The following is a 57671-nucleotide window of genomic DNA, read 5'->3' as shown; positions in this document are numbered from 1 at the left end:
GCCTTCTCTAAATAACGATTACTTATTTCCCTCGACCTTTCAATTGCACCTGATTGGATAATCAACCTTATTACTTTGTTCATTTCTTCTCTTGAACTATTTTCATGAACTTTGGATATCTCTTTTTTTATTTTTTCATCCTCCATAGCGAATAAAACAGGAAGAGTAATATTTCCTTGAAGTAAATCTCCACCAGATGGCTTTCCCAATTCCTTTTCCGTTCCAGTAAAGTCAAGAATATCATCAATAATTTGATAGGACATTCCGACATAATAACCAAACTGAGCAAGCTTTATATGTACATTTTTTTCTACATCAGCAGCAATAGCCCCAAGCTGACAGCTCGTCGAAATAAGAAGTGCTGTCTTTCTTTTAATTCGCCGTAAATAGTCTTTAATATTTTGATCAAATCGGTATTTATCTTTCATTTGTTCGATTTCACCAATGACCAATTCCACCATAGTATGAGCTAAAATTTTATGAGCCTCTGGTTTATTAATTTCTGTCATAAGTTCAAGAGAACGAGCAAAAATATAATCACCTGTGTACATAGCTATTCGATTATCCCATTTCGCCTTAACAGTCTGTTTTCCTCGTCGTATCTCAGCGTCATCAATGACATCATCATGGATTAAAGAAGCAGCATGGATTAATTCAAGAGAAACCGCTACTTTTTTCATCATATTTATGTCATATGTTCCAAATCTTGCCGCAAGTAGTACAAAGAGGGGACGAATTCTTTTGCCCCCTGCTTGTAATAAATGAAGCGAAGCTTCACGGAGTAAAGACGAATCAGCATAAACAGCTTCCTCTAATGCTTCTTCAACAATATCTATATCAGAATTTAAAAATGAATACATCATTTTAAATTTCATATCCGTATCCACCTTGCTATAACCCCTGCCTGCTACATGACAAGCAGAAACCTCTTTTATTTTGTATGAAGGAGAAGGTGAGGACCTACATATCATTTATTTAGTCTATCTATTAAAAGCATAAATGAATTAGATTAACTAAAATGATTAAAAAGCTAGGCTCACTCTCACACAGCCTAATCTAGTTGACTTAATGCTTTGAAATGAATAATTCCTTCATAATTAATTTTGTACCGTCAATCATTTTGTTTAAAACCAATATGAACGGCAGCCACTCCACCTGTGTATGGCTTGTATGTAACATTCTGTAAGCCAGCTTGCTCGAACATATGGGCAAGCTCCTTCATTCCTGGAAAGTTTCGTGCCGATTCTTGAAGCCATGAATATTCCTGATAGCTCTTTGCAAACAACTTTCCAAACAAAGGCATAATAAAACGAAAATAAAAATAATATAACTGCTTGTATCCAATTAAAGTAGGTTGAGATGTTTCCAGACAAACAACCTGTCCTCCTGGTTTCACAACACGATGCATCTCTTTTAAAACTTTCATAATATCAGGAACATTTCTCAAACCAAATCCGACCGTTACATAGTCAAAGGAATTGTCAGGAAACGGCAACTCCATTGCATTTCCATGAGTGAGCTTTACTTGCTTTAAGTGTTTTACTTTTTCTTCACCTATTTTAAGCATATTTTTACTAAAATCGAGTCCAACGACTTCTCCCTCAGGGCCGACTGCTTCAGCAAGAGCGATTGTCCAATCAGCTGTCCCACAACAAACATCCAGGGCTTTTGATCCTTGTTGCACATCCATCCGTTTCATGGTATCCGAACGCCAGCGAATATGTTGTTGGAAGCTAATAACCGAGTTCATCTTATCATAATTATTATAGATCTTCTCAAAGACATGATGGACCTTTTCCTCTTTTGTTTGTTGCATATGATTACCCTTCTTCCACAAATGATTTTTCTCTAGGATAATGATGCTGGATCATTTCAATCATTCGTTCCTCAAGTAAAGAATTAAACTGCTGAACCTTATTTATTTTTTTTTCCATTAAATTCTTCAGATATTCAAGATATCCTTCACAAGTTAAGATTAATTCTTTTTGGTGTAGAGCTATTTTTTCTTTTCGATAATTCGAGCAGGTTAAACGATCTATTGCATCATATACAACAGATGTTCCTGTTTGTTCATACTGTTTTTTTTCGGCAATAAGTCGTTTCGCTAGGAGAAAACTGGATAACTCTTCATTCCATTTCGTTATCCCATAATAACTCGTTAACTTTTCAATCAATGAAAATTCAACCGTTTTCAAACTATTCATGATTGCATTAAGATGACCTTGATCTTTATGATAGATAAGCACCTTATGTTCATTTATATTTTTAACACCTTCAGAGAGCATTTTAATGATCTCAATATCACCAATTTCCGCTAGTAGCTTATAGTATAGTCCACTATAATAGTCCCCAGCTAGAACGGTTAATTGTCTAATCTTCATACTAGTTTCATCCACTAGGATGTCTGTTACATGATCATGTGTATCTAATGCAACATACATGAGCATGATCGCTTTTACAATGGTATCTTTTTGGTAAGGGGAAAGTTCAAGTTGGTCTACGATTGAAATAAGAATTAGAAGCTTGTCCTCATCAATGTTCGGTGGGATTATATACTGACGTAGATAAGGATGAAAAACATAACTTTCAATTCCTGCCTTCATACCAGCTAAATTTTTTTCAAATTCATGCATTAAATCACCCTTGTTTCCCCATAATATCTTTCTTAAATCGCAAGGTAAATTCCGAATTAATTATCATGTTTTGGTTATTATCTATTCTATCTATCCATTCAAGATCATTATATAGAATAAGCAGACATCATTATACCATAAAATTCGCCCTATTAGCATCCCACAGGATAAAACTTTTATTTATCTGTATGTCCACTCTTGCTTTCGCTTTCAATATCACCGTACTCTGTTTTGATTAATGCATCTCCACGAATTTTAATGGCAGAAGTATGTTCAGTAAATTGTGCGATCAAGACTTCCCCTTTGTCCATCTTTTCAGAATGATGAAATTTAGTGTCTGTCCCTCTCGTCAATCCAATTACATGAACACCGTCTTCTTTTGCCTTAATCACTACATATTCACCAGTTGTTGCTTTAGTGTCCTTTTCCAAAGGTTTCACACCTTTCCAATAGAAACTATCATCTTAATATTTTATTAGGGAAAGTACTTCTGCACGGGAAGTAGCATCATTCAATAAAGTACCTCGAACTGCAGAAGTAATCGTTTTAGATCCAGGCTTTTTCACTCCACGCATAGTCATACACATATGTTCTGCCTCAATCACAACCATAACACCATAAGGTTCTAGTGTTTCATAAATACTATCTGCAACAGTTGAAGTAATCCTTTCCTGTAGCTGTGGTCTTTTTGCTACCGCTTCCACAGCTCGAGCAAGCTTGCTTAATCCCGTAACTCTCCCATTTCTCGGTATGTATGCCACATGGGCTTTACCAAAAAAAGGAACAAGATGATGTTCACACATAGAATAAAAAGGAATATCCTTCACTAACACTAATTCCTCATGATCTTCACCAAAAATTGTCTCAAAGTATCCCTTAGGATCTTGATTCATTCCACTAAAAACTTCTTCATACATCTTCGCGACTCTTTTGGGTGTATCGATAAGACCTTCTCGATTAGGATCTTCTCCTACTGCCTCTAATATTAAACGTACCGCTTCTTCAATTTGGGTACGATTCACCTTTGACATTGCAATTTCCTCCTAAAATCTATAGATAGCAAACATTTTATCATATCAAATAAGATCATCCTTACAACTAAACGAATGAAAATAACCCTATCCTATTTGAAATTCCTTATCCATACAACACTAAGTATTTATACTTAGTTATTCACTTTATTATATTAGCATATTTTTTGGTTCTATATTAGCTGGAAATTAATGTGGTTAGTTTGGGGGATTTATAAGCTTATCTAGGATACAAGAACAAAAGTTCTTTTTTCTAACAAAGCCATTTTGAATAAAGAACCGCGAATTCTCGCGGTTCTTTAAAAGCACTTTATGTAATTATTTTACTGCATCTTTAAGCGCTTTACCTGGTTTAAATGCAGGAACTTTGCTTGCAGCAATTTCAATTTCTTCACCAGTTTGAGGATTACGTCCTTTACGAGCAGCTCGCTCACGCACCTCAAAGTTTCCAAAACCGATAAGTTGTACTTTATCTCCATCTTTTAATGCATTTAAGATAGAATCAAATACGGCATCAACTGCTTTAGTAGCATCTTTTTTTGAAAGCTCGCTTGCTTCAGCAACTGCGTTAATAAGTTCTGTTTTGTTCATGCCTGTCACCTCCTCCCAAGAGATCCCTTTACTTTCTAGACAGATTTCTTGCTTCTTACCTTCATTTGTAAACAAAATATGTTCATTCTATACATCGTTGCCTGTTTTTCTATAACAAGCACTATATTAAATCAAAGAATAAAATATTTCAACTGTTTTTTGCAAAAAATCCTTTATTCATAAGGGTTAGAGCATTAATAATACTAATTCTGATAAAAGGTTAACATAATCAAATACTGTATGCAAGGAAATTCCTTTCATAAATCCTTATATATAAAAAAAGAACTCTCAATAAAGAGAGTCCTTATAAAATAATAGCAATTAACCCGCCTGAGCCTTCATTAATAATACGTTCAAGTGTTTCCTTTAATTTATAACGAGCATTTTCAGGCATTAACGATAGCTTCGCTTGAATGCCTTCTCGTACAATGGAACTTAAACTTCTACCAAAAATATCAGAACTCCAAATGGATAATGGATCATCCTCAAAATCTTGCATTAAATAACGAACGAGCTCTTCACTTTGTTTTTCAGTACCGATAATAGGAGCAAACTCACTTTCAACATCCACCTTGATCATATGAATGGAAGGAGCCACCGCCTTCAAACGAACCCCAAAACGAGACCCTTGACGAATAATTTCTGGTTCATCAAGACTCATATCTGCAAGAGATGGAGCCGCAATTCCGTAGCCGGTTTGTTTAACCATCTTAAGTGCATCAGAGACTTGATCATATTCTGTTTTTGCGTGGGCAAAATCCTGCATTAGCTCAAGCAAATGATCTTTCCCACGAATCTCCACCCCAACGATTTCCTTTAAAATTTCATCATATAAATCATCTGGTGCGAAAAGATCGATTTCAGCTACTCCTTGCCCCATATCAATTCCTGCCAAACCCGCTTTGTCGATAAATTCAAACTCACCAAAATGGTGAACAACTCGATCTACATCACGAAGGCGTTTAATATCCTTTACTGTTTCCTTAACCGCTTCCTGATAACTCTCACGAAGCCAATGACTTTCACGAAGAACCATCACCCAACTTGGCAGATTGACGTTCACTTCAAGTACTGGGAATTCATATAAAGCTTCTCGCATGACGCTTAGCACGTCAGATTCTTTCATTCCTTCCACACTCATGGCTAGTACGGGGATATCATACTTTTCAGAAAGCTCATTACGTAATGATTCAGTATTAGGATGATGTGGTTGCACACTATTTACAATCATAATAAATGGCTTACCCACTTCTTTTAATTCATTGATCACTCGTTCTTCTGCTTCTAAATAGTTACCTCGTGGAATCTCGCCAATGGAGCCATCTGTTGTAATGACAACACCAATGGTGGAATGTTCTTGAATGACTTTTCTGGTTCCAATTTCTGCCGCTTCATGGAATGGGATTGGCTCCTCATACCATGGAGTTGTGATCATACGTGGACCGTTCTCATCCTCATATCCCATAGCACCCGGCACTGTATATCCAACACAATCAACTAAGCGAATGTTGACGTCTAACCCTTCCGCAACATGAATAGTTGCAGCTTGGTTTGGAACAAATTTCGGTTCAGTCGTCATGATGGTTTTTCCAGCTGCACTTTGAGGTAACTCATCTTGGGTACGAGCCCGTTCGGCTTCATTATTCATATTTGGTAAAACAACTAATTCCATAAACTTTTTAATAAAAGTGGATTTACCAGTTCGAACTGCTCCAACCACTCCGAAATATATATCACCGCCGGTTCTCTCGGCAATATCTTTAAAAATATCTACCTTTTCCAAGTGATCCCCTCCCGAATACCTGAGTTAGTGGCTAGCTATTATCCTACCAATTATGTCTTAACACTATATATTTATGATGTTGTCCTACATCATTATGACAGTTTTATATATTTTTACCCTCCTTGCAGGAAGAGCTACTAGTCTTCCTTTCCACTTATTGATACATTTCTTCTTAAGAAAACAAGTTCTGCTATTACATAGCACAGCAATAATGATCGTATTCATCTGTGAAATATATCAGGATACTAGCATTGGTTTATAAGAATCGAGGGAACAAAAAAATCCCTTCTCCTACAATATATTTTGTAAAAGAAGGGTTATGACTATTTCATTAAAAAGATGGGTTCATTTGTACTTTCATCAATTGTATAAGGCAACGAGTATGCAGGGACAAATGGCGAATCCTTCAGTAATATAGCTCTAATATCTTCTCCAGTTTGATAATGATGCTCCCCTTTTCTCATTGCTTCATATAAATCATTTCGATAATCAACAAAAACTTCTGCATTTCCATTTATAACAAACGAAAGATTTTGTTGTGTATAAGGACTAACCACATAAGGGGGCTCCTTATACCCTAGCTTTTCAAAATTAAGCGTATACACATTTTCAGCTACTTTCTCTTTAAACGGAGGATAGCCCTGCATTTTAATTCGCAAGTTAATTTCGCCGAGCATATCTGCTATTCGAAGGTCAAAAATTTTGACGGTTGGGTCTTTTTCAGCATTCACAATAACATACTGAAACACCCCACCACTTTCAAACGAATTTCCCGGTGGTTCAGCCAAATATTCAGGAACAATTCGTTTAAAGTCAATCAAATATTTTTGATAAATAGGGGTTGTCTCCTCCGAAGTTTTAATCGGGAGGATACCACCTTTATCCTCTTGAAACTGTGTGACCGCTGCTTGTACTGATTGTATTTGATCTTGATATGGGATTTCATTTTGTACCAATTTATCCTCTGGATACATACAACCGGTTAAAAAAAACACTAGCAATGGAAATAATAACAGTACTGACAATCCTTTTTTCATCCTATCAACCCTTTGAGTCTATGAAATTACTATTCATTTGATGGTCCACTAAACACAACTAAAACCATAATCAAACCCGATACGAGCAATAATAGGTAAGCCGTGAAAGCAGACATAGCTTTTAATATCCCTTGTTTTAATTTAAAGCGACTTAGAAAAATTAATACGATCGAAATAAACATAAATCCCATTGAAGCAAGAGAAATCCACATTTTCATTAATGCAGGTGACATCTTATCCACTCCTTTATTCGAGAAATATTATATCACAAGAAGAAATCATTTTTGTACATTTTAGTCTTTTCTGTTAATTTTAAAAACAGATATCTCTATTTTCAACTCCATAAAAAAAGGACCAGAATAAAGAACAGAAACAAGTTCTTTATTCTGGTCTATGAGCGACTAAATAACCCATATTCCCTGTTCAATACACTAGTTTGCTCGCTTGCAGTTTATGCAAATATATATAAAACGTATCGTCAAATGCCTATTTTGAAAAAAATATTTAATCCTCTATTAATTGATCAACAAGCACATTTGATAAATCTTCCATTTCATGCGTTTTGCCCCTTGCCATTAATGCATCAACCGTATCTTTTGGATTAACATGATTAAATAACAGATCATAAAGAGCGTTTGTGATGGGCATTTTCACATTATACTTTTGGGCTAATTGCCATGCCGCTTTCGTCGTTCGTACACCTTCCACAACCATCCCCATATTTTCTAATACTTCCTGCAGATTTTTCCCTTTACCAAGCAGATTTCCTGCACGCCAGTTACGGGAATGTACACTTGTACAAGTGACAATTAAATCTCCTATTCCTGTAAGACCAGAAAAAGTTAGCGGACTTGCCCCCATTTTCATTCCGAGCCGAGATATTTCCGCAAGACCTCTCGTCATTAAAGCTGCCTTCGCATTGTCCCCATAACCAAGACCGTCAGAAATACCTGCAGCAAGAGCAATAATATTTTTTAATGCACCACCTATTTCAACCCCAACAATATCTGGATTCGTATAAACACGAAAATTTTGGTTAATAAATAAGTCTTGAATTTTCATTGCCGCTTCCATTCTCTTAGATGAAACCGTAACAGTGGTTGGTTGTCGTAAACTTACTTCCTCCGCATGACTTGGACCAGACAGGACCACAATGCTTTCAATCAATTCTGATGACATTTCTTCTTCAATCATTTCGGAAATCCGTAATAAAGTATTGGGTTCAATTCCCTTACTTACATGAACGATCATCAACGGTTCTTTCTGAAACGCGTTTATTTTCCCTACTACTTCACGGATCGCTTTTGTTGGAACAGCAAGAATCATTATTTGAATACCCGTAAGTGCCTCTTCCAAAGAAGAGTATCCAATAATGGAATCCTGTAAAGTAATATTGGGAAGATATTTTGTATTGGTATGATGTGTATTGATTTCATTCATTTGTTCGGAATTATGTCCCCATAACCGTACCTCATGCCCGTTATCAGCAAGGACGGTGGCCAAAGCAGTTCCCCAACTACCAGCCCCGACTATAGCAACCTTTTCATGTTTTTGTTGCATATATACTCACAACCTTTTGTTCATTTTACTTTCTTTCTCGAGGATAGATTTTGATTGGTGTACCTTCAAATCCAAATGCATCCCTGATTCTATTTTCTAAGAACCTTTCATATGAAAAGTGAAGTAATTCAGGTTCATTCACAAATACAACAAATGTTGGTGGCTTGACTGCAACCTGGGTCGTATAATAAATCTTTAACCGTCTTCCTTTATCTGTCGGCGTCGGATTCATCGCAACGGCATCCATAATTACGTCATTAAGAACACTTGTCTCTACCCTCCGAGCATGATTTTCACTTGCCATATCAATCATTGGCATTAACGTATGAATTCTCTTTTTTGTGATAGCTGATAAAAAGACAATCGGTGCATAATCAAGGAATAGAAAGTGATCGCGAATTTTTTGTTCAAAGGTCTTCATCGTCTTATCATCTTTTTCAACAGCGTCCCATTTATTCACAACAATAACAACAGCTCGTCCAGCCTCATGAGCATAGCCTGCAATCTTTTTATCCTGCTCGATAATGCCTTCTTCAGCATTAATCACAACTAACACAACATTGGAGCGTTCAATCGCACGCAAGGCTCTTAATACGCTGTATTTTTCAGTTGTTTCATATACTTTTCCTTTTTTTCTCATTCCTGCAGTATCGATGATGACATATTTTTGTTCATTATACGTTAACTGGGAGTCAATGGCATCACGAGTTGTCCCAGAAATGTCGCTAACAATAACTCGATCCTCACCAAGGATTGCATTAACAAGCGAAGACTTTCCAACGTTTGGACGGCCAATTAATGAAAAACAAATAACATCATCATCATAGCCTTTTGCTCCTCCTTTAGGAAAGTGTTTCGCCGCTTCATCCAGCAAATCTCCTAACCCTAATCCATGTGAACCTGAAATCGGAAACGGGTCACCAAATCCAAGCGAGTAAAAGTCATAAATTTGTTCCCTCATTTCTGGGTTATCAATTTTATTAACGGCCAATACAACTGGTTTTTTCGCTTTAAACAAGATTTTTGCAACTTCTTCATCTGCTGAAGTTACTCCTTCTCTTCCATTCACCAAAAAAATAATAACATCGGCTTCATCAATTGCAATTTCTGCTTGTTGACGAATTTGCTCCAAAAATGGTTCATCACCAATATCAATTCCACCTGTATCTATTATATTAAAATCATGAGTTAACCACTCACCAGAACTATAAATTCTGTCCCTTGTCACACCAGGAATATCTTCTACGATTGATATCCGCTCACCAACAATTCGATTGAAAATAGTTGATTTCCCAACATTCGGACGTCCTACAATGGCAATAACCGGTTTTACCATAAACATCATCCTCCTCTATATGTTCAAACCATCATTTTATGTATAATTTTCTATAGTAGTAAGAAACCTTGATTACTTTCTAACTAAAAAACTTATACTTTCTTCCTATTATAAGAAAACCCTTCATTTACTTAGAAGGGCCTAACTTAACTATTTTATCAGAGGGTAAACTTAATATCAATGCTTCACAATAATATACACCTCATCTGTAATTGCATGAGCAATTCCATCAAGAATGGCTTCTAAATTAGTAGCATAAACATCCATTTGATTTTTATCTTCGCATACAAAGACAGTCGCACCACTTGGAACTCTCGCTGGATTGGTTGTAATCACCGCAAGGATATATTTTTCGACTATCATTCATTATGACTTCCTTCCGTTTCTTTTTTTCTCTCGCTTGGCATGCGAATGGCATTTTCCAATGTAGGAACCGCACCAATTACCTCGATAGCTCTTTGTGGATCCTTTTCCTGCGGCAATACGAATATCGCTACCCTTCCGTCCTCTAAATCACGCTTTGCAAGCGGAACCAGAGCTGGTGTTCCCGAATCCCTATACACCCCCATTGCTGTGGATACATCATGTAGGATGGCCTGTCTTTGCCCTAGATTCGCAATCGTTGAGCGTATATTGAAATTTTTAGGTTTTAAAATGAAGCCCATTCCATAACGAAGGACCTCCTCTTGCCGTTCTGGGATCCCTATATTCATGATATAGATAGTACCAACATATAGCCCTGCCCCATCAAAATGTGGCTTAACATACTCAATATCGACAATTTCTTTTACCTGGCCACCAGCCATTAACTTCTTGGAGATCAGAAGACAGAGAATAGCAACGATTAAACCAACCCAAACATTAAATAATAAATAGAAAAGGGTTGTACATAAAGAAGTGAAGATCACTAAATAATTACGACTTTCAAAAGCAATTGCAATTCCTTCAATATACGTCTTACCTCGGGATACCATTTCATAAGAGTCTAGCTCGGTCAGTGTATTGCGTTCCATATTACGAACCTCTCTAAACTGTGACGCAGCCAACGTTAAAAAAGTAATAGCAGTAAAATCCTCCTCCATAATAGATGGTACAGCTACCGCACCAAGTCCAGCTGCAATAAACCCAAGTGCAATATGAATAATTTTCCCGTGTAAATATGTCGGATACTGTCGGTAATCTGTTCGGAGCATATAGATTCTAGATAATGTTCCCACGATGACCCCCAATAGAATGGGATAAGTATATTCATTCATGTTAATTTTTGTTTCTCCTTTTCTATAGAGTACAAATACTTTTCAAAATACCTAGCCATCCATTCAAACCCGTTCCAAGCAACCAAAAAGGCCGATGCCCCTGCCACAGCATCAAGTGAATAGAGAGTAGCTACAGGATTTGAAAATGAATACTTCATTAAAATAAGGCTATAAAACAGTTCTCCTTGAATCATGCCCAGCAACATAATTAGTATCCTTTGTTTTTTGTCAGATTGCAGAAGTACCACAATAATAGTAACCAAAATAGCTAGCAGCCATTCCCTTTCAATCCAAACCCAAATAGGATCAAATAATTCAAAAAGGAGAAAGCAAACAGTTGTCAACATGAGAATGAAAGAACTGAGAAAAAAATATAATAACTTTTTTATTTGTAATGTAGCTGCATATAGGTACATGGTTAAAATGATAAATAAACCTGCCGCACTCATTTCAAACACCACTACATTTAATGTAGTGGTTGATAATAGGATAACCACTAGAATCCATGCAGAAACAATTAATCGCTCAGGATGAGTTTTTGGATAAAAAAAAGTTGTCACAATCCATCCTAGCCAAAAAAACCAATAAAATAATAATCCATCCACCCTTTTGGCACCTCCTATCCTTCCCATTATGGCTAAAGTTCATGTAATTTAATCGTTACTAGATTCAATTTCCTAAAATCTCATGTACAACATGCATAATCTTGGATACATGTATCATGTTAAAGAATGGAGGTGATAGAAATGGGAAAAGATCGCCAAGAAGAAAAACTGACTAAGAGTAAAAGAGTCGAGTCTGACAGAGACCAGGCCCTTCATTATCCAGGAGCCACTAAATTACAAAGCCCTGAAGAAGCAAGAGGATTAAACGACGGAAAATAGTACACAAAAAAGCTCCCAAATTGGGAGCTTTATTCACACATTTTTCTTTGACTATATTGTTTCGTATCAATATTTCGTTCGTGTAGCCAGTGATGCGTCTTACCATTTAAAACAAGTGGTACCTGCTGTAGTTCACTAATCGTTCGTGCCCCAAGCGCAGTCATAATAATCGATAGTTCCTCATGTATAAGAGCAACTTCTGCCATTAATTCCTCGATCCCATTCTTGACAAGAACTTTCAAAAAATATCCAGCAATACCAACCGCATTCGCTCCGAGCGCAATTGATTTTGCAATTTCGAGGCTCGTTTGGATCCCTCCTGAACTAATTACATCCATCCTGCAACCACTATTTTTTGCTTCTATGATGGAGGCTGCTGTAGGAATTCCCCAGTCATTGAAAAACTGAAGCAAACGATTACGACGTTCATTTTCAATTTTAGCGAAATTTGTTCCACCATATCCGCCTATATCAACTACATTTACACCAATCGAATAGAGCTGACTGACGACGTCTTTACTCATACCAAAGCCAACTTCTTTAACAATAACAGGCTGATCTATTCCATTGACGATTGCTTGTATTCGCTTAAGAGCATCAGAAAAATCCCGATCTCCTTCAGGCATTGTAAGCTCTTGTATAACATTTAAATGGATTTGCAGTGCATTTGCCTCTAGCATGTCTACCGCTTTTTTTGCCTCTTCAACGGTCGCCTCACTTCCCAGATTACCAATGACAATGCCAGTCGGATTTTCCTTTCTAACAATATGATATGTATTTTCTTCTTCCATATTTTTCAATGCAGACATTTGTGAACCCACCGCTATTGCCATTCCAAATTCCTTTGCCACTCTTGCCAAATCTCGGTTAATATGGAGTGTTTTTTCCCCACCTCCGCCTGTCATTGCATTAATAAAAATTGGCGAACTTAAAAAAAGTTCGCCAATTTTTGTATCTAATGTAACATGACTTAAACCAATATTAGGTAAACTTTGATGTACAAATACAATGTCATCCAAACCAGTCAATCTTTCCTGTCCTTTTGCTAAGGCAAACTGTATATGATCCCATTTCCTTTTTGATCTAGTCACGATATATCACCATTATTTTTTCAGATTCTTCAATTGTTCACCAATCATTTCACCCAACTGAAAACCTTTCGATTCTTCTGGGAGTTCGTAATTGGTCACTTCTGCTACATTTTCTTCTAATTCCTTCATGCTTAAGGAAAGACGCTGATCCTTCTCATTTACTTCAAGAACTTTCACCTTAATTTGTTCCCCTTCACTTAACACTTCATGTGGAGTGCCAATATGCTTATGAGAAATTTGTGAAATATGAACAAGCCCTTCAACCCCAGGGAATACTTCCACGAAGGCACCGTATGAGACGATTCGCTTCACTTCACCTTCTAGGGTTGCTCCTTTTGGTGCTTTTTCAGTAATATTTGTCCATGGTCCAGGCAATGTTTCTTTAATAGACAAAGAAATACGCTCATTATCTTGGTCCACACTTAATACTTTTACTTGTACCTTCTGACCTTCTTCAACGACATCAGATGGTTTTTCAATATGTTGATACGATAATTGTGAAATATGAACAAGTCCATCAATTCCACCGATATCGACAAAAGCACCAAAATCAGTGATTCTTTGTACCGTTCCTTCTAAAATTTGCCCCGCTTGTAATGAAGCTAGAAGTTCATGCCTTTGTTTTCCCTTTTCTTCTTCTAAAACAGCACGATGAGAAAGGATGATACGATTCTTTTCTTTATCAAGCTCAACAATCTTAAATGTTAATGTTTTGCCTTTATAATCAGAAAAATCTTCAACAAAATGTGATTCAACTAAAGAAGCAGGTACGAAACCACGAACACCTAGATCAACCACAAGTCCACCTTTTACAACGTCTTTAATTTCGGCTTCAAATGTTTCGTGTTTTTCAAACTTTTCCACAAGTTGATCCCAAGCTTTCTCAGCGTCTACTTTACGTTTTGATAAAACCAACGCCTCTTCTTCTACCTTCAAAACTTGAAGATCAAGAGTATCACCTTCAGCAACTACGTCACTTGCTTTTTCAATATGAAGACTTGATAATTCACTGATCGGAATAATTCCGTCAAGCTTACTTTCAGCAATCTCTACAACCACTTGTTTTTCTTCCACTTTTGTAACGACACCTTTAACAGTATCTCCAACCTCAAAATTTTTCACTTCAACTTGATTCATTTCTTCTGACATATGTATTCCTCCTTATCCACAAACTCGCTTTAGAATATAGTCATTCACTGGTATTTTTTATCTTGAATGACGCACAAAAAAACTACTGAAAGAATTTTCAAAATAAATCCCCTTTTTAATAAGTTCTTATAAATAGCTCCTTTTGTCAAGCGAGACGATTTATTTATGAGCTGTGATGAGACGTTGAATTTCACTCATAATTAATTCAGTCGTTTCTTCTGGAGTGGCTTTATTTTTACGATATTCCTCCATATTGATGGGTTTTCCGTACACCACTTTCAATCTTTTAAAAGGCTTATACGGCCCTATAATGGCACAAGGAACAACATGGGCTTTCGATCGAAGCGCAAAAAAACCTGCTCCAGCGAGACCCTCACCTATCTCTCCTGTTTTACTCCTTGTCCCTTCCGGAAATAATCCTAATACCTTTTCTTCTTTCAAAACGGCTAACCCTTTTCTTAATGCTCCGCGATCACTCATTCCTCTTTTAACAGGAAAAGCATTTATATGAGGTAGAATTTTTCCTAGTATAGGAACTGAGAAAAGTTCTTCTTTTGCCATAAAATGAATCGGCCTTGGTGCCGTAATCCCAACAACTTCTGGATCAAAGTTATGAATATGATTGGCGCAAAGCAAAACGCCTCCTTCACTAGGGACATTCTCTCTGCCAATGACCTTAAATTGATAAATGGGGGATAGGGCAACGTTAACGAGCGCGCGCCCCAAGGGATACAAGTTCAATGTGACTCCACCCTTTCTGTTACCAACTCCATAATGACTTCAACGACTTGCATAATCTCTAAAGAAGTCGTATCAAGTTCAATAGCATCATCCGCTTTCTTCAGAGGAGCTACTTCTCTTTCAGAATCAAGCTTGTCCCGCAGAGCAATTTCTTCTTTAAGTTTCTTTAAATCTGATTGAAAACCCTTTTTAAGATTCTCTATATGACGTCTATTAGCTCGTTCTTCTACAGATGCTAGTAAAAACACCTTTACCTCTGCATTTGGTAACACGTACGTACCAATATCACGTCCATCCATAACAACACCCCCACCAACGGAAAGAGTCTGCTGTCTTTTTACCATCTCCTGTCTAACAAGTGGATGGCGAGCAACGATGGAGACAGAATTGGTTACTTCAGTCGTTCGAATTTCATTCGTAACATTTTTTCCATCTAAAAGAATGATTTGTCCTCCCTGTTCTGGGAAAAGTTCTATCTTTGTACGTCCCAAAAGATCATTTAGTTCAAATTCATTCTCGAGATCAACTTGGTGGAGAATCGCTTTATATGTAAAAGCTCGATACATAGCTCCAGTATCAATGTAAATGTACGAAAGGTTTTCTGCCACTATTTTTGCAACTGTACTTTTTCCTGCAGCTGCAGGGCCATCAATGGCTATCGATATTTTTTCTTTCATATTTCCTCCTGATTGTTCACTGTTGTTCCTTTAAAAAAGTCGAAGTTTCTTCTTTCTTTTTAAAGGTTCCATTAACTTCCCTATTACCTATTCTATTTTAACATAAGGATAAAATACGTGTTACTGACCTAGCTTTCAAATTTAATTTATTTAAAGTCTTCTATTAAATCTCGATATAAATAGCGGAATATTTCTATCCTAAAATGGCACTAAAAAACACTCATTTTGACGTATATATCACAATTTGACCTAGATAAATAAAAAAGCACGGTGAGTCACCCTGCTTTTTTATTTATCGGAAAAAGTCTCCAACACTTCGGTTAAATTATTTTCTGATACACCTTCGTACTGTGTAATTTGTTGTAATTCAGGAAATGAATTCCATTTATGGAAAAACAATTGTGTGAATAGCAAAATGATAAACTGAATCATTATTACTTTTAATAGTACTCTTTCAACTATTTTCATTTTATTTAACCCCTATACAATATATATATTGCTATTATGGGGTCTATATAAAGCTATTATTCATTAAACGCAAAACCTTTTTTCTTCATTGCTATTTGTCTGTCGAATGAAAAATGAAGAAGTAATTGTCGTTGTTGTGGCGTTACATCAATGAAACGTAGAGAAAACTGAGTTTGACCAGTTTCCTTCTTTTCCATTAATCTAATGACCTCACTCGTTAATTTCAAATAATGATATTCTCCATTTTGAAGCGGTAGAACAAATACCGTTCTGATTTTCGATCCTTGTTTGAGATCGCATTGTTTGTTCATATTTACTAAAGAACCACCTGCACTAATATCTTCAGTTATCGTGGTAAAGGGTTCAAATTCATGATTCATTGGATGTATCGCCACATCAACAGCTGTCTCTACTCGAACAAATTGACGGCGTTGAATTTTCATCAGATACTCATCACCTGGATAAATGAGTTTCATCATAGGAATCTCCTGCATTAATCTACCTAATATTTCTGTTTCAAAAAGATAAACCGATGTACCTTCAACAAAGGATACTTTCAATTGGGTTCCATCTACAAGAAACATTGTCCGGTTTGTTTTTATATGAATCGGATAATCAATAAACAGGGTATTACCTTTTCTCTCAACTAACCGACATTTGTATTGATCTGTTCGATGAGTATGTTTTAGTTCTAATATCAGATTTTGCCCAATCGTTAACATAACATCACACTTTCCTTCGCTTCAAACACTTCTACAATATGTAAATTATGCCATGTACCCCTATAGATATGCAAGAAAAGTTTTGGCTAACTATTTATTAGACATAGAAGACAAAACTCCAAAAAAATCTGCGTGATCATGGTAGTACATGAAGTTACTAAATGTATCATCATGTATAACCATCACGCAGGTCAAAAGAATCCCTTATACAACCTTTTCATAAAGAGGTTCGACATTGTTCATTTTTTCCACTTTTTCTTCCATACCTGAATCAGCATTGATAAAAATACGATACGTATCCTTATCAAGCGTTCCCATAAACTCATAGCAAAGAACTGCTTTTCCCAAATCATTCATAATGATCGCTAATCTGTCTTCCATCACTTTAACTTGCGGATTTATTTTTGCACGTGCTTCTTCGAGCGTAATAGTTGGCTTCGCTATCTCTGTATCAGATTTTACTGCTTTCAGATAATCATCATTCGAAAAACCAAGAATCTGACCATTGTCTAGGGCTACTTTCACTTTCACTGCCTTAGGATAGATTCTAACACCATCTAATGATTTTATGATCGTAAATACACCAAGATTATCATATTGAGTGCTTTCAATTAACTCAATATCTTTAAATTCATTGTCTAATAAAAATTGTGTCGCTTTTTTACCAGCTTCATTTAAACTAATTTTTTGTTCTTTTACGTCCCTTGAAAGTACATACCAAAGTGGATAACCGCCTTTTTTCGTTATATCCATATTGGATATTTGCTTTGTTTTCTTATTGTCCATGGAAATGCTATAAAACTCATAATCCGATCCTTTTCCACTTTTTGTTATTTTAACCTCTGTGTCTTTTCCTAATCCTATATACTTTTCAGCTATTTTTATTGCTTCTTTTTCTGAAATGTTTTCTCCTTCTAAATGATTTAAATTATTATCACTTGCCTTCAAATTAACAAATGCTGGACCTAAGTCGGTTTCGTCATACCCTCCAACTGTTTTTTCAACGGTTTTAAATCCATCAATAATCGTATTATCCGCTGGTTGCGTTCCTGATGCTAAAGCCAATTCTACATCCATCCAACGAAGATTATTTTTCATTGCCATATACTGAACATTTCTTAATTCATCCTGAATCCCAGCAGCTTGACCATATAATGATTTTAATGTTGCGTATTCTTCATCATTTAACGGATCTTTATCTAAATCACGAACCGCAACCTTATAACTAAAATCACCAATTTTCGCTAAAAACTCTTCCGTTTTATTGAAAGGAAGCAATGTTAACGGGAGTTGACCTACATCACTATGCGCTTGAGATGTAATTCTCCATACATCTGCAAGAGTCGGTGATAAAGACTGACGAGAATTCATGGCAAGTGTAGCACCGATTTTGTCGTGCAATAGATCAACTTGATAAGTTAAATCATGAAATGCTCTTTGATAGTTATTTTCAGCATTTATTAAAATTGCATTTTTTTCCCGATGTTCCTGATAACCCCATAATGCAGTTCCGGCAATCCCTAATGATAAAACTGTGATTAATATTCCTCTAAACAATGTACTCACCTCTCTATTTACAGAATATATGCTTACCTATCTGTTTAATTTGTGGTCTTGTCCAAATCCACCCACTTGTTGCTGTATCAGGATTAAAATAATACAAGGCATCACCCGTTGGATCCGTACCATTCAGGGCGTCTATTACAGCTTTTTTTGATTGCTCATTTGGTGTAAGCCAAATTTGTCCGTCCGCAACCGCTGTAAAAGCACGTGGTTCAAAAATAACACCCGAAATCGAATTGGGAAATGTGGAACTGTTCAATCGGTTCAAAATGACAGCAGCAACAGCAACTTGTCCGATGTATGGTTCTCCCCTTGCTTCACCATAAACAGCATTAGCCATCAATTGAATGTCATTTTGAGTAAAACCACTAGGAACATTTGCCGCAGTTGGACCACCTTGTGGTTCTGGTGCTGGTGCTGGTTGTTCCTGTGCTGGCGGTGTTGGTGCTACTGGTTTCTTTTGTTTATTTAAATCAGTTCCTCCATAATGAGTAAATTTATTCCCTTTATTCATCTGTTCCTTCACAAACTGGTGATTATACTTAGATGCTTTCACCAGCTTATCTTTTGTCTTTTGTCCAGCGAGGCCATCAATGGGTAGGCCAAACTCATATTGAAAGTTTCGCAATGCCCAATACGTACCCCAACCAAACGCACCGTCAATTTTCCCATTATAAAAACCTAAATATTGTAGGCGCGATTGAAGTTCAATGACATCATCTCCTACAGCTCCTTGCTGGATAACTTGATTTGAAAAAGCATCCACTTCTTCTTGTTGTGATGGGACAAGAAGAAGGCATATAGAGAAAATGAAAATAATGATAAGTTTCGAGTGCAATATTTTTCTTTTCATGGTTAAACTACCCCCAATTGTAAATCATTTTCACATTACTCGTATTTTTTGTATTCGTTGGGTTTTTATGCAAAGAATTTACTTTTGATGGAATTAGTTCTTAATCCTTATCAAGAATCCATACAAAACCTATAAAAAAGAGCAGAAGCTAGCCCATAAAATTCAAAAGCTTTACACTTTCTTATTTTGTAAAATGCAAAAAAACCTTTATTCCAAAGAATGAAGGTTTTTTTGCATTTCCGCATATTGTACACTTAATGAGTGGGCCTCTTTCACTTTCTTTAATCCAAGCCACCAAAGAAAAATCATAAACGGTAACATAATATAAATCCAATTTGTTTGGGAAATGAGAATGTAATCATAAATTCCATGAAGTAAAAAAGGAACAAGCAAAGATAAAAGAAGCCATTTCTTTTTAGAATTTGGAGAAAACTTTGCTTTCCCTAAATAATAGCCCATAATAACGCCAAATAGAGCATGGCTTGAAACAGGCAAGAGCGCGCGTCCAATTGCAAACTCAAGCCCATTTGCAATTAAATAAAATATATTTTCCATTGTTGCAAAACCGAGAGAAACAGAAGCACCATAAACAATACCATCGTACGGCTCGTCAAAATGGAAATGAAGAAAAGCTGTATAATAGACAATAAACCATTTAAAGAATTCTTCAAGCAGACTAGTAGAAAAAAACGCATCTCCTAAGCTAGAATGAATAATATTTTCCGTTTCTAGTATATACTGAATAAACATAAGCGGAAATACAAGTAATGAACCGAAGAGAAATGTTCTTATTACCAATGAAATCGGCTCAACACCAAATTGATCTTTTAAATAAAAATAGCACAATAAGGCCAAACCAGGCGCTATCCCGGCTGATAGTATTCCCAGCATTCGCCGTCCTCTTTTCAAACTGTTTTTCTTAATCCTAACATGATATCGTCATAAAGAAAATGCCTTATTTCACCTATATGCAATGAATATAAATGACTCTAAATTTCTTTACTTTCCTATATAAGATAAGCGTCATCATCTATCAACGTTTGGAGGATGTTTTTTATGTCTAAAAAAGTATTACTGATCCATACAGGTGGTACCATTTCAATGAGCGAAGACGAAACAGGTGTCGTGAAACCTTCGGGCTACAACCCACTTACAAAGTATACGAAAGAGTTCAAGAATGTAGAAGATTTAGTTATTGAAGAACCATTTCATTTACCGTCTCCCCATATTACCATCAATGAAATGGTTATCTTAAAAAAATTAATTGAAAGTTATGTTGACCAAGATATTGACGGTGTTGTTATTACGCACGGAACTGATACTCTGGAGGAGACCGCCTATTTTCTTGATTTAACGCTCCACACTCCCTTCCCTATTATCGTCACAGGTGCTATGAGACCCATTAATGAAATTGGTTCAGACGGGCTTTATAATGTCATCTCTTCAATCAAAGTAGCTTCCAGTGAAGATGCCAAGAATAAAGGCGTTCTTGTCGTTTTAAATGACGAAATTCATACAGCTAGCAATGTAACGAAAACACATACAAGTAATGTCTCTACTTTTCAAAGCCCACAATACGGTCCCATTGGTATTGTCACAAAAAAAGGCGTCATTTTTCATCACTCACCAACTGGACTTGAGTATTATAAGGTTGATCAGATTTCCAAACGTGTGGCGTTGCTCAAAGCACATGCAGGAATGGATGCTTCTCTTTTTTATGCCATAAGAGATCTACACTATGACGGAGTTGTCATCGAAGCACTTGGACAAGGTAATCTCCCACCTGCGACAATTGATGGCATTACCGCTTTACTCGATCAAAATATTCCGATTGTTCTTGTCTCTCGCTGCTTTAATGGGATTGCAGAAGGTAGCTATTCCTATGAAGGGGGAGGATCACTATTAAAAAGTCTTGGGGTGATCTTTTCAAATGGCTTAAATGGTCAAAAGGCAAGAATTAAACTATTAATTGCCTTATCAACAACAAAAGATATTAAAAAAATTGTGCGCATGTTTCAGTCGTAATAAGAAATATACTAAAAAAAGTCCTACAGTTGTAGAACTTTTTTTAGTATAACTTATATCATCGATTGGGACTCTGTTTTACCAATGGTCGATGCAATTTTCTCACCATGAAAACGACCATTTTCAATAAAAATCTCATTCGCATTATTACCTGCAGCAATCACACCTGCAATAAAGATGCCTTCTACGTTGGTTTCCATCGTTTCTTCATTATGGATGGGGCGGCCCGTTTCAGCATCTATTTTTACACCCATTTTTTTCAGGAAGTCTTTATCCGGATGATATCCTGTCATAGCAAAAACAAAATCATTTTTCACTACATATTCCTTACCAGCTTTCTCATACACCACTGTATCTTCTGTAATCTCTTTTACCGCCGCTTCAAACTCCAGTTTAATACGCTCATTACGGACATGTCCCTGAAACTCTGGCAGTATCCAAAATTTGATCTTCTCTGAATATTCGCTACCACGATAAAGGACGGTTACTCGAGCTCCACACTTCTGAAGTTCAAGAGCTGCATCAACACCTGAATTTTTTAAACCGATGACTACTACATCTTTATCAAAGTATGGATGTCCTTCTTTAAAATAGTGAGAAACTTTCGGTAAGTTTTCTCCCGGTATATTCATATAGTTTGGATGATCATAATAACCAGTAGCTATGACAACAGATGATGCTGCATATTGATCTTTATCTGTAGTGACAATAAAGCCTACATTTTTCTTTTGAACATCTACTACTTTTTCAAAAGCATTTACACGTACATTTTTCCTTTTCACAACTTCCCTGTAATAGGCAAGAGCTTGGTTCCGATGTGCTCTGCGAGTTTCTGTAATAAAAGCTACATCACCAATTTCTAATTTATCACTCGAACTGAAAAAAGTTTGATGTGTCGGATAATTATAAATGGCATTAACAATATTTCCTTTTTCAATAACTAATGGTGCTTTACCAACTTCCTGTAATGAAAGGGCAGCAGCTAATCCACATGGTCCGCCACCAATAATAATAACATCTTCCTGTTTCATCCTATGTTCACTCCTAAACAAACTAATCTATAAAAAGACATTTTCCTCTAAATAAAAAAACTCCTATCTATACCATGATAGGAGTTTTTTTTCAAAGTTTCAACAGTTGATTACACCCAACCCCTGAATCTTGATGCTTCCGCCATTTTTCGTACACCGACCATGTAAGCGGCAAGTCGCATATCAACATGTCGATTTTGTGCTGTATCATATATGTGATTAAAAGCTTTAACCATTGCCTTTTCCAATTTTTCTTCCACTTCTTCTTCTGACCAATAATATCCTTGGTTGTTTTGCACCCATTCAAAGTAGGATACAGTGACTCCCCCTGCAGAAGCTAATACATCTGGAATAAGAAGAATCCCTCGATCTGTAAGAATCTCTGTCGCTTCAAGCGTTGTTGGACCATTTGCTGCTTCCACAACAATTTTGGCATGAATATGATGTGCATTCTCCTCTGTAATTTGATTTTCAATAGCAGCTGGAACTAATATATCACAGTCCTTTTCAAGTAATTCTTGATTGGTAATGGTTTGATTAAATAACTTTGTAACGGTTCCAAAACTATCTCTGCGATCAAGTAAGTAGTCAATATCAAGACCTTTCGTATCATAAAGTGCTCCGTATGCGTCAGATATTCCAATTATCTTTGCCCCTTCATCATACAAAAATTTAGATAGAAAGCTCCCTGCATTTCCAAACCCTTGAACGATTACTTGAGCATCCTTTAATTCAATCCCCTTTTTCTTTGCCGCTTCATGAATACAAATCGTTACCCCTTTCGCTGTAGCAGATTCACGACCATGTGATCCGCCTAGAACGAGAGGCTTACCCGTAATAAACCCTGGAGAATTGAATTCATCAATTCGACTGTATTCGTCCATCATCCACGCCATGATTTGCGAGTTCGTAAATACATCAGGTGCAGGGATATCCTTTGTAGGTCCGACAATTTGACTTATAGACCTTACATAACCACGACTCAACCTTTCCAATTCTCGAAATGACATATCTCGTGGATCACATACAATTCCACCTTTTCCTCCACCATAGGGCAAATCAACAATGCCACACTTCAAGCTCATCCATATCGAAAGTGCCTTTACTTCTTTTTCTGTGACGTTTGGATGAAAACGAATTCCACCCTTTGTTGGTCCTACTGCATCATTATGTTGAGCACGGTAGCCAGTAAAAATTTTAGTTGATCCATCATCCATACGCACAGGTATTTTAACTGTCATCATCCGAATGGGTTCTTTAAGAAGTTCGAACACTTCTTCAGGATACCCAAGCTTATCTAACGCTTTATGAATGACAGTTTGGGTAAATTTTAATATATCATGTTTATCTTCTATCCTTTTATTTTCTTTTCCATTCTCGGCTGCCATCCATAATCCTCTCCTAAAATCCATCTGCATTTGTTGTCATCTTTCAAATATAGTATACACTTTTCCTTTTTTACGCAAGGTTATTTTTTATTTATTTTCAACATTCATAATTTTCGAAAAAATAAAAATATATTATGTAAATAAAAATTTTCATTTAAATACTCACCCCCACATTATGATCTCAACCAATTATATGCAGCTTGAGTGGGGGATTTATAAACATCTGTTTCATCTTTTATAACGAAAGCCTTACCTTGAAGTTTTTATTGAAAGTAGGTCATAATTTGACTTACAGCATGCTCTTTTATAATCATTTTTCCATATTCTTGAATCACATAGATACTAATAAAAGAAGGATTCCCATATTCAGCCATAATCGTTGCTATTTGTGTTTGTATATCACTACATACATTATCAATCAAAAAATAATATTCATTATTCATTGAGTACAGCGTACCACCTGAGAAACCAATGATTGACAATCGTTTTGCAAGTTGAATGACATGCTCGAAATCAAGGATTTCAAATAGGATTTCAACATTGCCTTCCATCGTAACTTGCATATCAATAAAACTGTCACCAAAGACATCTTGTTCTTGTTCTTGTTCTTGTTCTTCCATTGTTACGATCATGACCATCCCTTGAGCTTGCATTGAAAAGATTTCTACCGCAACAGAACCATGTATGTCAACATCAAAAGCTTCACTTGCTTCCTCAATCATATCGTGAAAAAGTTGATGCCATTTTAAAGAATCTTTCCATATATCTTCTTTCGTTAATCCTCTGTCAAATAAGTCATCCAAGGATAAAAATATTTTAATTTTATTATAATTCAATCGTTCTAAGCGCATAATTATGCCCCCTAACTACCGTGAACAAACTCTTGATTTAGTGTATGAAAAAACCCTCTTTTGGTGAGTCGTCTTGCACAATCTTTACTCTGTTTCTGTCTTGTACTCGTAACACTCTGGTTTTTCTTTTGATCTACCGTCCCTATTAAGACGTCCTAAAGACTACTCTGGTTGATGCTGAATCGTTAAAAGATGTGTTTCGGCCTTTGCGCCTAGTCGTAATGGAATCCCTGTCGTTCCATAACCATTACTAATTAGCATAGTCATCTTTTGATCTCTATGTAAGTTCCCTTTTTCATAAAAACTAAAGCCTAATAAATGAATTTGTCCCCCATGCGTATGTCCTGATAATAGTAAACTTATTCCATGTTCACCATGAATTTTCCTTTTTATTTCTGGGTTATGACTGACTAAAATCTTAAAACTATTTTCCTCCGTTTCACTTAGTGCTGCATCAAGGTCTTCTCGACATGTACTAAGATCATCTACCCCTAAAATATATAAACGATCCGCTTCTCCTGATTCAAATAATACAGAACTGTTAACCAGCGTCTTTACACCAAGGTTTAAAAGCATTGCATCTAATAGAGGGCCATCCAGCTCATAATCATTATTACCCCACACAAAAATCACAGGCCCTAATGTTTTTAACTTCATAATATTTTCTTTTATCCTCTCTAAAGGTACACCTTTTTCAGCTAAATCTCCACCTATAATGACGACATCTACCTTTCCTGTTACCTGTTCAATTATACTTTCTGAAATTTGACGACGGTGAATATCAGAAATAAAGAATACATTGACCTTGTCAAAACTTTTTGGAAAAGTGGAAAATGCTAATTCATGATAGACGACTCTATCAGTAAAAGCTTCTTTATACATATAAACTACTAAAAAACTAATAGCCATTAAAAAGCTAATAAATAAAGTAATAACGATCTCCATAATACCCCCATAAGTATTTAATTGTTCTTTTTTACAGTATTTTGCTTAAGACTCTTGAAATCATACCATTTTTTCTGAATAACCTACAAAAAAAATATTAACATAGAATAATTATCTGATTCATATAGTCTAAAGACGCAAATGAAGGAGGGATTGTATGTATTCAAGAACAAAGGTTTATCATCCATATATCAGTCCGTTTGATCCATGCAAACCGATCAAAACGAAAACTTACTCCACTCCACCTCAGTTATATCTAGGGTTTCAACCGCCAAATCTTGAGCAATTCTCACCAATGGAAGCCTTACGCGCAGGAACACTGTGGAAAGTTTTTTACGATCCTTATTATAATCCATACGAAAAGGCAAAGGGGGGGGCAAGAGAATGAAACAACTGCCTCCTGAATATTATCAATTACTCGAACAACTTCAAGCAGTTGATTTTGTTCTTGTTGAATTAACACTATATTTGGACACCCATAACAAAGATGCAGAAGCGATTAAGCAATTTAATCATTGCAGTAGGGAAAGAAGGAAGTTAAAAAAATTAATTGAAAGTAAATACGGCCCCTTGCAACAATACGGTAACAGCTATTCTGGATACCCTTGGAACTGGGATGACGCACCTTGGCCATGGCAAATATAGGATGTGGAGACGCCTTGCTCAGCAAAACAAGGAGGTTTGTAGATAAATGTGGATATATGAAAAAAAACTTCAATACCCTGTTAAAGTGAGTATGTGCAACCCAACATTAGCAAAATTCTTAATCGAACAATACGGCGGGGCTGATGGGGAGTTAGCTGCAGCACTCCGTTACTTAAATCAACGTTACTCCATTCCTGATAAAGTCGTTGGACTATTAACTGACATTGGAACAGAGGAATTCGCCCATTTAGAAATGATTGCCACAATGGTCTATAAACTAACAAAAGATGCAACACCAGAACAAATGAAAGCCGCTGGACTTGGAGACCATTATGCCAATCATGACAATGCTTTATTTTATCATAACGCTGCAGGTGCGCCTTGGACAGCTACCTATATCCAAGCAAAAGGCGATCCTATTACAGACCTTTATGAAGATATAGCCGCAGAAGAGAAGGCAAGAGCAACCTATCAATGGTTAATTAATTTGAGTGATGACCCTGACATCAATGATAGCCTTCGCTTTTTAAGAGAAAGAGAGGTTGTCCATTCGCAACGTTTCCGTGAAGCTGTTGAAATCTTAAAAGAAGAACGAGGAAAGAAGAAAATCTTTTAACGATTGTTTAACAAAACCTTATTTTACACAATCAATTAGGAAAACAAATAGGAGTAGAGCAACTACTCTTATTTGTTTTCATGATATAAATTGATATCATAGTTCTTTTTCATCATTTCAAATACAATGTGACGATTTTTCCATTCATCTTCTTGCTTCCATAAATCTTTGCTTTTGTCGATAATTTCACAACGTAGTGCATGGAATTCTTTTTCCGCTTTATCACGTTTTTGACGAAATACATTCATCATCCCGAATAAACCAATCACAAACATCAGCATAAATAAATGATAGGAGTTATTTACATAAACAGAAAACACGGTAGCAAACGAATACGAATATGGTAAAAAAATAGTGTAATACAGGTAGAGAAAATAGCCGAAGGAAATGAAAATGGTACTCCACATGACAACAAGATGCCAATAATGTAATCGGTCATACTTTTGTTTTCTTTCTACAACCTTTTGTAACATTTTTTTTGTAGCTTGATCGGTTCTTTCGTCGAGCATGATAATGGATGATTCCATCAACTTTTCACCTTCCAATATCAATTTAGAAATTCGTCTCTACTATCAATTTATGAACTTGTCTCTAAAAATATGAATAAAACCGGCTGAGGTTAGCCGGCTTTACTTGTTTAATGAAATAGTAAGTACTTGTCCAATTCTAATCTCGTTGCTTGTTAAACCATTCGTTGATTTTATTGTATCAATGCCCGCTTTGGATTTGTAATATTTCATTGAGATGCTATAGAGCGTATCATCAGGCTGAACGGTATGATAGATGATATCCTTCGGACCAGATATTTCACCTAGACTATCAACAATATCTTGTGATGATTGGTTTAGGTTTTGCTGTTGAGTTGTTTCCTCAAGCGCTTCATCCTTATGCTCGATTTCGTTTATGGAAGACTCAACAGATTGATCATCATCTTCTTCCTGAGTCTCATTTTCTTTATCAATCGGAGGATCCAATTGATCAGATTTTTCAATATTAATAATTTCAAAACCTTCTGATGGTTCTCCGACCGTTTTTTTTACGTCACTTACTCCATCCTTTGCAAGGATAGAATAAATGCTTAAGATCGTAATAGGCAATAAGATAAAAAATAACGCAAGTAAACGAATGACAGGATATTTAAGCTTCCATTTATTTTTCTTTCTTTTTTGCTCATGAACACGGCTTCGAGGTGGAAGTTCTTCCTTCTCAATTACTTGTCCTTCTTCAAAATCTGTCCGTTCTATTTTTTGTCGAAGTTTCTCCGCTTGATCTCTATAAGGATTTTCTTTACTCATCGAATATCCCTTCCTGTTCCTTATGTTTCTTTGCAAATTTGAATTTAATAATACATCCAAGTAAAAAGTCAATTAAAAAGTGCATAAAAATAGTGACAAGAACATTCCCTGTTTGTAAATAGATGTAACCGATAAAAAAACTTAATCCGGTTATATTTACAAATAAAAACCAGTTAAATAAATAACGGTAATGTACAAAAGCAAATATAAGGCTAGATAGTATCAAACCTAAATGAGTTTGAATCACACCACGGAATAAAATTTCTTCCCCTATGGACACTACTGCTGCTATCATAGCAATTTCAAAAAGGGAACGTTTTTGAAACATCCGCTCATTTAAACCACCATCATCATAATACTTAGCTGGCAGTATTTTCATCAATACAAGATCTAGGATCACAACGGCAATTCCTGCCATCCCTCCGACAAGTAAAATATTGATATCTTGCCAATGAAATAGATCGAAAAAAGTAGAATAGCTATCAAATAAAAATACGCCTAGAAAAAAAGAGATTATTAACAATAATATTTGCGTAGTATATAAAGAAAGTATTAACTCCCTATCTGAGATTTCTTTTATCAAATCCACATACTTTTTTTTCATCATTTCAACTCACTTACTACTGGACTTTTCAACCTCATTCTACGAATACCTTGACGCTACTTACTCACATAGTAACTTTCAATTATTTCTACTATTTTAATAATATATCAGCCAAGCGCTGTTTCCAACTAAATTCGACATGAACATTTTCCTGAACAGTTGATTGGTCGAAACTACTCACATCAAATCCACAAATATCACAACATTGTTCAGGCTTTGACATTTTATTATCTTCCTGAAAATAATAAAGGATTTGATCTCTTCTACAGCTTTCAGACACGCTCCAACTCGTCATCGAAGCAATCTTCCTACTCTTCAATAACCGCCTATTTTCTAAAATTTTTTTAAATTCATCTATCTCAGAACGAATTCCATTTTTTTCAGCATTTTGTTGCAACAAAAAATCACTTAAAATCCTCCATTGAATATCAGTAAATCCACCCCTTTGTTTTAGCTCATCTTGTAATTCTGGCTGTTGGAAGGATTCCTTTTTTTCCTTTTCCAAAACACTAGCTAGCCAATCAAGTTGAGCAGTTGAAGGAATTTCTGCTTCTGCCAGTTGATAAGCAATTTGTTCATCACCAAGCGAATAAAGTAAGAGCGCAATGCTCGGCTTCCCATCTCTACCTCCACGTCCAATTTCTTGAAGATAGGATTCCATTTGTTGGGACATATGAAAATGAATCACAAAACGAATATTTTCTTTATTAATCCCCATTCCAAATGCACTCGTGGCACAAATGATATCAAGCTGGTCATTAAGAAACTGTTGCTGAATTAAAACTCGTGATTCTTGATCCATTCCACCATGATAGGCCATCACCCGGGATATTCCTTTTTTTTTCAAATAATCGGCCGCTTGTTCTGCGACCTTTTTACTGGAAAAATAGACGATCCCTGGCCCAGTAAATTTTGAGATGTAATGATACAAAGCAGTCCATTTTTCTTGATAATTATCTATTTTCTTAACTGCTAATGCTATGTTTGGACGATCAACTGAAAAAAGGATTCTTTTGCACTCATCAAGCTGTAATGAATGTATAATATCCTGGATCACCTGTTTTGTTGCCGTTGCAGTCAATGCCAATGTCAGTGGTTGACCCAACTTTCGACGAATATCACCAAGCTTTAAATAATCAGGCCGGAAATCATAACCCCATTGGGAAATACAGTGGGCTTCATCAATCACAAATAACGAAATGGATAGACTTCTTAATATCCCAATCATTCTGTCATTTACTAATGCTTCTGGTGAAATGAAAATGAATTTATAAGAGGACAAATTATTCAAGACACGGTTTCTTTCCTTTCCAACAAGAAAAGAATTAATAGCTACAACACTCTTTTCACCGTTCATTTTCATTTGTTCCACTTGATCTTGCATTAAAGATAAAAGTGGTGAAACAATGAGAACATGACCATCCATCATATAGCCAGCAAGTTGATAACATAGTGATTTCCCTGTCCCAGTAGGTAACATAGCCATTGTATGACACCCTTCGAGAATGGATGTAACAACCTCCTTTTGCCCTGGACGAAAAGTGGTGAAATGAAAGTAGTGATTCAAATATTTTTCGAGCATCATAATCCCTCACCATACTTTGCCAATACAAGTCTAATTTCGAAGTAATCTGCATCTTGAGTAGCATTTCGAATTTGTTTAAGTTGCTTTGTATTCAATGTTTTTGCAGTACTCTTTATTTTTTGCTGTTTTTCCATTGACACGTAATGATCAATGGAAAATTCTTTTACATTTAAAGCTAATTCGACAAGATGATCCTCAATCGTGCTTTTTTTTAACCGGCGAATGGTCATAATATCAGTAACGGAATATCCTTGCTTTAACAAAGCAAATGTCTTTTCCGTAGAAATGGTTAAGTGATCCTTTTGCGTTTGATCCAAAAATGAAGCTAAAATTGGAAAACGGCTTGAGTTTATCTCAATTTGTTCAACTAAATAGTGAAGAATATTCAAAAAGTGATAATGATAAAGAGATAATTCCATCTCACTTTTTTTGGCTGCCTGTGTTGCTGTTAGACCTACAGAACGATAGCCGCTTAGCCTCATGACTAATAAGCTAGGATCGATTAAAGAGTCGCTTTCTAAACAAGTAACCAATTCGTTATATAATTTTAAGCCAAGGGATTCTCTACTTAGCTTATTTCGTTTCAAGAACTGTCTTATCCAAACTAGTGTTTCGGGCCTTCTTTGTACTGGTATATATTTTGATTCACGATTCTGAAGATGAGAAATAACCTGTACACAAAGAGACATTCTCTCCCAAAGTACTGCAGCCATTCGTTGATATTTCCAGCCATTTAAGTGAATCGGAATGGGTCTTACTGCTAATGATTTTGATAACTGACTTTCTCCATATTCTGTGACAATATAATGTTGTGCAGAAGTTTCAATAATCATATGATGGGTCATGAAGTCTGTAATTGTCTTTTCCAAATACTGTCGGCTTATATTTACATCCGTCTGAAAAAAGGCTGTTAAATGAAACAAATGAGCATCCTGAATGGTTTGCGAAGATTTTTTACCATGAAGCAAGTGAAAAATTGCATAAATCGTGCGTTCACCCTTCAATTTTTGCAAAATGTATAAAATAATCGATTGTAAAAAAGTGAGCTCCATTTCATCACCCTGTTATTTCATCCTAATATTATTTTAGATATATATCACATGTACAAACAAAATCTGCTAGTTATTTCATCATACCATGACCAAATGACTGGTTGTTATACAAAAAAACTATTTTTTTGAGGAAAAATGACATAAAAACGTATTTTCAATATTTTTTCTATTGAAAAGTTATTCAGACAGTTTTACAATAGAATATGAGAAAGATGCTTATCGTTAACTAATCGTTTCAACGATAAAAATAAAGCGTTTAATATTACTAGGAGGTTTTATTCATGGCAAAATACACAATAGTAGACAAAGAAACATGTATCGCATGTGGTGCATGTGGTGCAGCTGCACCAGACATTTATGATTACGATGATGAAGGTATCGCATTTGTAATTCTTGATGATAATGCGGGATCAACTGAAGTTCCAGAAGTATTAATCGATGATATGATGGATGCTTTCGATGGTTGCCCTACAGATTCAATTAAAGTTGCTGATGAAGCATTTGATGGTGACGCAACTAAATTCGAATAAAGTTTCAAAAAAGTTCCCTTCATTAGAAGGGAACTTTTTATTTTTTATGAAGGCTTAGTTTTAGTTAAACCAAAATAGTGGTACTTTGAATATCTGCTTATTTAAATTGGACTCACTGACAGAGACTTCAGCCTGAGTTTGTTTTATCCCAAAGAATAATAAACTAATACAAAATGCCATAATGCCAACAATCAATAACCGTTTTAAATAATCTCTCATTCTTTTCCTCCTTATACCTTATAACTCCTTTCACACTATCAATACTTGTACTTGTCCATCAATAGAACTAAAATCACCTTAATTTGTTATTCATTTTTTAAGGATCCATGATTTGTTTATTTTCCGCACTTGGAACCTTTATACGATGATCTAAACGAAATTTACCAACTTCCAATATAGGAGTATTTTCAAATTGAACAGTGTGAAAATCAAACTCTTTTGCTGTAAATAATATAGCTTCTATCGTGTAGACCATCGATTGATTGTTTTCAACCTGAGAATGATCCGATAAATAAATAATTAATGTCTTATTCGAGCCGTCAATAGATTCAACCTGTATCTCTTCTGGAATCGAAGCCTTAAGGTCCTTTGTTTGATCCTTTTTCATTGCATCAAGAGCAGCACTTACCGAAGTATATTTTTGATCAATTGGAATTAAAAAGGGGGCAGATTGCTCTTTAGTAGGATAAAAGAAAAAGTATGCACTACTCTTTGTGCTTTCCATTGGCCCTATATCCATCAGACTATTATTTTCATCATTCATTTGAATATTTGTCTCATTCTGTTTTTCGTTTATTCCATTAGAAGAAGGTGATTCTTCTTTCAAAGTCATTTCCATTGATTCACCTTCATTCTCGGTAGCCTTCTCCTCTCTATCTATCCCGTTATTCATATTAGATGACACGACTAAGAAAAGAATGAATACGGATGCTATAACGGCAAATGAGATAAGCCACTGATTTGATCGTCTGTTCTTAAGCTTTAACAAGACGTTTTGATAAATATCACGAGGGTCTCGATCATCTTGGATCTTCGGTAGCTGTTTTAGACCATCTTCTAGTTGTTTATCGGTCCACTCTGGCTTTTTCAACAGACTTTTCCTCCTCTGCCATCATTTCTCCCAAATGCTTTCGCAGTATTTTTAATGCTCGATGTTGAGTTGTCTTCACTTTGCTTTCTGTCCAATTCAGTGATTGGGCTGTTTCCGAGATAGACAACTCATTGAAGTATCTCATAACAATCACCATATTTTGATCAAACGTACATTTATCTAAACAACGATAAATTAGTTGTATATCATCTCTTTGTATAGCTATTTCCTCTGGAATGGGTTGATCATCCCTTACCTGCTGCGTAGACCAATCAAACTTTTCAATGATACGCTGTTTCCAGCTCTTTTGTTTACGAAACCAATCAATCGCTACATTCCGAGCAATTGAAAAAATCCAAGTCCTTTCACTACTCTTTCCTTCAAATTTCGAATATGATTTCAATACTCTTATATATACTTCCTGAACAAGATCCTCAGCTTGTTCTTTATTTTTCACCATGTAAAATAGAAATTGAAAGACATCATGGTGGTACTTCTCGTATAATTCATCAAAAACGGAGTCCATCGTTTCCCCTCACCGTTCATAAAATTAGTCGAAACACATTCAAAAAAGTTTCATTTTCATTTTGAATTCACCTATCTGTTGTCATAGCCCATGAATAATCACATGGGGAGTGTTTTCAAGATAACCATGAAAAAAAGGTTGTTCCACAAGATGTCAGACACCTTATGGGACAGCCTCTTACATTTTCGTTCTGTTCCTTGTGAATCAAGATCAGTCGGCAAATTCTTTAATTTTCTTTCATATTCCTTGGAATAAAGAAAGAAAATGTCGTTCCTTGTCCAAACTTACTTTGAACAGTAATCATTCCATGATGTGCTTCAATAATATTTTCCGCAATAGCCAGTCCAAGTCCTGTTCCAGAACGCCCTCTTGTTCTCGCCTTATCAGCCTTATAAAAGCGTTCGAATACAAACGGCAAGTCTTCTTCTGGAATTCCTGAGCCATTATCTTGCACTTCGATACGAAGTCCTCTTTGATCACTACGTTCAATAATTGTTACAGATCCACCCTCGGGTGTATGACGAATCGCATTATCAATTAGATTCGTTAAAACCTGTTCAATTCGATCTGGATCAAACTCAAAGAACTCTTCCCCATTTTCTCTATTAAACAATAATGTAATCTTTTTATCTTTTGCTAACCCTTGAAACTTCCGGTTAATTCTGTCTAAAAACGGTTTGATTTCAATCTCTTCAATAGACAGATTAAAATGACCTGATTCCATTTTTGCCAAATCAAGAAGTTCATTTACTAATCTACCCATTCGCAGTGATTCGTCATAAATGACCTTTGCCATTTCTTTCTTTTCTTCATCCGTTTGAGCAATATCATCTACAATCGCTTCACTATAACCTTGCATCATTGCAATTGGTGTTCGCAATTCATGGGAAACATTCGCAATAAAATCAGTTCTCATTTTATTAAGCTTTCTTTCTTCAGTCATATCTCTTACAACCGCAACTGCTCCACGGATATTTTGATGACTATAAAGTGGACTTACAACCATTACCCAATTGCGTCCTTGAAGAGTAATTTCGCCCATTTGCTCCTTTTCCGTACTAACAGCAAGTTCGAATAATTCCATTACTCTTGATGGCACTGCATCAACATTATTGTCCTGATTTTTCTTTTCAAAATACCAGTTTTGCAAAAATATTTCAGCTGGGGGATTTGTCATCAAAATCGTACCATCCCGATTAAAGGATATAACACCATCAATCATCCCGCTTAAAATACTAGCAAGCAGTTCCTTTTCCTGACTAAGAGCATTTAGATTGAATTTCAACTGTCTACCCATTTGATTAAAAGCAGTCGCTAATTCGCCTATTTCATCATGTGTTAAAATAGGTACCTTTGTATCAAATTTCCCTCGTGCAACCTCAAAAGCAGCCTCCTTCATTTTTCTTAAAGGTGCGTTAATTCTAGTTGATAAAAAGAAAGCAAAAAAGGTCGTTAAAATAATCGCTATTCCCGCTGCAAACAAGATAAATTTCGTCGTTTCTCTTGCTGTTTCTTCACCCACTTCAAGCGGTTGATATATATATACTGCTCCGCTACTACCATCATCTTGTTCAAAGGGAACACCAATAATAACGATTTGTGAATAATCGGTTGCGTTATCTCCTTTCGGAAGTGATGTAACCACTCGTGTCGTTTCCTCTTGTTCAATCACTTTAGCCAATTCCTCATCTTCTAAGAAATAAGAAACGGGGAGTTTAATGATTCCACCTTGATTAGGAGATGTGTAATAATCATTCGGTTGTTTTTTTATAATCGTTACTCGTGTGAGATCATCAATTAATTGCCAAGAGATTTCTAGACCAACTTCATGGTCATACGTTTCGACAATTTTTGCGATTTTAACAGCAGTATCCGTCAAATCCTTTTCATTTTCCGAAACCGAATAATTTTGGAAAGACTCGATAATCATAACCGATGCAATAAGAAGGATAAAGGATACGAGTAAAAGGATTGTAAACCAAAGCTTTACAACAACACTTCTCCAAAACTTCATTCATTTATTACCTCAAATTTATAGCCGACACCCCAGACAGTAATAATCATTTTTGCCGCCTGTTCTGAAACTTTATTTAATTTTTCCCGTAACCGTTTCACATGTGTATCAACAGTTCGCAGATCACCAAAGAATTCATAATGCCATACTTCTTTTAAAAGCTGCTCCCGATCAAATACTTTATCAGGAGATTTTGCGAGATAAAAAAGTAATTCATATTCTTTTGGCGTTAAGCTGACCTCTTGCCCATTAGCTAATACTCGATGGGCATCGTTATCAATGGTCAAATACGGGAAAACAATAACATCCTTTGTAACCGTTTCAGCTTGTACATAACTTGTACTATTAGATGAACGTCGGAGCAAAGCCTTCACACGTAGGACAACCTCACGTGGACTAAACGGTTTAACGATATAATCATCTGTACCCACTTCAAAGCCTTGCACCCTATTTACTTCCTCACCTTTTGCTGTCAACATAATGACAGGTGTTACTTTCTTTTCACGTAATTCCCGGCAAACATCAACTCCGTCCTTACCAGGCATCATTAAATCCAGAAGGATCACATCATAGTCATTTGATAACGCTTTCTCTAAAGCTTCATTTCCATCTTCCGCTTCTTCAATTACATAATTTTCCCGTTCCAAATACATCTTTAATAAACGTCGAATTCTTTCTTCATCATCTACAACTAAAATTTTTGCATTTTTATCCAAAAGATTCCCCCCTAGCATATATATATTGTACAAAAAGAACTTGTTTTTTTCTATGCTTTCTTTCATGTTCATGATTAAATACCTTTTAAAAAAAGCCTTCACTGACTAAGTGGAGGCTACGAATAGGATTAAGCATATGAGTGTAATCCAGCAATTACTAGGTTAACAGCAATAAGGTTAAACATAATAATGACAAAACCAATAACAGCTAACCATGCTGATTTTTCCCCGTGCCAGCCTTTTGACAACCGCAAATGTAAAAACGCAGCATAAAAGAGCCAAGTAATTAATGCCCATACTTCTTTTGGATCCCATCCCCAAAAGCGTGTCCAAGCTATTTGCGCCCAAATCATGGCGAAAATTAAGGCACCCAATGTAAAAACAGGAAATCCAATTAAAACTGAGCGATAGCTAATCTCATCAACCAAATCTAAATTAATATTTTTCACAAGCGGCTTTAAAAGAGCCCCTATGCGTTTTCTAAAAATCACTCTAATTAAGCCGTATAGGACAAGACCTGCTACAATGGACCAGATCACTGTATTTAATTTTTTCGCATTAATGATTGCTGGAAGATCAACTAATGGTTTAAATTTCCCCTCTGTTAGAAGCTCTCCTTCATGAGGACCAACCAATGCAGGCATTGTATATTCAAGCTCTGCTACAACATTGTTTTTATCCTGCCAATTAAAGTTTGCCTTATAATCCATTAGAGAAAAAGTGGTTGTAACTGCAATAAAACCTACTGTACATAGCAAACTAACCATTATCGTTTCGAGCCAAAACGTTCTTTTACTTTTTTTCGATTGATCAATATACTTAACAAGATAGATTAATCCAGCCGCAAAACTAATGGCTAGTATCGCTTCACCTATTGCAGCTGCCGTCACATGAATATGAAGCCAGTCACTCTGCAATGCCGGAATGAGTGGTGAAATATCACGTGGAAACATACTTGCATAGGCAATGATTAGAATTGCGACAGGCAACGTAAATAAGCCTAATAATGGAGTTTTGTATATAAAGAATATCACAATAAATGCCCCAACTAAGGCCATTCCAAAAAAGGTAGTAAACTCAAAAAGATTACTAACCGGTGCATGTCCCGCAGCAATCCAACGGGTAATAAAATATCCCAACTGAGCTCCAAAACCAATAATGGTTATCACAATACCTACCATTGACCATCTATTTAACTTTTTCTTTCCTTGATTACCCCTTTTGTCTTTAATTGCCCCTCCAAAAAAAAGTGTAGCAACTAAATAGAGAACGAAAGCTACATATAATAAATTACTACTTAGGTTAACCAACCTACTTCCCCCTTATCCGTCCTTCTCTGTATCTAGTTGATCGAAAGGTTCTTTAATCCCGGTACCATCCAATACCGCTGATATTTCCCTCTTTAAACCATACCAATTTTTATTCGTATGTCCTGCAACCCAAACTTCCCCATTTACTTTACGAACCCAAATACGTCGATGATTCCAATAAGCCCCTTGTATAACTCCAATCATAAAAATAACACCGCCAAGCACAAGAATCCAAAGTGTTAAATCTTTTCTCACTGTTAACCCAGATACATTTTTTGTTTCAACACTTTTAAAAGCCATCTTATATTCATTGTCACCCAAAGGTTCAATCGTCTGCTGAATGGCCACAAAACTAACTTCCCCATCAGGCTTGTCAGGTGTAAACATTTTAAAAATAAAAGCTGGACTATTCGGGACTTTCGACTTTGTAGAAGGTTCCCCAGCTTCATCAAATTCAAAATCCGGAAAATAACTAAGCATTTCAACCGAATAGCCTTCTAATAATTCATATGTTGTTTTAGGATTATATAAATCAATCGTCAGATTTCCATATTCCTCATTTGTTTCTTTATTGCTTAACGCAAACGTCATTTTATTTAATTCATTCAGCTTATACTCTACTTGATAGATAGCAAAACTTTCGAATTTCAAAGGGTCATTGACTCGTATCTGAGCGTCCTTCACTTTTTCCAGTTCAGGTGCTTTCCCAGGAATGGTATCCCCTTCCTTTTTATACAAGGTTACATTGGATTGATAATTTTTGACCACCATCCCAGCTTGGTCAAGTGCGGCATCAAAAACTTCATCATCCTTTTCTTTGTCATATACTTCTAGTAAAAACTGATCATTTTTCAAATAATACTCACCATTTGTTTCGGGAATCACTTTTGTTTCTCCTTCACGGAGCCATAACATTTTATCGACATACATTCCAGGAACAAATCGTAACATACTTCCAATTAAAAAGATGATCAGGCCAACATGGTTTACATATGGCCCCCATCTTGAGAAACGCCCTTTTTCAGCAAGGATATTTCCATCTTCTTCTCTTATATGATATCTTTTTGCTTTTAATTTTTCTTTAATCAAATCAAGTTTTTCTACATCCTCGTATTCACTTGTTATACTAAATAAACGTTGACGCTTTAAAAACCCTTCATGCCTCGTTACCTTTTGTTTTTTCAATGCTCGATAAAGAGGAACTATGCGATCAAGACTACATATAACAAGTGACACGCCGATTGAAGCGATTAATAATAAATACCACCATGAACTGTATAAATTATGGAAACCTAGTTCATAATAGACCTTACCTAGCGAACCATATTGGTCCTGATAGAATTCGGCGGCTGGTATCAAAGGTGGAATATACATTTCTTGTGGAAAAATCGTTCCTAATGAAGAGGCGATCAAGGTAATCACAATCAAGGTAACTCCCACTTTTACAGAAGAGAAAAAATTCCAAATTTTATCAATAACAGTCTTATTGTAGGTTTGTGAACGGCGTGCACTGCCTTCATACCTCATGTCTACTAAAAGCTGATCATTTTCCTTCTCCTTAAGAACTTTTCCGCAAGCTTCACAAAGTACCGTTCCATGCGGATTGACATGTCCACATTCACACTTTACCTCTTTCATAAAAAAAAACTCCCCATATTCAAGGTTGTATTTGCTCCATAAAACTATGTACCATTGCTTCCGTCAACTGTCCTGTATGAGATTTAACCACTGTTCCGTCCTTATCAATCAAAAAGGTAATAGGTAGTGGATTAATCCCATATGCAGTCTGCACGTCACCTGTTTTATCAATGACAACAGGAAAGGTCAGATTATGACGTTCAACAAATTTTGTGACGGCAAATTCGGTTTCTCCAACATCAACAGCCAATACTTGCACGCCCTGATCTTTAAAGATCTTGTATTGATTATCAATATATGGAAATTCCTCTTCGCAAGGCTTGCAATATGTTCCCCAAAAATTTAAAAATACACCTTGACCTTCATACTCAGATAGGCGATGTTTTTCACCTTCTAGATCAACAAGCTCAAAATCAGGTGCTGTCTCACCAATTTTAACTTTTTGTACTTTATCTTTTGTAAAATTGGCATACAATGAAAAAATAACAGCAGCTGCCAATAAGAGTAGGATGGCTGTTCTCATCCATAACCGCCGTTTCTTCAACCATGATCCCTCCCCCAAAGCTTTTCTCTATCACCTAATACTACATGTTGAAAAACATAGTAGATCACCATCGATTATATGCAATCAATAGATGATGACCGAACTATACCCCTATATTTTTTCAGAAAAATTTAATAGTTTGCCAATATTATAACATTAACCACATTATTGTATTGTTTTTTTATAAAAACAATTGTGAAACTTCTATGAATTTTCAGCCAATACTCTAAGTTGCTTTATTTCATGTGCCGTTAACTCTCTAGCATCTCCCGATTTTAAACCCTGCAAAGTTAAAAAAGCATATTTTTCTCTGCGCAGTTTCAAAACAGGATGTCCAATGGCTTCAAACATCCTACGTACCTGCCTGTTTCTTCCTTCATGAATGGACAGCTGAATAATAGCTGTTCCCTTCTTTTTATCGGCAGAAATCAGCTTCACCCTTGCCGGAGCTGTTTTACCATCTTCAAGGTGAATTCCTTTTTCTAGACTTTTTAAATTTTCTCTCGTTGGAACCCCTTTTATTTTTGCAATATATTCTTTTTCAATCTCATTTCGGGGGTGCATAAGTAAATTTGCAAATTCCCCATCGTTTGTTAATAACAACACTCCTGATGTGTCATAATCAAGCCTACCTACCGGATAAATCCTCTGCTTAATTTCCGGAAAATAGTCTGTTACCGCTTTTCTCCCCTTCTCATCCTGGACACTGGATATAACACCGCGTGGTTTGTAAAAAAGAAAATAAACAGGCTCTTCCTTTTCAACTGGAATTCCTCCCACTTCTACTCGATCTGAAGGGGACACCTTTACTCCTAACTCTTTAACCACTTTCCCATTTACTTTTACCTTTCCTTCAAGAATCATTTCTTCTGCCTTTCTTCTTGAAGCAAATCCTGCATGTGCAATTACTTTCTGAAGTCTTTCCATGTAGTCACCTCTATTGAATAACTTTCCTATATTCTCAATTCTTTCATCTTGAATTATGCCATAATTTATACTTTTTTCAAAATGAAAGTGAAAAATAAAAGTGAAATCAGCACAATTAGATAAGAATAAAAGGCTTTGTTAAACAATCGTGTAGCTGCTTTATAAGCCTTTGGTGTACGCGTTCATTACGTTATTCATGCTGAATAAAACACATGGCCACATACACCAAAGGCCATTTATCAACAATAATCATTAACATAGCCAAATAAAAAATCACTTTCATCAATTTTTACAAAATTGATGAAAGTGATTTTTTTACCATACTAGTGTTACGACAATAATAGCTACAATAATACCAACAAGATCTGCCCATAAGCCTACCTTCAATGCATCCCCCATTTTTTTTATTCCTACTGCACCAAAATAGACGGTTAAAACATAGAAAGTTGTGTCCGTGCTTCCTTGCAACACAGATGCCAATCGACCAATGAATGAATCTGGACCATGTACAGCAATGAGATCACTCGTCATTCCAAGTGCTGCTGTACCTGAGATGGGACGAATGAACGCCAGAGGAACAATTTCTGCTGGAACACCCATTGCTTCCATCAAAGGTCGTATTAAATTCATTACATATTCGAGTGCTCCAGAGGCACGAAATATAGAAATGGCTACAAGCATCCCAACTAGAAAAGGAATAATTGAGATAGCAATTTTGATTCCCTCTTTCCCACCTTCTACAAAGCTCTCGTAAGTCGGAACCTTTTTAAAGGTTCCATACAGCAGGATAAATCCAATAAGGACTGGTATAAACCATAAAGAAATAATCGAAACAATTCCCATTCTTCATCATCATCCCTTTCGCTTCCGGGATCTTTGATAATAAAACCATCGATCAATTAAAACGGCAGCCACACCCGAACAACATGTTGCCACTAAAGTTGGTCCCACAATATCGGTAGGGGACGCCGCATTATAATTCATTCGAATGGCAATAACAGTAGTCGGTATTAACGTAATACTTGCTGTGTTAATAGCAAGAAATGTCACCATCGATCTGCTTGCTTCCGTTTTATTGTCATTTAACACCCTCATTTGTTCCATCGCTTTAATACCAAGCGGGGTTGCAGCATTTCCAAGCCCAAATAAATTCGCTATCATATTTGACAAAATATATCCCATTGCTGGATGATCTTTTGGGATGTCCGGAAATAATCTTGTGACAATAGGCCGAAATAAGATCGCTAACTTTTCTAACAAGCCCGCATGCTCAGCAATTTTCATGATCCCAAGCCAAAAGACTAGTACACTAATCAAGCCGATACAGAGAGTTACTGCATCTGATGCTCCTTTAAAAATGGCTTCATTGACTTCTTCCATTGTTCCATTTATCGCGGCAAATAGGAATCCAATTACCGTTAATGCTACCCATATGATATTAATCATCTAGGTCCCCACCCATATGAATATGAAAGAGATTTCGAAAGTGCTCAAAGAAGGATTTGTCTTCTTTCACCTTTATCTGTTTATAAAAAAGAGGCTCTTCTTCTATCAGTTGATGATTAAAGTAAATCAATGCTTTCCCTACCACATCTGGTTCTTTTTCTTGTTTACGCCATTCATCCTTTGGTTCTTGTAATTTAAATTCAACTTTAAATAGATCACGTTCATTGCTTGCAATAGGATAAAGAATATCATGTTTTAGATAAACTCTTTTTTTGTAAAATGGCTCGTTAACCTCTTTAATTGTACCTTCTTGTAACACATTTACTAGCTTATAATTTTTAAATCCATATTCATACATATTGATATGGTCGTTCCAATCATCCGGTCCATTTAATGTAACGGCTATCAAATCAAGATTATCTTTTGTTGCTGTCGTCACAAGTGTCCTTTTTGCACGTTTTGTATAACCCGTTTTACCACCTGTTGTATAATCATATAACTCTGTCAGGAGACGATTTTTGTTTTTCCAAACTCGATCCCAGTTTTCAGTAGGGTTTGGCGCACGATGCACCTTTGTTCCCGCAATCAGCTTATATGTATCATTTGTCATCGCATATCTCGTTAACAAAGCCATGTCATATGCTGTTGAAAAATGATCCTCGTGATCATCAAGTCCATGTGGGTTTGCAAAATGAGTGTTTTTCATCCCAATTCCCTCTGCTTTTTGGTTCATTAAATAGACGAATCCATCTAAACTTCCACCAACATGCTCAGCGATGGCTACTGCTGAATCATTTCCGGAACGCAGCATCAAACCATACACAAGATCCTCTAACTTAATTTTCTCGCCTGGTTTCAAATAGATCGATGATCCTGCTGCTCTCACCGCATTCTCACTTACTTTGACTGTATCATTTAATTTCCCTGACTCAATGGCCAAAATAGCGGTCATGATTTTGGTAATACTAGCAATTCTTCTGACCTGATGTGCCTTTTTTTCATATAAAACTCTACCTGACTGTTGTTCCATTAAAACAGCACTACTTGCACTTGCATACCCAGAAGCTTCAGTTTTAAAGGGAAAATACAGTAAGATGGTTGAGGTGATAACAATAAAAACAATCAACAATCTTATATATTTCATTTCGTAATCCCTCTTCTCCTTAATCGGTTTGTACAAGTTTATGCGGGGCACGTCCCAATATGACAAAAAAGAGCTCAAACATGGACTCATCACATGTTTAAGCTCTTCTTCATCTTGTGCTTGTCGCGCTTGGGCAAGGCGTCTTCGCTTTTCTCTGTCTAGCTACTTCGCCTAACCGCTCGAGGTCATAAGTTGTTCCAATGAGAAGGTTAAAGAACAACCTTCTCCCCGGACCATCTTATGCTTGTCGTGCTTGGGCAAGGCGTCTTCGCTTTTCGTTTTAATAAGGTTTCCATTTTAGTTCTTTTGCTTTTGCGAAGCGTTCTTCAACATCTTTCCAACTGACAATATTCCACCATCTATCTACATATTGTGCTCTATTGTTTTTATATTGAAGATAGTAAGCATGTTCCCATACATCAAGAACAAGTAGTGGAATTGTATCCCACTGTGTTAAGAGCATATGTCTTTCAGATTGAAGGATCTCAAGGTGCCGAGACCGTGGTGACCAAACAAGAATCGCCCATCCGACTCCTTCTACTTGTTTAGCAGCTTCGGTAAAATGTTTCTTAAATGCATCAAAGCTACCAAAATACTTTTCAATTTCTTTTAACAAAGCACCCTTCGGTTCCCCCCCACCTTTTGGGCTCATATTATTCCAAAAAACAGTATGGAGATTATGTCCTGATCCATGGAAAGCTAACTCTCTTGACCAATGTTTAACAAGCGCAAAATCCCCACTTTTTCTGGCCTCTTTGAGTTTTTTCTCCGCCTTATTTAACCCATCCACATACGATTGATGGTGCTTTGTATGATGTAACTTCATAATTTCTTCTGAGATATAGGGCTGAAGAGCGTCATAATCATAGGGCAGGGGTGGTAGCTTGTGATTTCCAATCCCTACAAATGGTTCGTTCATATAGACCATGCCAAGTTCTTGACGGTTTGTAAAATAGTGGTCCATTTCACTGTGAAGTTCCTCAACTTCAGTTTGTATTCTTGCTAAATCTTCTTGACTCAGATCTTTCTGAGTAATCCCATCCATAATATTTGTAAATTGATCTAAACGATTCCAAATTTCAGCATCCTCTTCAACCTGTTCTGATTCTAAAAAACGTTTTAAATCATCATTCCAGTTGATAACTTCTTTTACATATTCATTAAATAGACTCACGCCCAGCCCCCATTTCTTAATTTCGTGTCCGTGACTATTCTATGAATAATAGGAAAGATTATTGCCTGGCTAATAAATGGAACACAAAGAGGTTAAACTTCTTCCATAAAAAAACCATCGAAATTTCGATGGTTTTTCACTGTATTAAGCCACTTCTGCTTTTCTATTTCGATTGGATCATTTTTGTTTGGTAATCTGTTACATAGTATTCTAGCTCTTCTCGAATTTCTTGGAATGTACTTTCTAAATTCTTAAAAACCGACTTTATACTGTCAGGTGTATCCTGTCTAAATTTAATTGAGTTTTTCCCCGTATAAGCAGAACGACTATCTTCAAACCAAGCATCACTTTTAGGTGCGAAAAATTCTTCTATGCACTGGTGATAAATACGGTAAAGCGTTTTTTCTGCAGCAGCTTTTGCAAAAGGTTCATTCTTCACAATCACCCGACAGGCGTCCAATCCCTCTTCGCAAAAAACAAGTAGTTTACGGATATTAGACAAAATAGATTTATAATACTCAGAATCTCCTTCTTTTTCTTTAACAAGTCCACTCAAAGTCGTCTTATTTAAAAAAGTTTCAAATTCAGCGATTGTAAATTCAAGAAATTTTTTCACATCTATGATCTGTGTCTGAACAAGTGTATTTCCCAATGATTTCACCCCTGTTAAATTAGCTTTTAATTAGATTCCACCATATAGTCCAGTGAAGAATGAAGAACAGTTTCCTTGTTTTCCTCTAATTCCTGAAAAAAACTCCTTAATTTATCAAAGTTCACCCCTTCAAAACAAAAGGAAAATTCCGAGCCTTTGTTTATATAGACTTGCTTTCGATTTCGATAATGAGGATTCTTAATCAAACATGCTAATGCGACAAGATCTTTTAACTCAACATCTCTATTCCCTACATGAAAAATAGGGTTTTGCTGAAATGGTGTAAATTCATGAAGCATTTCTTCAAAATAACGAAGATACAAAACACGAAAAACTCGTTCTTTCCCATTCTCCACAAAAATTATTTCACTTCGATTGAAATAGTCTTCAGAGGTATTTGGTTTCTCCTTCTTCAATTCATATCCACGACAATATTTGATTAGCAAGTAAGCCCTCCTCCCCATCTGTTGAAAAGTAAATATGTAAAAATAAAGAATAGTAAGAAAATAATTAAAGTTGCTTCTATTTTACCATAGATTCGTTAAAAAAGCTTAGAAAAATCATGAATCCATTTTATCTTCAAACCTTTCAAAAAATAAATCTGCTTCTTCCTGAATATAGTCTTCATCCATTTTTTCTGGAAGCGGAGGAAGTTCCTTAATATTCTTCAAACCAAAATAATCGAGAAATCCCTTGGTTGTCCCATATAAATAGGCTCTGCCCGTTCCTTCTGCTCTTCCAACCTCTTTAATTAAAGCCTTTGCCATTAGTGTATGAAGAGGTCTCTCTGTTTTTACCCCTCTAATCTCTTCAATCTCGATTCTTGTGATCGGTTGCTTATAGGCAATGATGGCTAATGTTTCAAGTGCTGCTTGTGACAAAGCTGTTGTATGAGGAGACTCTACAAGTTTTTTCAAATAAGAAGAATATTCCTTTTTTGTTGCAAGTTGGTAAGTTTCTGCCAGTTGAATAAGTGTAATTCCACGGTTTTCATTTTCATTGTAGGCATTCATTAACTCATCTAAAACTTGCTCAGCTGTTATTTCCTCGATTTCAAGGACTTGAGAGATTTGCTTCAATGTCAACCCTTCATCACCAGCCGCAAACAATAAACTTTCCACTATTCCTTTCCAATTAACAATTTCCATTATTCCCCCGCTCCTTCTACTGCAGAAACAAAAATTTCAGCGAAGTTTTTCTCTTGCTCGACTAAAATGACATTTTTCTTCATTAACTCTAATACAGCTAAAAAAGTAACAACAATATGCTCTTTATCTAAAATTGGAAATAGATCATAAAATCGTTTGCGGCTTTTCGTTTTCTTTAAGTCACTTATGATCTCCTTCATTCTTTGCTCAATTGGAATTTCCTGACGAGTAATTTTCGTCAATAATGGTTTTTGCAGTTTTTTTCGGCGTAAAAGCTTTTGCAAGGCTCCTAGCATATCATAGAGTGATACATCGGCCTCCGGTTTTTTCTCATGTTCTATGTCTTTAGCATACTCCGCTAAATCACTAGGAGGCTTTGTAAACATCAATCCTCTCTCTTTCTCAAGAGATTTTAAGTCATCAGCAACTTCCTTATATTTTCGATATTCGATCAACTTTTCAACAAGTTCTTCACGTGGATCTTCTTCCATTTCAAACGTAAGGTCTTCGTCAAAGTCAGCATTATGATTTGGTAAGAGCATTTTACTTTTAATCGCTAATAGCGTTGCTGCCATGACTAAGAATTCACTTGCTAAATCAAGCTGTAACTCTTTCATCGTATGAATATAAATTAAATATTGGTCTGTTATTTCTGCAACAGGTATATCATATATATCAATTTCCAGATGATTGATAAGATGTAGGAGCAAATCTAACGGTCCTTCAAACGCATCAATTTTTACATTATATTGCATAAATTCCACCAAAACTTTTCTAATAATTATTGTTGATCAACATAAGATTATTGGACTTTCATTATTTTATTTCAATGTTTTATGATAGATAAATCATTAATAAGTATAGTAGATAGATACCATTAATCCAATAGTAATTTCTTACGATGGTTTGAATGGTTGAAAAGTCTAATAAAATTCAGTATCGAACCCTCAACTCTATGCTACACTTAACCTAATTTAATTTTTTAAAAAGGAGAATAAGCAAAATGATGTTTCCACAGGAATATATAAACTATTTAGTGCACTTTCATGGCAATAGGGACTATTTCGAATGCCATGAGATTTTAGAAGATTATTGGAAGAAGGTAGATAATGGAAATAAAGAATCCATTTGGGTCGGTTTTATTCAACTAGCAGTGGCGAATTACCATCATAGACGAGGCAATTTCAAGGGAGCCTCCCGAACAATCCAAAAATCCCTTCATATTTTCTCTATAAATAAAGAAGAATTAATCAGACTCGGGATTGAATTCACCTTACTTGTTAAGCAAATGAACGAACAGCTTACCCACATTGAGAATAGGCAGGACTATCAAAGCATGACCCTCCCCATCTATTCAAAATCATTAGTTGAGGAATGCAAAAACCGGAGCCTTGAATTAAATATGCAATGGTGCAGTGAAAGTGATATAAATGACCTTCAAATCGTACACCGTCATGTAAGTAGAGACCGTACAAGCGTAATTAATGAACGGAAAAAGGCATTAGAGAAAAAAACAAATAGAAGGCAGTGAGCTTTAATCACTACCTTCTTCCTTACCACATCTATTCAAAAAATCTTTCGTAACTTCATTAGCAGTCACCTTTTTATCTGGATATAAGTCTTTTAATGCCTTTACCATACTGGTTCCAATACCCTGCATTCGATGTGATGGATTGACAGAAATATGGTAAATTTTAAAGGTTATATCATCAATCCAAATACCACCAAGTAAACCAATAATATCTTCATCTACTTTCCACAAAAACAATTGCCAATTCTCATCTGTTTCATAGTGCTTAATTGTCTTTTGAAGTTTTTTCAAGTCTTTTTCACTAGGCATAAAAGACAATAAACCCATTGCAATTTTTTCTAACGTTTTTTTATACCGAATTAGCATCATTAATCCCTCATTAATAAATCATTAAATCTATTTTTACCATTTCAAAAGATTTTTAAACTATTATACCTTGTTTAATTACAATGACTCAATTCATTATACTATATAATCATACATAATTGGCCATCACCTTTCAATCTTCAGACAATGAAAATTTCCTGTGATTGTGTTGCATTCTTTTTAACTGGATATCCTAACATTAGGCTCCCTATTTGAATCACAATACATCAAATGACGAAACTTTAATAAACCCTTCACCGTCTATTATTTGAACGAATTTAATATTATGGCCTTGTTAAACAATATTGTTGATGCTTTAAATGCCTTTGGTATACGCATCCATTAAGTTATTCCATAGAATAAAACACATGGTCGCATATACCAAGGCAAATTTTCAACATTAATCATTAACATAGCCAATATTATAAGGAGGATGCAATGAAAAAGATTACGATTCTACTAATACTATTGCTGTTTTTTTTACCTCTTCGCAGTTTTGCTGATGTAGTGGTTGGTGATATGATCATTACTTTAGGTGAAAGCTTATCAGAAGAACAGAAAAATAAGATCCTGTCCGAAATGAACGCACCCACAGATGCCCAAATTATTACCGTTACAAATGCTGAAGAACATAAATATTTAGGGAACTATATTGCTAAATCTATAATTGGTACACAAACTTTCTCATCATCTGCCATTACCATTGCAGCTAAAAACTCAGGTCTCGAAGTTGAAACAAATAATATTAACTGGGTTACAGATGAAATGTACATAAATGCTTTAATTACAGCAGGCGTAAAGGATGCCAAAATTTATATTACAGCTCCTTTTGAGGTGTCTGGGACCGGTGCTTTAACTGGACTTATCAAAGCATATGAAATATCAGCTGATAAAGCAATACCTGAAGATGTCAAACAAGCTGCAAATGAAGAATTGGTCACATCCGCTGAATTAGGTGATAGCATTGGTACAGAAAAGGCCTCTGCTTTGATAACCAAAATTAAAGAAGACATCGCTAACCAACAACCAAAAACAGAGGCGGATATTCGAGTTATCGTAGAAAACGCTGCTAAAGAGCTAGGGATTACATTAACCGAAGAACAGTTGCAAAGTTTAATTGACCTTTTTAATAAGTTAAAGGATTTAAATATCGATTGGAATCAAGTCAATGATCAATTAACAATTGCCAAAGATAAAATTTCCACTTATCTTGAAAGTGAAGAAGGGCAAGGATTTCTTGAAAGCATCAAACAATTCTTCATCAACTTAATTGATGCCATTAAATCCTTTTTTTCTAAATAAAAGACCTTGTTAACAACATTGTTGATGCTTTAAAAGCCTTTGGTGTACGCGCCAAGTTATTCCACGGAATAAAATCTCAGGCCACGCACACCAAAGGCAAATTTTCAGGAGATAATCATTAATTAACACAGCCAAATAAAAAGGCTCCTATGAAAAACGCTAAGCATCTTTTACAGATGCTTAGCGTTTATGGTTTCTTTTAATGACAAATCAAGACGAACAAGATCTTCATAGGTTTCTCGCTTGACCACTAATGTTGCTACTCCATTTTCTACAAATACAACAGGGGGTCTAGGAATCCGATTATAATTATTTGCCATCGAATAACCATAGGCACCTGTACAAAACATAGCCAAAATATCTTGATGATCTGCTTCGGGCAGTGGTAAATCCCAAATCAGCATATCACCTGATTCACAGCATTTACCAGCAATCGATACCACTTCAGTTGGTTTTTCGAGTGGCTTATTAGCTAAAACAGCTTCATACTTCGCTTGGTAAAGAGCAGGTCTGATGTTATCAGTCATTCCTCCATCAACCGCTAAATAATGGCGAACATCTGGTACTTCTTTTCTCGAACCTATTTTGTATAATGTGATCCCAGCATCACCAACCAATGATCTTCCCGGTTCAATTCCAATCTCCGGAATATTCATTGAGTACGTTTCTGCCTGCTTTTTAACCTCTTGAATAATTTCTTCTACATAATCAGAGGCAGGTTTTGGATCATCTTCACTTGTATAACGAATTCCAAAGCCCCCACCAAGATTTAAAACGGCAGGTTCAAAAGAATAGCCTGTTTTCCACTCTTGCAATCTTTCAAATATTTTCTGAACTGCTAGTGTAAAACCAGTTGTTTCAAAAATTTGTGAACCAATATGACAATGAAGACCGGATGCAATTAACCATGAAGATTCAATTACTTTACGAAGTGCTTCCTCTGCCTGTCCATTTTGTAAACCAAAGCCAAACTTTGAATCCTCTTGTCCTGTTAATATATAGTCATGAGTATGTGCTTCAATTCCAGGGGTCACTCGTAAGACTACAGCCATTTTTTGTTCTTTTTCGGCACATAATTCTTCAAGTAAACTCAATTCATAAAAATTATCAACAACGATATAACCTATTTTATGATGTAATGCCATTTCTAATTCCGCTCTACTCTTATTATTACCGTGGAAATGAACACGCTCCATTGGAAAACCAGCAGCAACCGCTGTATATAATTCTCCCCCAGACACAACATCAAGTGAAAGTCCCTCTTCTTCAGCTAATTGGACCATCGCTATCGTTGAAAATGATTTACTCGCAAAAGATACCTGTGCACTTATACCATATTTCTTAAATGTATCCTGAAAGCTTCTCGCTCTTTGTCTAATTAAAGCAACATCATAAACATAAACTGGTGTACCAAATTCCTTTACCAATTCAACAGTATCAACACCGCCTATTTCTAAATGGCCTTTATCGTTTACTGCAGTGGTTCCATAATAATACATGACCGTCCCTCGTTCCTTTAAGTAAATCAACGAATCTTTATCTAAAATAGACTCTACTTGCTATTTTAAAAAATACTTTATCATAACGTAGTTTAAATCGCAATATAAGAACTAATTCAATAACCCTAAGAGTAAGTGCTCCTTCTAAATATTTTTATACTCTTTCTAACTATTTATTAATCCTTATTATAAAGTAAGGAGAAAAACAGAAGCAATATTGCTTCTGTTTATTGCTTTGGTTGCCTGACCCGGTTTTCCGAATGAATAATACTAGGTCTTAATTGAGATCCAGGTACAGCGCGACGAACAAGAATTTGCATTAATGCCTTTGGGTGAAATGGTAAGAGTGGCCATAAGTAAGGAGTATTAAATGAACGAATTCTCGCCAATAGAATAATAAATAGCGTGATACCAACAACCAACCCTGGTGTGTGAAAAATAGCGACACAAATGAGTAGACAGAGTCGTACAAGTTTATTGGCAATACTTAATTCATAACTTGGTGTTACGAAATTCCCAATTGCTGCTAACGATACATATAAAATGACTTCCGGAACAAATAAACCTACATCTATGGCAATTTGTCCAATTAAAACAGCAGCAACTAAACCCATAGCAGTCGACAACGATGTTGGTGTATGGATGGCAGCCATCCTCAAAAATTCGATTCCTATATCAGCAAGAAAGATTTGTACTACAATCGGAATATTCGTTAACTCATTAGGTCCAATGAAAGAAATTCTCTCAGGCAACAAGGATGGTTCAAGAACGAATAAAAACCACAGTGGTAACAAAAAAAGTGACGATAAAATACCAAGAAACCTAACCCAACGAACAAACGTACCAACCGCAGGTGATTGGCGATATTCCTCTACATGCTGCATATGGTGAAACACTGTTGTTGGAGTCATAATAACACTTGGTGATGTATCAACATAAATAATAACATGTCCTTCTAATATATGTGTTGCTGCTATATCTGCACGTTCAGTATAGCGGATAAGTGGAAAAGGATTATAACCCTGCTTTAACAAAAATTCTTCGACCGTTTTATCAGCCATTGTTAAACCATCTATCTTGATTGCTTGAAGTTCCTTCCTAATGATTTCTACAAGATCTGGATTTGCCACACCATCAATATAGCCAATTGCAATATCCGTTTTACCTCTTTCACCGACACGCATAATTTCAAACCGTAAACGCTCATCTCTAATTCTTCTTCTTGTTAGAGCTGTATTAATAATAATATTTTCAACAAATCCATCCCGTGAACCACGAACGACCTTTTCTGTATCAGGTTCCATCGGTGTACGCCCAGGATAGCTTCGAACATCAACAACAAGTCCAGTACTGTAGCCATCTACAACAACAACGATCAGTCCGGAAAGTACTTCATCGACTAATTCATCCATTGTTTCAATTGGGTTAACTGACTGATGAACAAGTCGATTATGAACAAGATCGAAAAGATTTACAGAAGTCTGCTCATGATCGTTAATTTCGACAAGTTGCTCTGTTAATTCAATGATGAATTGTGTATCACACAATCCATTTACATAGTAATAATGAACATCTTTTGATAAAATCTTTAATTTCCTAACGCCTAAATCAAAGCTTTTATCAAGTCCCACATGATGTTTCATATACTGCTCAATCGTACCTACGGATTCAGGTATGGGGGTTTTATCAGTTGTTTGATTGTTGCTCATAGTATCCGCTCCTTCCCAAAATGATTTCTACTGCTTGTCTTGTAATGGGAGCACCATGATCAAAATGATCCTTCCTTGCCATTTTCCCAATATCCCCAACGCCAACAACTATTGGGACATCCAATTCATCAATGCTGTATACAGTATCTCCATATAATCTACCTTCTTCCATTTCTTGAATGCCAAATTTATCTACACCATTTGCTGTCAATACCCCATCACGGTCAATACAAACATCCACTCTCGTCCACTCCTCTTTTCTTGTTCTAGAGGCAACAGCAATAATCCCGAGGACTTCTATATCTTTGTGACGGGCAACATATTTTAATGCTTGTTCTCCAGCTCCTTCACCAATAAACCCACTATCATCAAACATGACAAGTACAGGATCATGTGCTGCTTTTTTGATTTGTTTTATGATTTCAGGTCCACTTAACACAGATGGATTCCCATGGGACAGTGAAATACATCTTCCGCCAATTTCATTTGCTATCAGTTCAAGTGACTTTCGTGCATATTCATCTCCATCCGTAACTAATATGACTCGCCTAGCACCATCCATATTTTGATGTCCTTTCAAAAAAGTTTCCTTCCTAATGATCGACAAAATAAATCCAATGAAACAATGAACCGAATATTTTTCCAAACACGAGTGCCATAAGTAAAATAACAATCTTGTCATCTACCCCGATTCGTTTAGCTAAAATAGGCCAAACATTCAGTACCTCCGTTAAGGCCGCTGTCATCATGCCAACAAAGATACCACCCGCTAAACCAAACGCGATTAAAATCAATGGGGTTAGGTGAAAATGGGGTTCTTGTAATATCCCTAATGTACCGGCAACTGCTCCGATTACGACTGCCCATTCATATAGTTGAATCATTTTCATTGTTTTCGTTAGTTGAGTAAGTCTAGGTATGATTCCAAGTACTGTTAAAAAAGCCACATAGCCTGCCCCTACTGACAATCCACCTGCAAATCCCAGAAAAATGGTAAACAGGGACTTAGTGATCATTGATCTTCTTCACACTTTCCTTATTTTCGTGCATGATCACGTATTGATCGAGGTCCTGTTGATAATTAAACATTTCGACCTCGAGTGGGCTTGGTTCTTCGTTAAGTCTTTTCTTGAAGACATGATTAAAAAAGATGATCATTCCAAGACCTAATCCAATTGAATAGGGAATTTGAAATAGAAGTGGCTTTTCTTCATTTTTCCCTGTTATCATCGTATAAATTCGTTGATGTACATCTTGCATACTTACATCTTCATGAAAATTCATAATAGTAAGCATGGAACCAAAAAATAATAGAAACCAAGTTAATACAAATAAACCGATTGAAACTTTTCTTTTCTTATAGACAACTTCTATAATGGTTTGTGAGGGTCCTAGGACTTGAACTTCTATTGCTGGATCGAATTTAGCTATTTCAGATACTACATGCATCACATCAATGATGAGTATATTTCGATCGTTATTGGAAACCTGATAAATCAACCGTTGATTTAACTGTTCATGAAGAGTCTCCTCCGTAATGATTTGAGCGATATCTTTTAAAAATATCTTTTCGTGAGGTCGAACTAAGACACGATGACGAAGTCGAATATAAACCGTTTTTCCCAACATGTTCACATCCCTCACAGCAATTTCCTTGTATGAGTAGTATTTCTTATCACCGAAATCTTCATGAACTCCAAAAAATGGATATTGTAAAAATTAGATTTTCTTCGATTTTTGACTCATCCGTGTGAATTGTCCATTTCACACGCCTTTCAGCGTAGCTGAAAGGTTACGGCACGTTCATGAAGCAGCAGGAGAAAACTAGTTTTCTCCTGCTGCTTCATGAACGTGCCGCTAAGATGAGTCAAAAATCAACCAATACGTAGTTTATACTACACAAAAAAGACCGTATGGAACTAGATGTCCATACGGTCTTTCATTTGCTGTAGGATTTTCTTTTCTAACCGAGAAACTTGTACTTGCGAAATACCGAGTCTTGTTGCAACTTCCGATTGAGTTTGATCTTTGTAGTATCGCAAATAGACGATTAATCTCTCTCGTTCTTCTAATTCTCTAATTGCTTCTTTGAGGGCAATTTTATCAAACCATTTCCCCTCATTCCCATCATCTATTTGATCGAGCAAGGTAATCGGATCTCCATCATTTTCATAGACGGTTTCATGGATAGAGGAAGGTGATCGACTAGCTTCCTGAGCCATAATGACATCTTCTATCGGAATCTCTAAATACTCTGATATCTCATTCACAGTCGGAATGCGTCCCAAGGTCTTGGATAATTCATCCTTTGCTTTACGAATTTTGTTTCCTGTTTCCTTTAATGAACGGCTTACCTTTACTGTACCATCATCACGAATAAATCGCTGTATTTCTCCGATAATCATTGGCACCGCATATGTTGAAAATTTAACATCATATGATAGATCAAACTTATCCACTGATTTCAACAATCCAATACATCCAATCTGAAAGAGATCATCTGGCTCATAGCCTCGATTTAAAAAACGCTGTACGACAGACCAGACAAGACGCATATTTTTTTGCACAATCAGATCTCTCGCACTTTGGTCTCCATCTTGACTTTCTTTAATCAATTTCTTTACTTCATGGTCTTTTAAATAAGGTTGATTTTTTTCTGATTTAACCTCCACATCCATCGGCAAGACTCCTTAATTATATAGCATTTTGCTTGTAGATAAATGCTTCCTTAAACGGATCTCGGTACCTTTACCTGGCTGCGATTGAACTTCGATGCTATCCATAAAATTTTCCATAATTGTAAATCCCATACCAGACCTTTCTAATTCAGGCTTTGTTGTAAAAAGAGGCTGGCGTGCCTCTTCCACATCCGGGATACCTAAACCTTCATCTTTAATAGATAAATCTATAAGCCCATCTTCAATTGATACAGAAATATAGACGATACCGTTAGGATCACTCTCATATCCATGAATGATAGAATTCGTAACAGCTTCAGATACAACCGTTTTAATTTCTGTTAATTCATCCATTGTCGGATCTAATTGAGCAATAAATGCGGCTACCGTCACGCGAGCAAACGACTCGTTTTGACTCAATGCACTAAATTGAAGCTTCATCTCATTTTTCATCTTTAGGCACCCCCCAGTCTTTGCAAAGCATATTCTTCTGTCGGCTCAAGGCGAATGATTTTAAATAAGCCTGACATATCAAATAACCTTTGAATAGGTGGGGAGATTGCACACACGACCATCTCACCATTCAACTGCTTGATTTGTTTGTATCGACCTAGAATGACACCTAGACCAGAACTATCCATAAAAGACAACTGTTCTAAATTCAAAATAATATGACGAATATTATAATTTTCAATCGCATTCACTGTTTGTTTACGAAGTTCATCTGCTAAATGATGATCCAGTTCCCCAGATAAACGAACGCATAAAACATCTTGTTTCACTTCCATCTCAATATTTAGACTCACTACTCGTTAGCCTCCTTATTTCATTTCTCGGATGTTGCCTCTTTATAAGCGGGCAAGGCCGCGCCTATTCTTCTCTTGTCAATTGCGACAAGTTTAGAAAGTGGCTCCTAATAGTGAGTCAATTCGATACATTCTTCTCCATTTCCTTCTTCAAGACAAAACTAGTGGTCATTCGCTAAAAAAAGGCATCCTTCATGCTTTCAACAGCCTTAAATGCTTTTCAATTCTCATCTTCGTTCGATCATTTTTATGAAAAGACAATCATTCTTCCTTTGTGAACATACCAAGTGAACGTTTAAATAAAATCCACCAACTTGCTTTATCAATGTTTTCTTTTGCTAAAAGTGGACTTTCTACTAATGTTTCACCATTTTTCTCAATTGTCAGCGTTCCAATTTGATCTCCCTTTTTAATAGGTGCTTTCAAATCTTTACTCACTTTTACCTTTTGCTTAACATCTTCAATTGTTTCGCCTTTTTTTGTTAATAAAGAAATAGGTTCACTTGTGACTACTTCCACTATTTTCTCTTCCCCTTTGCTAACCTTAGCCGTACCCAAAACATGATTTCGTTCAAATAGTGGGTGCGTTTTATATTGATTAAAAGCATAATCAAGCATTTTTGTTACTTGTGCATTTCTGTCTTTTGGAGTAGGGGCACCAAATACAACAGCAATGACTCGCATTCCATCTTTTTCAGCTGTAGCTGTTAAACAGTAGAGAGCTTCCTTCGTAAATCCTGTTTTTAATCCATCAACACCCGGATAAAAGCGAACAAGCTTATTTGTATTAACGAGCCAAAACTTTTTATCAGTATCTTCTCTTAAATAGGCTTCATACGTACCCGTGAATTTTGTAATATCTTCATATTTCAATAACTCTTTTGCCATGATTGCCATATCATTTGCTGTACTATAATGGTCGGCAACAGGCAAACCGGTTGTATTTTTAAAAACAGTATCCTTTAAGCCTAGTTCTTTTGCTTTGGCATTCATTTTATCAACAAAATCGCCTTCTGATCCGGCAATTCTTTCTGCCATCGCCACAGATGCATCATTACCTGAACCGATCGCTATCCCTTGCAACATTTGTTTCACAGTCATTTCTTCACCTGGTTCCAAAAAGATCTGTGACCCCCCCATGGAAGCAGCATATTCACTTGTGCGAACTTTCTCTTCCATCGATAGTTTACCTTCATCTAATGCTTCCATAATCAAAAGCATCGTCATGATCTTTGTCATACTAGCGGGTGGCAACTGCTCGTTACTATTTTTCTCGTATAGTACTTTACCTGTATCCCGTTCAATCAAAATAGCCGCCTTTACGTTTTCCGCTAATTGAACTCCTGTTTCCTCTGCAGAAGCTAGCGGCGCAGTCAAGGTTATTAACAAAATGCTCGTAAGCAAAATAGAAACAAGTCGTTTCATCACAAAACCCTCCATTCTTCTATAGCCTCCATTTTTTCCATTAAAACCAAATTTATACAAAAGAAGTGAAGAGGAATAAATATT

The 57671-nt window shown here is 36.1% G+C and carries 67 protein-coding genes (1 of these 67 cut by a window edge); 8 read left to right on the top strand and 59 right to left on the bottom strand.

Going from position 1 to position 57671, the window contains the following annotated elements; genetic code table 11:
* The 14 genes from hepT to JMM81_RS02595 all read right to left on the bottom strand — a co-directional run.
* A protein-coding gene (hepT, locus tag JMM81_RS02660; protein ID WP_256239947.1) for a heptaprenyl diphosphate synthase component II crosses the window boundary here: on the bottom strand, positions 1-875 show its 5' portion. 88 nt of this gene lie to the left of the window's left edge; 875 of the gene's 963 nt are visible here — the first part of the coding sequence; it begins with the start codon at positions 873-875; its stop codon lies beyond the left edge, outside the window.
* A 236-nt stretch (positions 876-1111) separates the two neighbouring features.
* Complete coding sequence (locus JMM81_RS02655) at positions 1112-1816, bottom strand: demethylmenaquinone methyltransferase (RefSeq protein WP_256239946.1); 705 nt, start codon at positions 1814-1816, stop codon at positions 1112-1114.
* Positions 1817-1820: 4 nt separating this feature from the next.
* On the bottom strand, positions 1821-2633 hold the full coding sequence (locus JMM81_RS02650; protein WP_256239945.1) for a heptaprenyl diphosphate synthase component 1: 813 nt from the start codon (positions 2631-2633) through the stop codon (positions 1821-1823).
* A gap of 176 nt (positions 2634-2809) precedes the next feature.
* Positions 2810-3064: a trp RNA-binding attenuation protein MtrB gene (mtrB, locus tag JMM81_RS02645; protein ID WP_256239944.1), complete on the bottom strand. Its 255-nt coding sequence runs from the start codon at positions 3062-3064 to the stop codon at positions 2810-2812.
* 33 nt (positions 3065-3097) lie between these two features.
* Positions 3098-3664: a GTP cyclohydrolase I FolE gene (gene folE, locus JMM81_RS02640; RefSeq protein WP_256239943.1), complete on the bottom strand. Its 567-nt coding sequence runs from the start codon at positions 3662-3664 to the stop codon at positions 3098-3100.
* 318 nt (positions 3665-3982) lie between these two features.
* Positions 3983-4255, bottom strand: coding sequence for an HU family DNA-binding protein (locus JMM81_RS02635; RefSeq protein ID WP_256239942.1), 273 nt, complete (start codon positions 4253-4255; stop codon positions 3983-3985).
* A 304-nt stretch (positions 4256-4559) separates the two neighbouring features.
* Positions 4560-6038: a stage IV sporulation protein A gene (gene spoIVA / locus JMM81_RS02630; RefSeq protein WP_256239941.1), complete on the bottom strand. Its 1479-nt coding sequence runs from the start codon at positions 6036-6038 to the stop codon at positions 4560-4562.
* Between the two features lie 323 nt (positions 6039-6361).
* Positions 6362-7075: a hypothetical protein gene (locus JMM81_RS02625; RefSeq protein ID WP_256239940.1), complete on the bottom strand. Its 714-nt coding sequence runs from the start codon at positions 7073-7075 to the stop codon at positions 6362-6364.
* A gap of 29 nt (positions 7076-7104) precedes the next feature.
* A complete protein-coding gene (locus JMM81_RS02620; protein ID WP_256239939.1) occupies positions 7105-7308 on the bottom strand; it encodes a DUF2768 domain-containing protein in 204 nt (67 codons plus the stop codon).
* 271 nt (positions 7309-7579) lie between these two features.
* The gene (locus JMM81_RS02615) at positions 7580-8635 is read right to left on the bottom strand and encodes an NAD(P)H-dependent glycerol-3-phosphate dehydrogenase (RefSeq protein WP_256239938.1); all 1056 of its coding nucleotides are present in this window, start codon (positions 8633-8635) and stop codon (positions 7580-7582) included.
* A 25-nt stretch (positions 8636-8660) separates the two neighbouring features.
* Positions 8661-9971 (bottom strand): ribosome biogenesis GTPase Der, encoded by a 1311-nt coding sequence (gene der, locus JMM81_RS02610; RefSeq protein WP_256239937.1) that lies wholly within the window; start codon positions 9969-9971, stop codon positions 8661-8663.
* Positions 9972-10148: 177 nt separating this feature from the next.
* A complete protein-coding gene (locus JMM81_RS02605) occupies positions 10149-10334 on the bottom strand; it encodes a capping complex subunit for YIEGIA (protein WP_256239936.1) in 186 nt (61 codons plus the stop codon).
* On the bottom strand, positions 10331-11227 hold the full coding sequence (locus JMM81_RS02600; protein WP_256239935.1) for a YIEGIA family protein: 897 nt from the start codon (positions 11225-11227) through the stop codon (positions 10331-10333). Before JMM81_RS02600 ends, JMM81_RS02605 begins: the two co-directional genes overlap by 4 nt.
* Complete coding sequence (locus tag JMM81_RS02595; RefSeq protein WP_256239934.1) at positions 11224-11832, bottom strand: YphA family membrane protein; 609 nt, start codon at positions 11830-11832, stop codon at positions 11224-11226. The genes JMM81_RS02600 and JMM81_RS02595 overlap by 4 nt, the downstream gene beginning before the upstream one ends.
* 141 nt (positions 11833-11973) lie before the next feature.
* Here JMM81_RS02595 and JMM81_RS02590 point away from each other — a divergent pair, with 141 nt between their 5' ends.
* Positions 11974-12111 carry a YpzI family protein gene (locus tag JMM81_RS02590; protein WP_256239933.1) on the top strand — a complete coding sequence of 46 codons (138 nt, stop codon included), beginning with the start codon at positions 11974-11976 and terminating at the stop codon, positions 12109-12111.
* Between the two features lie 29 nt (positions 12112-12140).
* Here JMM81_RS02590 and fni read toward each other — a convergent pair whose 3' ends face one another.
* The 9 genes from fni to prsW form a co-directional block, all read right to left on the bottom strand.
* Entirely contained in the window at positions 12141-13202 is a 1062-nt protein-coding gene (gene fni, locus JMM81_RS02585) for a type 2 isopentenyl-diphosphate Delta-isomerase (RefSeq protein ID WP_256239932.1), read from the bottom strand.
* Between the two features lie 12 nt (positions 13203-13214).
* A complete protein-coding gene (gene rpsA, locus JMM81_RS02580; protein WP_256239931.1) occupies positions 13215-14351 on the bottom strand; it encodes a 30S ribosomal protein S1 in 1137 nt (378 codons plus the stop codon).
* A 159-nt stretch (positions 14352-14510) separates the two neighbouring features.
* On the bottom strand, positions 14511-15092 hold the full coding sequence (locus tag JMM81_RS02575) for a lysophospholipid acyltransferase family protein (protein WP_256239930.1): 582 nt from the start codon (positions 15090-15092) through the stop codon (positions 14511-14513).
* Positions 15089-15769 (bottom strand): (d)CMP kinase, encoded by a 681-nt coding sequence (gene cmk / locus JMM81_RS02570; RefSeq protein ID WP_256239929.1) that lies wholly within the window; start codon positions 15767-15769, stop codon positions 15089-15091. Before cmk ends, JMM81_RS02575 begins: the two co-directional genes overlap by 4 nt.
* A gap of 288 nt (positions 15770-16057) precedes the next feature.
* Positions 16058-16237: a YpfB family protein gene (locus tag JMM81_RS02565; RefSeq protein WP_256239928.1), complete on the bottom strand. Its 180-nt coding sequence runs from the start codon at positions 16235-16237 to the stop codon at positions 16058-16060.
* 56 nt (positions 16238-16293) lie between these two features.
* Positions 16294-16959 carry a flagellar brake protein gene (locus JMM81_RS02560; RefSeq protein ID WP_256239927.1) on the bottom strand — a complete coding sequence of 222 codons (666 nt, stop codon included), beginning with the start codon at positions 16957-16959 and terminating at the stop codon, positions 16294-16296.
* Positions 16960-17163: 204 nt separating this feature from the next.
* On the bottom strand, positions 17164-18516 hold the full coding sequence (gene ypeB / locus JMM81_RS02555; protein WP_256239926.1) for a germination protein YpeB: 1353 nt from the start codon (positions 18514-18516) through the stop codon (positions 17164-17166).
* Positions 18517-18529: 13 nt separating this feature from the next.
* Positions 18530-19375 carry a spore cortex-lytic enzyme gene (sleB, locus tag JMM81_RS02550; protein WP_256239925.1) on the bottom strand — a complete coding sequence of 282 codons (846 nt, stop codon included), beginning with the start codon at positions 19373-19375 and terminating at the stop codon, positions 18530-18532.
* A 207-nt stretch (positions 19376-19582) separates the two neighbouring features.
* Entirely contained in the window at positions 19583-20266 is a 684-nt protein-coding gene (gene prsW / locus JMM81_RS02545; RefSeq protein ID WP_256239924.1) for a glutamic-type intramembrane protease PrsW, read from the bottom strand.
* A gap of 165 nt (positions 20267-20431) precedes the next feature.
* On the opposite strand from prsW, the gene JMM81_RS02540 reads away from it, so the two are divergent.
* Positions 20432-21400 (top strand): asparaginase, encoded by a 969-nt coding sequence (locus JMM81_RS02540; protein WP_256239923.1) that lies wholly within the window; start codon positions 20432-20434, stop codon positions 21398-21400.
* 53 nt (positions 21401-21453) lie between these two features.
* On the opposite strand, the gene JMM81_RS02535 is transcribed toward JMM81_RS02540, so the two are convergent.
* The 4 genes from JMM81_RS02535 to JMM81_RS02520 all read right to left on the bottom strand — a co-directional run bounded on the left by JMM81_RS02535 (position 21454) and on the right by JMM81_RS02520 (position 25615).
* Positions 21454-22431, bottom strand: a complete 978-nt coding sequence (locus JMM81_RS02535) for a YpdA family putative bacillithiol disulfide reductase (RefSeq protein ID WP_256239922.1) — start codon at positions 22429-22431, stop codon at positions 21454-21456.
* A gap of 110 nt (positions 22432-22541) precedes the next feature.
* Complete coding sequence (locus tag JMM81_RS02530; RefSeq protein WP_256239921.1) at positions 22542-23819, bottom strand: Glu/Leu/Phe/Val family dehydrogenase; 1278 nt, start codon at positions 23817-23819, stop codon at positions 22542-22544.
* Between the two features lie 263 nt (positions 23820-24082).
* Positions 24083-24670 (bottom strand): genetic competence negative regulator, encoded by a 588-nt coding sequence (locus JMM81_RS02525; RefSeq protein WP_256239920.1) that lies wholly within the window; start codon positions 24668-24670, stop codon positions 24083-24085.
* A 162-nt stretch (positions 24671-24832) separates the two neighbouring features.
* Positions 24833-25615 (bottom strand): metallophosphoesterase, encoded by a 783-nt coding sequence (locus JMM81_RS02520; protein WP_256239919.1) that lies wholly within the window; start codon positions 25613-25615, stop codon positions 24833-24835.
* 157 nt (positions 25616-25772) lie between these two features.
* Here JMM81_RS02520 and JMM81_RS02515 point away from each other — a divergent pair, with 157 nt between their 5' ends.
* Genes JMM81_RS02515 through JMM81_RS02505 form a run of 3 tightly spaced genes read left to right on the top strand, consistent with a single transcriptional unit; the run spans position 25773 to position 26876 of the window.
* Positions 25773-26003 (top strand): spore coat associated protein CotJA, encoded by a 231-nt coding sequence (locus JMM81_RS02515; protein WP_256239918.1) that lies wholly within the window; start codon positions 25773-25775, stop codon positions 26001-26003.
* Positions 26000-26260, top strand: a complete 261-nt coding sequence (locus JMM81_RS02510) for a spore coat protein CotJB (protein ID WP_256239917.1) — start codon at positions 26000-26002, stop codon at positions 26258-26260. The genes JMM81_RS02515 and JMM81_RS02510 overlap by 4 nt, the downstream gene beginning before the upstream one ends.
* Before the next feature lie 46 nt (positions 26261-26306).
* Positions 26307-26876, top strand: coding sequence for a manganese catalase family protein (locus tag JMM81_RS02505; protein WP_256239916.1), 570 nt, complete (start codon positions 26307-26309; stop codon positions 26874-26876).
* Between the two features lie 68 nt (positions 26877-26944).
* Here JMM81_RS02505 and JMM81_RS02500 read toward each other — a convergent pair whose 3' ends face one another.
* The 5 genes from JMM81_RS02500 to JMM81_RS02480 all read right to left on the bottom strand — a co-directional run bounded on the left by JMM81_RS02500 (position 26945) and on the right by JMM81_RS02480 (position 31412).
* Positions 26945-27403 (bottom strand): YpbF family protein, encoded by a 459-nt coding sequence (locus tag JMM81_RS02500; RefSeq protein WP_256239915.1) that lies wholly within the window; start codon positions 27401-27403, stop codon positions 26945-26947.
* Positions 27404-27505: 102 nt separating this feature from the next.
* Complete coding sequence (locus tag JMM81_RS02495) at positions 27506-28171, bottom strand: LysM peptidoglycan-binding domain-containing protein (protein WP_256239914.1); 666 nt, start codon at positions 28169-28171, stop codon at positions 27506-27508.
* Positions 28164-28775 carry a CPBP family intramembrane glutamic endopeptidase gene (locus tag JMM81_RS02490; RefSeq protein ID WP_256240302.1) on the bottom strand — a complete coding sequence of 204 codons (612 nt, stop codon included), beginning with the start codon at positions 28773-28775 and terminating at the stop codon, positions 28164-28166. The genes JMM81_RS02495 and JMM81_RS02490 overlap by 8 nt, the downstream gene beginning before the upstream one ends.
* 91 nt (positions 28776-28866) lie before the next feature.
* Positions 28867-30360, bottom strand: coding sequence for a RecQ family ATP-dependent DNA helicase (locus JMM81_RS02485; protein WP_256239913.1), 1494 nt, complete (start codon positions 30358-30360; stop codon positions 28867-28869).
* Positions 30357-31412 (bottom strand): YpbB family protein, encoded by a 1056-nt coding sequence (locus JMM81_RS02480; protein ID WP_256239912.1) that lies wholly within the window; start codon positions 31410-31412, stop codon positions 30357-30359. Before JMM81_RS02480 ends, JMM81_RS02485 begins: the two co-directional genes overlap by 4 nt.
* Positions 31413-31693: 281 nt before the next feature.
* Between JMM81_RS02480 and JMM81_RS02475 the strand changes: the two genes are divergently transcribed.
* Entirely contained in the window at positions 31694-31942 is a 249-nt protein-coding gene (locus JMM81_RS02475; RefSeq protein WP_256239911.1) for a ferredoxin, read from the top strand.
* A gap of 60 nt (positions 31943-32002) precedes the next feature.
* Here the strand turns inward: JMM81_RS02475 and JMM81_RS02470 are convergent, their stop codons facing one another.
* The 17 genes from JMM81_RS02470 to JMM81_RS02390 form a co-directional block, all read right to left on the bottom strand.
* Positions 32003-32161: a hypothetical protein gene (locus JMM81_RS02470; RefSeq protein ID WP_256239910.1), complete on the bottom strand. Its 159-nt coding sequence runs from the start codon at positions 32159-32161 to the stop codon at positions 32003-32005.
* 97 nt (positions 32162-32258) lie between these two features.
* Positions 32259-33032 carry a GerMN domain-containing protein gene (locus tag JMM81_RS02465; RefSeq protein ID WP_256239909.1) on the bottom strand — a complete coding sequence of 258 codons (774 nt, stop codon included), beginning with the start codon at positions 33030-33032 and terminating at the stop codon, positions 32259-32261.
* Positions 33007-33558, bottom strand: coding sequence for an RNA polymerase sigma factor SigX (sigX, locus tag JMM81_RS02460; RefSeq protein ID WP_256239907.1), 552 nt, complete (start codon positions 33556-33558; stop codon positions 33007-33009). The genes JMM81_RS02465 and sigX overlap by 26 nt, the downstream gene beginning before the upstream one ends.
* Positions 33559-33784: 226 nt before the next feature.
* A complete protein-coding gene (locus tag JMM81_RS02455; RefSeq protein WP_256239906.1) occupies positions 33785-35572 on the bottom strand; it encodes an ATP-binding protein in 1788 nt (595 codons plus the stop codon).
* Positions 35569-36306, bottom strand: coding sequence for a response regulator transcription factor (locus JMM81_RS02450; protein ID WP_256240301.1), 738 nt, complete (start codon positions 36304-36306; stop codon positions 35569-35571). Before JMM81_RS02450 ends, JMM81_RS02455 begins: the two co-directional genes overlap by 4 nt.
* A gap of 110 nt (positions 36307-36416) precedes the next feature.
* Entirely contained in the window at positions 36417-37598 is a 1182-nt protein-coding gene (gene ccsB, locus JMM81_RS02445; RefSeq protein WP_256239905.1) for a c-type cytochrome biogenesis protein CcsB, read from the bottom strand.
* A 12-nt stretch (positions 37599-37610) separates the two neighbouring features.
* The gene (gene resB / locus JMM81_RS02440) at positions 37611-39236 is read right to left on the bottom strand and encodes a cytochrome c biogenesis protein ResB (protein ID WP_256239904.1); all 1626 of its coding nucleotides are present in this window, start codon (positions 39234-39236) and stop codon (positions 37611-37613) included.
* A 19-nt stretch (positions 39237-39255) separates the two neighbouring features.
* A complete protein-coding gene (gene resA / locus JMM81_RS02435; RefSeq protein WP_256239903.1) occupies positions 39256-39780 on the bottom strand; it encodes a thiol-disulfide oxidoreductase ResA in 525 nt (174 codons plus the stop codon).
* Between the two features lie 204 nt (positions 39781-39984).
* Complete coding sequence (locus JMM81_RS02430; protein WP_256239902.1) at positions 39985-40707, bottom strand: pseudouridine synthase; 723 nt, start codon at positions 40705-40707, stop codon at positions 39985-39987.
* A gap of 315 nt (positions 40708-41022) precedes the next feature.
* A complete protein-coding gene (locus JMM81_RS02425) occupies positions 41023-41550 on the bottom strand; it encodes a spore maturation protein (RefSeq protein WP_256239901.1) in 528 nt (175 codons plus the stop codon).
* Between the two features lie 9 nt (positions 41551-41559).
* Entirely contained in the window at positions 41560-42153 is a 594-nt protein-coding gene (locus JMM81_RS02420) for a nucleoside recognition domain-containing protein (RefSeq protein WP_256239900.1), read from the bottom strand.
* Positions 42146-43297 (bottom strand): D-alanyl-D-alanine carboxypeptidase family protein, encoded by a 1152-nt coding sequence (locus JMM81_RS02415; protein WP_256239899.1) that lies wholly within the window; start codon positions 43295-43297, stop codon positions 42146-42148. Before JMM81_RS02415 ends, JMM81_RS02420 begins: the two co-directional genes overlap by 8 nt.
* A gap of 280 nt (positions 43298-43577) precedes the next feature.
* Complete coding sequence (locus JMM81_RS02410) at positions 43578-44471, bottom strand: superoxide dismutase (RefSeq protein WP_256239898.1); 894 nt, start codon at positions 44469-44471, stop codon at positions 43578-43580.
* A 163-nt stretch (positions 44472-44634) separates the two neighbouring features.
* Positions 44635-45123: a YpuI family protein gene (locus JMM81_RS02405; protein WP_256239897.1), complete on the bottom strand. Its 489-nt coding sequence runs from the start codon at positions 45121-45123 to the stop codon at positions 44635-44637.
* 26 nt (positions 45124-45149) lie between these two features.
* Positions 45150-45569, bottom strand: coding sequence for a hypothetical protein (locus JMM81_RS02400; RefSeq protein WP_256239896.1), 420 nt, complete (start codon positions 45567-45569; stop codon positions 45150-45152).
* A gap of 114 nt (positions 45570-45683) precedes the next feature.
* Entirely contained in the window at positions 45684-46271 is a 588-nt protein-coding gene (gene scpB, locus JMM81_RS02395; protein WP_256239895.1) for an SMC-Scp complex subunit ScpB, read from the bottom strand.
* Positions 46271-47026 (bottom strand): segregation/condensation protein A, encoded by a 756-nt coding sequence (locus JMM81_RS02390; RefSeq protein WP_256239894.1) that lies wholly within the window; start codon positions 47024-47026, stop codon positions 46271-46273. The genes scpB and JMM81_RS02390 overlap by 1 nt, the downstream gene beginning before the upstream one ends.
* A 248-nt stretch (positions 47027-47274) precedes the next feature.
* On the opposite strand from JMM81_RS02390, the gene JMM81_RS02385 reads away from it, so the two are divergent.
* Positions 47275-47802: a DUF309 domain-containing protein gene (locus JMM81_RS02385; protein ID WP_256239893.1), complete on the top strand. Its 528-nt coding sequence runs from the start codon at positions 47275-47277 to the stop codon at positions 47800-47802.
* Positions 47803-47805: 3 nt separating this feature from the next.
* On the opposite strand, the gene JMM81_RS02380 is transcribed toward JMM81_RS02385, so the two are convergent.
* Positions 47806-48168, bottom strand: coding sequence for a GNAT family N-acetyltransferase (locus JMM81_RS02380; protein WP_256240300.1), 363 nt, complete (start codon positions 48166-48168; stop codon positions 47806-47808).
* Between the two features lie 438 nt (positions 48169-48606).
* Here JMM81_RS02380 and JMM81_RS02375 point away from each other — a divergent pair, with 438 nt between their 5' ends.
* The gene (locus JMM81_RS02375) at positions 48607-49470 is read left to right on the top strand and encodes a DUF1002 domain-containing protein (protein ID WP_256239892.1); all 864 of its coding nucleotides are present in this window, start codon (positions 48607-48609) and stop codon (positions 49468-49470) included.
* A gap of 170 nt (positions 49471-49640) precedes the next feature.
* Here JMM81_RS02375 and lysA read toward each other — a convergent pair whose 3' ends face one another.
* The 9 genes from lysA to JMM81_RS02330 form a co-directional block, all read right to left on the bottom strand.
* On the bottom strand, positions 49641-50969 hold the full coding sequence (lysA, locus tag JMM81_RS02370; protein WP_256239891.1) for a diaminopimelate decarboxylase: 1329 nt from the start codon (positions 50967-50969) through the stop codon (positions 49641-49643).
* A gap of 227 nt (positions 50970-51196) precedes the next feature.
* Positions 51197-52678: a spore germination protein gene (locus JMM81_RS02365; protein WP_256239890.1), complete on the bottom strand. Its 1482-nt coding sequence runs from the start codon at positions 52676-52678 to the stop codon at positions 51197-51199.
* A complete protein-coding gene (spoVAEA, locus tag JMM81_RS02360; RefSeq protein ID WP_256240299.1) occupies positions 52656-53240 on the bottom strand; it encodes a stage V sporulation protein SpoVABEA in 585 nt (194 codons plus the stop codon). The genes JMM81_RS02365 and spoVAEA overlap by 23 nt, the downstream gene beginning before the upstream one ends.
* 31 nt (positions 53241-53271) lie before the next feature.
* Positions 53272-53694, bottom strand: coding sequence for a stage V sporulation protein AB (locus tag JMM81_RS02355; protein WP_256239889.1), 423 nt, complete (start codon positions 53692-53694; stop codon positions 53272-53274).
* Positions 53684-54304 (bottom strand): stage V sporulation protein AA, encoded by a 621-nt coding sequence (locus JMM81_RS02350; RefSeq protein ID WP_256240298.1) that lies wholly within the window; start codon positions 54302-54304, stop codon positions 53684-53686. The genes JMM81_RS02355 and JMM81_RS02350 overlap by 11 nt, the downstream gene beginning before the upstream one ends.
* A 293-nt stretch (positions 54305-54597) precedes the next feature.
* Positions 54598-55356 carry an RNA polymerase sporulation sigma factor SigF gene (gene sigF, locus JMM81_RS02345; RefSeq protein WP_256239888.1) on the bottom strand — a complete coding sequence of 253 codons (759 nt, stop codon included), beginning with the start codon at positions 55354-55356 and terminating at the stop codon, positions 54598-54600.
* 12 nt (positions 55357-55368) lie between these two features.
* The gene (spoIIAB, locus tag JMM81_RS02340; RefSeq protein WP_256239887.1) at positions 55369-55809 is read right to left on the bottom strand and encodes an anti-sigma F factor; all 441 of its coding nucleotides are present in this window, start codon (positions 55807-55809) and stop codon (positions 55369-55371) included.
* Between the two features lie 2 nt (positions 55810-55811).
* Complete coding sequence (gene spoIIAA, locus JMM81_RS02335) at positions 55812-56162, bottom strand: anti-sigma F factor antagonist (RefSeq protein WP_256239886.1); 351 nt, start codon at positions 56160-56162, stop codon at positions 55812-55814.
* A 261-nt stretch (positions 56163-56423) separates the two neighbouring features.
* On the bottom strand, positions 56424-57587 hold the full coding sequence (locus tag JMM81_RS02330; protein WP_256240297.1) for a D-alanyl-D-alanine carboxypeptidase family protein: 1164 nt from the start codon (positions 57585-57587) through the stop codon (positions 56424-56426).
* Positions 57588-57671 lie beyond the last annotated feature (84 nt).

Source organism: Bacillus sp. V3B (assembly GCF_024494465.1).
Classification (GTDB): Bacteria; Bacillota; Bacilli; order Bacillales; family Cytobacillaceae; genus Bacillus_BD.
The sequence above is the reverse complement of the archived record's forward strand: the minus strand, read 5'-3'. Positions and strand labels throughout refer to the sequence as shown.

What these genes read in the sequence shown, in the direction of transcription:
- JMM81_RS02655 (WP_256239946.1), bottom strand. Translation starts at nt 1,816, where the DNA reads ATGCAACAAACAAAAGAGGAAAAGGTCCATCATGTCTTTGAGAAGATC.
- JMM81_RS02650 (WP_256239945.1), bottom strand. Translation starts at nt 2,633, where the DNA reads ATGCATGAATTTGAAAAAAATTTAGCTGGTATGAAGGCAGGAATTGAA.
- folE (WP_256239943.1), bottom strand. Translation starts at nt 3,664, where the DNA reads ATGTCAAAGGTGAATCGTACCCAAATTGAAGAAGCGGTACGTTTAATA.
- JMM81_RS02635 (WP_256239942.1), bottom strand. Translation starts at nt 4,255, where the DNA reads ATGAACAAAACAGAACTTATTAACGCAGTTGCTGAAGCAAGCGAGCTT.
- JMM81_RS02625 (WP_256239940.1), bottom strand. Translation starts at nt 7,075, where the DNA reads ATGAAAAAAGGATTGTCAGTACTGTTATTATTTCCATTGCTAGTGTTT.
- JMM81_RS02620 (WP_256239939.1), bottom strand. Translation starts at nt 7,308, where the DNA reads ATGTCACCTGCATTAATGAAAATGTGGATTTCTCTTGCTTCAATGGGA.
- JMM81_RS02615 (WP_256239938.1), bottom strand. Translation starts at nt 8,635, where the DNA reads ATGCAACAAAAACATGAAAAGGTTGCTATAGTCGGGGCTGGTAGTTGG.
- der (WP_256239937.1), bottom strand. Translation starts at nt 9,971, where the DNA reads ATGGTAAAACCGGTTATTGCCATTGTAGGACGTCCGAATGTTGGGAAA.
- JMM81_RS02605 (WP_256239936.1), bottom strand. Translation starts at nt 10,334, where the DNA reads ATGATAGTCGAAAAATATATCCTTGCGGTGATTACAACCAATCCAGCG.
- JMM81_RS02600 (WP_256239935.1), bottom strand. Translation starts at nt 11,227, where the DNA reads ATGAATGAATATACTTATCCCATTCTATTGGGGGTCATCGTGGGAACA.
- JMM81_RS02590 (WP_256239933.1), top strand. Translation starts at nt 11,974, where the DNA reads ATGGGAAAAGATCGCCAAGAAGAAAAACTGACTAAGAGTAAAAGAGTC.
- rpsA (WP_256239931.1), bottom strand. Translation starts at nt 14,351, where the DNA reads ATGTCAGAAGAAATGAATCAAGTTGAAGTGAAAAATTTTGAGGTTGGA.
- cmk (WP_256239929.1), bottom strand. Translation starts at nt 15,769, where the DNA reads ATGAAAGAAAAAATATCGATAGCCATTGATGGCCCTGCAGCTGCAGGA.
- JMM81_RS02565 (WP_256239928.1), bottom strand. Translation starts at nt 16,237, where the DNA reads ATGAAAATAGTTGAAAGAGTACTATTAAAAGTAATAATGATTCAGTTT.
- JMM81_RS02560 (WP_256239927.1), bottom strand. Translation starts at nt 16,959, where the DNA reads ATGTTAACGATTGGGCAAAATCTGATATTAGAACTAAAACATACTCAT.
- sleB (WP_256239925.1), bottom strand. Translation starts at nt 19,375, where the DNA reads ATGAAAAGAAAAATATTGCACTCGAAACTTATCATTATTTTCATTTTC.
- prsW (WP_256239924.1), bottom strand. Translation starts at nt 20,266, where the DNA reads ATGCTGGGAATACTATCAGCCGGGATAGCGCCTGGTTTGGCCTTATTG.
- JMM81_RS02540 (WP_256239923.1), top strand. Translation starts at nt 20,432, where the DNA reads ATGTCTAAAAAAGTATTACTGATCCATACAGGTGGTACCATTTCAATG.
- JMM81_RS02535 (WP_256239922.1), bottom strand. Translation starts at nt 22,431, where the DNA reads ATGAAACAGGAAGATGTTATTATTATTGGTGGCGGACCATGTGGATTA.
- JMM81_RS02530 (WP_256239921.1), bottom strand. Translation starts at nt 23,819, where the DNA reads ATGGCAGCCGAGAATGGAAAAGAAAATAAAAGGATAGAAGATAAACAT.
- JMM81_RS02525 (WP_256239920.1), bottom strand. Translation starts at nt 24,670, where the DNA reads ATGCGCTTAGAACGATTGAATTATAATAAAATTAAAATATTTTTATCC.
- JMM81_RS02520 (WP_256239919.1), bottom strand. Translation starts at nt 25,615, where the DNA reads ATGGAGATCGTTATTACTTTATTTATTAGCTTTTTAATGGCTATTAGT.
- JMM81_RS02515 (WP_256239918.1), top strand. Translation starts at nt 25,773, where the DNA reads ATGTATTCAAGAACAAAGGTTTATCATCCATATATCAGTCCGTTTGAT.
- JMM81_RS02510 (WP_256239917.1), top strand. Translation starts at nt 26,000, where the DNA reads ATGAAACAACTGCCTCCTGAATATTATCAATTACTCGAACAACTTCAA.
- JMM81_RS02505 (WP_256239916.1), top strand. Translation starts at nt 26,307, where the DNA reads ATGTGGATATATGAAAAAAAACTTCAATACCCTGTTAAAGTGAGTATG.
- JMM81_RS02500 (WP_256239915.1), bottom strand. Translation starts at nt 27,403, where the DNA reads ATGGAATCATCCATTATCATGCTCGACGAAAGAACCGATCAAGCTACA.
- JMM81_RS02495 (WP_256239914.1), bottom strand. Translation starts at nt 28,171, where the DNA reads ATGAGTAAAGAAAATCCTTATAGAGATCAAGCGGAGAAACTTCGACAA.
- JMM81_RS02490 (WP_256240302.1), bottom strand. Translation starts at nt 28,775, where the DNA reads ATGAAAAAAAAGTATGTGGATTTGATAAAAGAAATCTCAGATAGGGAG.
- JMM81_RS02485 (WP_256239913.1), bottom strand. Translation starts at nt 30,360, where the DNA reads ATGATGCTCGAAAAATATTTGAATCACTACTTTCATTTCACCACTTTT.
- JMM81_RS02480 (WP_256239912.1), bottom strand. Translation starts at nt 31,412, where the DNA reads ATGGAGCTCACTTTTTTACAATCGATTATTTTATACATTTTGCAAAAA.
- JMM81_RS02475 (WP_256239911.1), top strand. Translation starts at nt 31,694, where the DNA reads ATGGCAAAATACACAATAGTAGACAAAGAAACATGTATCGCATGTGGT.
- JMM81_RS02470 (WP_256239910.1), bottom strand. Translation starts at nt 32,161, where the DNA reads ATGAGAGATTATTTAAAACGGTTATTGATTGTTGGCATTATGGCATTT.
- sigX (WP_256239907.1), bottom strand. Translation starts at nt 33,558, where the DNA reads ATGGACTCCGTTTTTGATGAATTATACGAGAAGTACCACCATGATGTC.
- JMM81_RS02455 (WP_256239906.1), bottom strand. Translation starts at nt 35,572, where the DNA reads ATGAAGTTTTGGAGAAGTGTTGTTGTAAAGCTTTGGTTTACAATCCTT.
- JMM81_RS02450 (WP_256240301.1), bottom strand. Translation starts at nt 36,306, where the DNA reads ATGCTAGGGGGGAATCTTTTGGATAAAAATGCAAAAATTTTAGTTGTA.
- resB (WP_256239904.1), bottom strand. Translation starts at nt 39,236, where the DNA reads ATGAAAGAGGTAAAGTGTGAATGTGGACATGTCAATCCGCATGGAACG.
- JMM81_RS02430 (WP_256239902.1), bottom strand. Translation starts at nt 40,707, where the DNA reads ATGGAAAGACTTCAGAAAGTAATTGCACATGCAGGATTTGCTTCAAGA.
- JMM81_RS02425 (WP_256239901.1), bottom strand. Translation starts at nt 41,550, where the DNA reads ATGGGAATTGTTTCGATTATTTCTTTATGGTTTATACCAGTCCTTATT.
- JMM81_RS02420 (WP_256239900.1), bottom strand. Translation starts at nt 42,153, where the DNA reads ATGATTAATATCATATGGGTAGCATTAACGGTAATTGGATTCCTATTT.
- JMM81_RS02415 (WP_256239899.1), bottom strand. Translation starts at nt 43,297, where the DNA reads ATGAAATATATAAGATTGTTGATTGTTTTTATTGTTATCACCTCAACC.
- scpB (WP_256239895.1), bottom strand. Translation starts at nt 46,271, where the DNA reads ATGGAAATTGTTAATTGGAAAGGAATAGTGGAAAGTTTATTGTTTGCG.
- JMM81_RS02390 (WP_256239894.1), bottom strand. Translation starts at nt 47,026, where the DNA reads ATGCAATATAATGTAAAAATTGATGCGTTTGAAGGACCGTTAGATTTG.
- JMM81_RS02385 (WP_256239893.1), top strand. Translation starts at nt 47,275, where the DNA reads ATGATGTTTCCACAGGAATATATAAACTATTTAGTGCACTTTCATGGC.
- JMM81_RS02380 (WP_256240300.1), bottom strand. Translation starts at nt 48,168, where the DNA reads ATGCTAATTCGGTATAAAAAAACGTTAGAAAAAATTGCAATGGGTTTA.
- JMM81_RS02375 (WP_256239892.1), top strand. Translation starts at nt 48,607, where the DNA reads ATGAAAAAGATTACGATTCTACTAATACTATTGCTGTTTTTTTTACCT.
- lysA (WP_256239891.1), bottom strand. Translation starts at nt 50,969, where the DNA reads ATGTATTATTATGGAACCACTGCAGTAAACGATAAAGGCCATTTAGAA.
- JMM81_RS02365 (WP_256239890.1), bottom strand. Translation starts at nt 52,678, where the DNA reads ATGAGCAACAATCAAACAACTGATAAAACCCCCATACCTGAATCCGTA.
- spoVAEA (WP_256240299.1), bottom strand. Translation starts at nt 53,240, where the DNA reads ATGGATGGTGCTAGGCGAGTCATATTAGTTACGGATGGAGATGAATAT.
- JMM81_RS02355 (WP_256239889.1), bottom strand. Translation starts at nt 53,694, where the DNA reads ATGATCACTAAGTCCCTGTTTACCATTTTTCTGGGATTTGCAGGTGGA.
- sigF (WP_256239888.1), bottom strand. Translation starts at nt 55,356, where the DNA reads ATGGATGTGGAGGTTAAATCAGAAAAAAATCAACCTTATTTAAAAGAC.
- spoIIAB (WP_256239887.1), bottom strand. Translation starts at nt 55,809, where the DNA reads ATGAAAAATGAGATGAAGCTTCAATTTAGTGCATTGAGTCAAAACGAG.
- JMM81_RS02330 (WP_256240297.1), bottom strand. Translation starts at nt 57,587, where the DNA reads ATGAAACGACTTGTTTCTATTTTGCTTACGAGCATTTTGTTAATAACC.